Annotated in this window: 54 protein-coding genes and 3 pseudogenes (1 of these 57 cut by a window edge); 31 read left to right on the top strand and 26 right to left on the bottom strand. The window is 61.0% G+C overall.

The genetic code is table 11. From position 1 onward, the window contains the following. The 3 genes from J4D25_RS16485 to J4D25_RS16475 form a co-directional block, all read left to right on the top strand. Positions 1–233, top strand: partial view of a sigma-70 family RNA polymerase sigma factor gene (locus J4D25_RS16485; protein ID WP_057713991.1) — the end only. The gene continues 268 nt to the left of window position 1, outside the view; 233 of the gene's 501 nt are visible here — the last part of the coding sequence; its start codon lies off the left edge, out of view; it ends in the stop codon at positions 231–233. Positions 234–273: 40 nt separating this feature from the next. Further along, positions 274–1,257, top strand: coding sequence for a FecR family protein (locus tag J4D25_RS16480; RefSeq protein ID WP_057713992.1), 984 nt, complete (start codon positions 274–276; stop codon positions 1,255–1,257). A gap of 98 nt (positions 1,258–1,355) precedes the next feature. Next, complete coding sequence (locus J4D25_RS16475) at positions 1,356–3,779, top strand: TonB-dependent receptor (RefSeq protein ID WP_057713993.1); 2,424 nt, start codon at positions 1,356–1,358, stop codon at positions 3,777–3,779. A 100-nt stretch (positions 3,780–3,879) separates the two neighbouring features. On the opposite strand, the gene J4D25_RS16470 is transcribed toward J4D25_RS16475, so the two are convergent. Then, positions 3,880–5,031 carry an MFS transporter gene (locus J4D25_RS16470; protein WP_057713994.1) on the bottom strand — a complete coding sequence of 384 codons (1,152 nt, stop codon included), beginning with the start codon at positions 5,029–5,031 and terminating at the stop codon, positions 3,880–3,882. Positions 5,032–5,196: 165 nt separating this feature from the next. Here J4D25_RS16470 and J4D25_RS16465 point away from each other — a divergent pair, with 165 nt between their 5' ends. Beyond that, a complete protein-coding gene (locus J4D25_RS16465) occupies positions 5,197–6,189 on the top strand; it encodes a hypothetical protein (RefSeq protein WP_057713995.1) in 993 nt (330 codons plus the stop codon). Between the two features lie 111 nt (positions 6,190–6,300). On the opposite strand, the gene codA is transcribed toward J4D25_RS16465, so the two are convergent. From codA to J4D25_RS16445, 4 genes are all read right to left on the bottom strand, one after another. Next, positions 6,301–7,545, bottom strand: coding sequence for a cytosine deaminase (gene codA / locus J4D25_RS16460; RefSeq protein WP_057713996.1), 1,245 nt, complete (start codon positions 7,543–7,545; stop codon positions 6,301–6,303). 121 nt (positions 7,546–7,666) lie between these two features. After that, the gene (locus tag J4D25_RS16455) at positions 7,667–8,488 is read right to left on the bottom strand and encodes an alpha/beta fold hydrolase (protein ID WP_057713997.1); all 822 of its coding nucleotides are present in this window, start codon (positions 8,486–8,488) and stop codon (positions 7,667–7,669) included. A gap of 210 nt (positions 8,489–8,698) precedes the next feature. After that, entirely contained in the window at positions 8,699–9,055 is a 357-nt protein-coding gene (gene queD / locus J4D25_RS16450; RefSeq protein WP_008021670.1) for a 6-carboxytetrahydropterin synthase QueD, read from the bottom strand. 75 nt (positions 9,056–9,130) lie between these two features. Then, complete coding sequence (locus J4D25_RS16445; protein ID WP_057713998.1) at positions 9,131–10,210, bottom strand: hypothetical protein; 1,080 nt, start codon at positions 10,208–10,210, stop codon at positions 9,131–9,133. A gap of 234 nt (positions 10,211–10,444) precedes the next feature. On the opposite strand from J4D25_RS16445, the gene J4D25_RS16440 reads away from it, so the two are divergent. Genes J4D25_RS16440 through J4D25_RS16425 form a run of 4 tightly spaced genes read left to right on the top strand, consistent with a single transcriptional unit; the run spans position 10,445 to position 13,058 of the window. Continuing rightward, positions 10,445–10,753 carry a PepSY domain-containing protein gene (locus J4D25_RS16440; protein ID WP_057713999.1) on the top strand — a complete coding sequence of 103 codons (309 nt, stop codon included), beginning with the start codon at positions 10,445–10,447 and terminating at the stop codon, positions 10,751–10,753. After that, on the top strand, positions 10,753–11,073 hold the full coding sequence (locus J4D25_RS16435; RefSeq protein WP_057714000.1) for a PepSY domain-containing protein: 321 nt from the start codon (positions 10,753–10,755) through the stop codon (positions 11,071–11,073). Before J4D25_RS16440 ends, J4D25_RS16435 begins: the two co-directional genes overlap by 1 nt. Positions 11,074–11,076: 3 nt before the next feature. Further along, entirely contained in the window at positions 11,077–11,745 is a 669-nt protein-coding gene (locus J4D25_RS16430; RefSeq protein ID WP_057714001.1) for a response regulator transcription factor, read from the top strand. Continuing rightward, entirely contained in the window at positions 11,742–13,058 is a 1,317-nt protein-coding gene (locus J4D25_RS16425) for a sensor histidine kinase (RefSeq protein ID WP_057714002.1), read from the top strand. The genes J4D25_RS16430 and J4D25_RS16425 overlap by 4 nt, the downstream gene beginning before the upstream one ends. A 180-nt stretch (positions 13,059–13,238) precedes the next feature. On the opposite strand, the gene J4D25_RS16420 is transcribed toward J4D25_RS16425, so the two are convergent. The 3 genes and pseudogenes from J4D25_RS16420 to J4D25_RS27350 all read right to left on the bottom strand — a co-directional run. Continuing rightward, a complete protein-coding gene (locus J4D25_RS16420) occupies positions 13,239–14,915 on the bottom strand; it encodes an MFS transporter (RefSeq protein ID WP_057714003.1) in 1,677 nt (558 codons plus the stop codon). Between the two features lie 315 nt (positions 14,916–15,230). Further along, positions 15,231–15,824, bottom strand: a pseudogene (locus J4D25_RS27355) (methyl-accepting chemotaxis protein); the annotation flags it as partial. Positions 15,825–16,088: 264 nt separating this feature from the next. Further along, positions 16,089–17,159: pseudogene (locus J4D25_RS27350) on the bottom strand (HAMP domain-containing protein); the annotation flags it as partial. A 579-nt stretch (positions 17,160–17,738) separates the two neighbouring features. On the opposite strand from J4D25_RS27350, the gene J4D25_RS16410 reads away from it, so the two are divergent. From J4D25_RS16410 to J4D25_RS16395, 5 genes and pseudogenes are all read left to right on the top strand, one after another. Further along, a complete protein-coding gene (locus J4D25_RS16410; RefSeq protein ID WP_056722503.1) occupies positions 17,739–19,055 on the top strand; it encodes a Na+/H+ antiporter family protein in 1,317 nt (438 codons plus the stop codon). Between the two features lie 219 nt (positions 19,056–19,274). Next, positions 19,275–20,051: pseudogene (locus tag J4D25_RS27345) on the top strand (cache domain-containing protein); the annotation flags it as partial. An 84-nt stretch (positions 20,052–20,135) separates the two neighbouring features. After that, complete coding sequence (locus tag J4D25_RS27340) at positions 20,136–20,957, top strand: methyl-accepting chemotaxis protein (protein ID WP_372884022.1); 822 nt, start codon at positions 20,136–20,138, stop codon at positions 20,955–20,957. Positions 20,958–21,111: 154 nt separating this feature from the next. Next, entirely contained in the window at positions 21,112–21,864 is a 753-nt protein-coding gene (locus J4D25_RS16400) for a C1 family peptidase (protein ID WP_057714006.1), read from the top strand. 103 nt (positions 21,865–21,967) lie between these two features. Next, positions 21,968–22,123, top strand: a complete 156-nt coding sequence (locus J4D25_RS16395) for a metallothionein (RefSeq protein ID WP_079246731.1) — start codon at positions 21,968–21,970, stop codon at positions 22,121–22,123. Positions 22,124–22,150: 27 nt separating this feature from the next. On the opposite strand, the gene J4D25_RS16390 is transcribed toward J4D25_RS16395, so the two are convergent. Continuing rightward, positions 22,151–22,429: a hypothetical protein gene (locus J4D25_RS16390; RefSeq protein WP_057714007.1), complete on the bottom strand. Its 279-nt coding sequence runs from the start codon at positions 22,427–22,429 to the stop codon at positions 22,151–22,153. A gap of 33 nt (positions 22,430–22,462) precedes the next feature. Then, positions 22,463–22,690, bottom strand: coding sequence for a DUF6555 family protein (locus J4D25_RS16385; RefSeq protein ID WP_057714008.1), 228 nt, complete (start codon positions 22,688–22,690; stop codon positions 22,463–22,465). A gap of 145 nt (positions 22,691–22,835) precedes the next feature. Between J4D25_RS16385 and J4D25_RS16380 the strand changes: the two genes are divergently transcribed. From J4D25_RS16380 to mnmH, 5 genes are all read left to right on the top strand, one after another. Then, positions 22,836–23,615 carry a helix-turn-helix domain-containing protein gene (locus tag J4D25_RS16380; protein WP_057714009.1) on the top strand — a complete coding sequence of 260 codons (780 nt, stop codon included), beginning with the start codon at positions 22,836–22,838 and terminating at the stop codon, positions 23,613–23,615. Between the two features lie 105 nt (positions 23,616–23,720). Beyond that, positions 23,721–23,894, top strand: a complete 174-nt coding sequence (locus tag J4D25_RS16375; protein WP_079246732.1) for a DUF1427 family protein — start codon at positions 23,721–23,723, stop codon at positions 23,892–23,894. Between the two features lie 27 nt (positions 23,895–23,921). Further along, entirely contained in the window at positions 23,922–24,878 is a 957-nt protein-coding gene (locus tag J4D25_RS16370; protein ID WP_057714010.1) for a zinc-binding alcohol dehydrogenase family protein, read from the top strand. Positions 24,879–25,054: 176 nt separating this feature from the next. Next, entirely contained in the window at positions 25,055–26,089 is a 1,035-nt protein-coding gene (gene selD / locus J4D25_RS16365; protein ID WP_057714011.1) for a selenide, water dikinase SelD, read from the top strand. Then, entirely contained in the window at positions 26,089–27,192 is a 1,104-nt protein-coding gene (gene mnmH / locus J4D25_RS16360) for a tRNA 2-selenouridine(34) synthase MnmH (protein WP_057714012.1), read from the top strand. Before selD ends, mnmH begins: the two co-directional genes overlap by 1 nt. 137 nt (positions 27,193–27,329) lie before the next feature. Here mnmH and J4D25_RS16355 read toward each other — a convergent pair whose 3' ends face one another. After that, positions 27,330–28,001, bottom strand: a complete 672-nt coding sequence (locus J4D25_RS16355) for a hypothetical protein (RefSeq protein WP_057714013.1) — start codon at positions 27,999–28,001, stop codon at positions 27,330–27,332. A gap of 367 nt (positions 28,002–28,368) precedes the next feature. On the opposite strand from J4D25_RS16355, the gene J4D25_RS16350 reads away from it, so the two are divergent. Both J4D25_RS16350 and hemB read left to right on the top strand, forming a co-directional pair. After that, positions 28,369–29,079, top strand: a complete 711-nt coding sequence (locus J4D25_RS16350; RefSeq protein ID WP_057714014.1) for a glutathione S-transferase family protein — start codon at positions 28,369–28,371, stop codon at positions 29,077–29,079. 156 nt (positions 29,080–29,235) lie between these two features. Next, a complete protein-coding gene (gene hemB / locus J4D25_RS16345; protein ID WP_057714015.1) occupies positions 29,236–30,210 on the top strand; it encodes a porphobilinogen synthase in 975 nt (324 codons plus the stop codon). A 136-nt stretch (positions 30,211–30,346) separates the two neighbouring features. On the opposite strand, the gene J4D25_RS16340 is transcribed toward hemB, so the two are convergent. Then, on the bottom strand, positions 30,347–31,882 hold the full coding sequence (locus J4D25_RS16340) for an FAD-dependent oxidoreductase (protein WP_057714016.1): 1,536 nt from the start codon (positions 31,880–31,882) through the stop codon (positions 30,347–30,349). A gap of 137 nt (positions 31,883–32,019) precedes the next feature. Here J4D25_RS16340 and J4D25_RS16335 point away from each other — a divergent pair, with 137 nt between their 5' ends. After that, positions 32,020–33,111 carry a DUF1615 domain-containing protein gene (locus J4D25_RS16335; protein ID WP_057714017.1) on the top strand — a complete coding sequence of 364 codons (1,092 nt, stop codon included), beginning with the start codon at positions 32,020–32,022 and terminating at the stop codon, positions 33,109–33,111. A 77-nt stretch (positions 33,112–33,188) separates the two neighbouring features. Here J4D25_RS16335 and J4D25_RS16330 read toward each other — a convergent pair whose 3' ends face one another. After that, a complete protein-coding gene (locus J4D25_RS16330) occupies positions 33,189–33,668 on the bottom strand; it encodes a hypothetical protein (protein WP_057714018.1) in 480 nt (159 codons plus the stop codon). A gap of 261 nt (positions 33,669–33,929) precedes the next feature. On the opposite strand from J4D25_RS16330, the gene J4D25_RS16325 reads away from it, so the two are divergent. Then, the gene (locus J4D25_RS16325) at positions 33,930–34,553 is read left to right on the top strand and encodes a glutathione S-transferase family protein (RefSeq protein ID WP_057714019.1); all 624 of its coding nucleotides are present in this window, start codon (positions 33,930–33,932) and stop codon (positions 34,551–34,553) included. A 135-nt stretch (positions 34,554–34,688) separates the two neighbouring features. Here J4D25_RS16325 and J4D25_RS16320 read toward each other — a convergent pair whose 3' ends face one another. Then, a complete protein-coding gene (locus tag J4D25_RS16320; RefSeq protein WP_007976812.1) occupies positions 34,689–35,129 on the bottom strand; it encodes a CBS domain-containing protein in 441 nt (146 codons plus the stop codon). Positions 35,130–35,459: 330 nt separating this feature from the next. Between J4D25_RS16320 and J4D25_RS16315 the strand changes: the two genes are divergently transcribed. Next, the gene (locus tag J4D25_RS16315) at positions 35,460–37,820 is read left to right on the top strand and encodes a DNA polymerase II (protein ID WP_198530234.1); all 2,361 of its coding nucleotides are present in this window, start codon (positions 35,460–35,462) and stop codon (positions 37,818–37,820) included. Here the strand turns inward: J4D25_RS16315 and J4D25_RS16310 are convergent. Then, on the bottom strand, positions 37,785–38,255 hold the full coding sequence (locus J4D25_RS16310) for a DUF1810 domain-containing protein (protein WP_057714021.1): 471 nt from the start codon (positions 38,253–38,255) through the stop codon (positions 37,785–37,787). The two genes, J4D25_RS16315 and J4D25_RS16310, sit on opposite strands and share 36 nt — an antisense overlap. Before the next feature lie 29 nt (positions 38,256–38,284). Next, on the bottom strand, positions 38,285–39,106 hold the full coding sequence (locus J4D25_RS16305) for an aldo/keto reductase (RefSeq protein ID WP_057714022.1): 822 nt from the start codon (positions 39,104–39,106) through the stop codon (positions 38,285–38,287). Positions 39,107–39,313: 207 nt separating this feature from the next. On the opposite strand from J4D25_RS16305, the gene J4D25_RS16300 reads away from it, so the two are divergent. After that, positions 39,314–40,063, top strand: coding sequence for a hypothetical protein (locus J4D25_RS16300; RefSeq protein ID WP_057716584.1), 750 nt, complete (start codon positions 39,314–39,316; stop codon positions 40,061–40,063). A 216-nt stretch (positions 40,064–40,279) separates the two neighbouring features. Next, the gene (locus tag J4D25_RS16295; protein ID WP_057714023.1) at positions 40,280–41,065 is read left to right on the top strand and encodes a sulfite exporter TauE/SafE family protein; all 786 of its coding nucleotides are present in this window, start codon (positions 40,280–40,282) and stop codon (positions 41,063–41,065) included. 20 nt (positions 41,066–41,085) lie between these two features. On the opposite strand, the gene J4D25_RS16290 is transcribed toward J4D25_RS16295, so the two are convergent. Further along, positions 41,086–41,454: a VOC family protein gene (locus J4D25_RS16290; protein ID WP_057714024.1), complete on the bottom strand. Its 369-nt coding sequence runs from the start codon at positions 41,452–41,454 to the stop codon at positions 41,086–41,088. 180 nt (positions 41,455–41,634) lie between these two features. Between J4D25_RS16290 and J4D25_RS16285 the strand changes: the two genes are divergently transcribed. Continuing rightward, on the top strand, positions 41,635–42,186 hold the full coding sequence (locus J4D25_RS16285) for a DUF4174 domain-containing protein (RefSeq protein ID WP_057714025.1): 552 nt from the start codon (positions 41,635–41,637) through the stop codon (positions 42,184–42,186). A 148-nt stretch (positions 42,187–42,334) separates the two neighbouring features. Here J4D25_RS16285 and ampC read toward each other — a convergent pair whose 3' ends face one another. The 3 genes from ampC to J4D25_RS16270 all read right to left on the bottom strand — a co-directional run bounded on the left by ampC (position 42,335) and on the right by J4D25_RS16270 (position 46,319). Further along, entirely contained in the window at positions 42,335–43,474 is a 1,140-nt protein-coding gene (gene ampC / locus J4D25_RS16280; protein WP_057714026.1) for a class C beta-lactamase, read from the bottom strand. Positions 43,475–43,604: 130 nt separating this feature from the next. Beyond that, entirely contained in the window at positions 43,605–44,948 is a 1,344-nt protein-coding gene (gene gudD / locus J4D25_RS16275) for a glucarate dehydratase (protein WP_057714027.1), read from the bottom strand. A 24-nt stretch (positions 44,949–44,972) separates the two neighbouring features. Next, positions 44,973–46,319, bottom strand: a complete 1,347-nt coding sequence (locus tag J4D25_RS16270; protein ID WP_057714028.1) for an MFS transporter — start codon at positions 46,317–46,319, stop codon at positions 44,973–44,975. Between the two features lie 278 nt (positions 46,320–46,597). Here J4D25_RS16270 and J4D25_RS16265 point away from each other — a divergent pair, with 278 nt between their 5' ends. Then, positions 46,598–47,308: a FadR/GntR family transcriptional regulator gene (locus J4D25_RS16265; protein ID WP_057714029.1), complete on the top strand. Its 711-nt coding sequence runs from the start codon at positions 46,598–46,600 to the stop codon at positions 47,306–47,308. A 132-nt stretch (positions 47,309–47,440) separates the two neighbouring features. Here J4D25_RS16265 and J4D25_RS16260 read toward each other — a convergent pair whose 3' ends face one another. Then, positions 47,441–48,352, bottom strand: a complete 912-nt coding sequence (locus J4D25_RS16260) for a DMT family transporter (RefSeq protein WP_057714030.1) — start codon at positions 48,350–48,352, stop codon at positions 47,441–47,443. Between the two features lie 96 nt (positions 48,353–48,448). Here J4D25_RS16260 and J4D25_RS16255 point away from each other — a divergent pair, with 96 nt between their 5' ends. Beyond that, entirely contained in the window at positions 48,449–49,312 is an 864-nt protein-coding gene (locus J4D25_RS16255) for a LysR family transcriptional regulator (RefSeq protein WP_057714031.1), read from the top strand. Positions 49,313–49,507: 195 nt separating this feature from the next. Here the strand turns inward: J4D25_RS16255 and yegQ are convergent, their stop codons facing one another. Continuing rightward, positions 49,508–50,830, bottom strand: coding sequence for a tRNA 5-hydroxyuridine modification protein YegQ (yegQ, locus tag J4D25_RS16250; RefSeq protein WP_057714032.1), 1,323 nt, complete (start codon positions 50,828–50,830; stop codon positions 49,508–49,510). A 164-nt stretch (positions 50,831–50,994) separates the two neighbouring features. Between yegQ and J4D25_RS16245 the strand changes: the two genes are divergently transcribed. Next, positions 50,995–52,056, top strand: a complete 1,062-nt coding sequence (locus tag J4D25_RS16245) for an AI-2E family transporter (protein ID WP_057714033.1) — start codon at positions 50,995–50,997, stop codon at positions 52,054–52,056. Here J4D25_RS16245 and J4D25_RS16240 read toward each other — a convergent pair. The 3 genes from J4D25_RS16240 to J4D25_RS16230 all read right to left on the bottom strand — a co-directional run bounded on the left by J4D25_RS16240 (position 52,053) and on the right by J4D25_RS16230 (position 53,143). Beyond that, complete coding sequence (locus tag J4D25_RS16240; protein ID WP_057714034.1) at positions 52,053–52,244, bottom strand: hypothetical protein; 192 nt, start codon at positions 52,242–52,244, stop codon at positions 52,053–52,055. The genes J4D25_RS16245 and J4D25_RS16240 overlap by 4 nt on opposite strands. Positions 52,245–52,359: 115 nt before the next feature. Beyond that, positions 52,360–52,554: a hypothetical protein gene (locus J4D25_RS16235; protein ID WP_008052996.1), complete on the bottom strand. Its 195-nt coding sequence runs from the start codon at positions 52,552–52,554 to the stop codon at positions 52,360–52,362. 235 nt (positions 52,555–52,789) lie between these two features. Next, positions 52,790–53,143, bottom strand: a complete 354-nt coding sequence (locus J4D25_RS16230; RefSeq protein ID WP_057714035.1) for a hypothetical protein — start codon at positions 53,141–53,143, stop codon at positions 52,790–52,792. 246 nt (positions 53,144–53,389) lie between these two features. Between J4D25_RS16230 and J4D25_RS16225 the strand changes: the two genes are divergently transcribed. Together J4D25_RS16225 and J4D25_RS16220 are read left to right on the top strand one after the other, a co-directional pair. Continuing rightward, complete coding sequence (locus J4D25_RS16225) at positions 53,390–54,208, top strand: shikimate 5-dehydrogenase (RefSeq protein WP_057714036.1); 819 nt, start codon at positions 53,390–53,392, stop codon at positions 54,206–54,208. 9 nt (positions 54,209–54,217) lie between these two features. Next, the gene (locus J4D25_RS16220) at positions 54,218–54,736 is read left to right on the top strand and encodes a cupin domain-containing protein (RefSeq protein ID WP_057714037.1); all 519 of its coding nucleotides are present in this window, start codon (positions 54,218–54,220) and stop codon (positions 54,734–54,736) included. 195 nt (positions 54,737–54,931) lie between these two features. Here J4D25_RS16220 and J4D25_RS16215 read toward each other — a convergent pair whose 3' ends face one another. Then, on the bottom strand, positions 54,932–55,576 hold the full coding sequence (locus tag J4D25_RS16215; protein ID WP_057714038.1) for a YceH family protein: 645 nt from the start codon (positions 55,574–55,576) through the stop codon (positions 54,932–54,934). Positions 55,577–55,653: the final 77 nt, after the last annotated feature.

Below are 55,653 nucleotides of genomic sequence, written 5' to 3'. Positions count from 1 at the left end.
CGACCGGCGACCCGGAGCATTTCATGCACGCGATCCAGCTGGCTGATTCCATCGAACGGGCGCTCACCGAGCTGCCGGTCAACTGCCGCAAGGTGTTTGTCTGGCAGAAAATCGAGGGCCTGACCCAGGCCGAAATCGCCGAACGCCTGGGGCTGTCCAAGAACATGGTGGAAAAGTATATGATCCGCACGCTTCGGCATCTGCGCGATCGCCTGGACGGATTGCAGTCATGACCGGCCGCGCCTTCTCCTCCCCAGCCAAACAGGAACTTCCATGATGGATACTCGTGATTGTGCGTGCGGGCAAACAGCGGTTCGCGATGACGCGGCGCAGTGGTTTGTGCGTTTGCAGGAGCCTGTTGCCGATGTCGAAGTGCGGCGTCAGTTTCAACTCTGGCTGGAGCAGCACCCCCAGCACCGCAACGAATTCGAAGTGCTCCAGGGCTTGTGGAGCGCCGCCGACCTGCTACCGGCGGCGCGTTTGCGAGCCCTGTGTGAAACCCCGCCAGCCCTGAAAAAACGTCGTCCCGTGCTGCGTTACGCGGTGGCTGCCAGCGTGTTGGCGGTAGCGCTCGGCCTGGGTTTGGTCAGCGGCCTGAATCATCCTGCGCCTTACACCGCCGAGTTTTCAACGGCCCTGAATGAGCGACGCCAGGTGGCGTTGCCCGATGGCTCGGTGGTCGATCTGGACAGTCGCAGCCGGATTCAGGTGCGCTTTGAAAAGGATCGCCGCAACGTTGAGCTGACCGAAGGCGAAGCGATGTTCAGCGTCGAGCATGACACCAGCCGGCCTTTCGTGGTCGCGGCGGGCAGCGGCAAGGTCACGGTTACCGGCACCCGATTCGACGTACGTCATGGCGCCAGCGAAACCCGGGTGGTGGTGGAGCAGGGCAGCGTCAAGGTTCAAGGTCGCGACGCCGCCGATAACGACTTCATCAATCTGATGGCAGGCCTTGGCACCCACGTCGATGCCCAGGGCAAAGTTGCCGCCGCCTATGCCGTCAACCCGGCGGAAATGACCGCCTGGCGCAACGGCAAACTGGTTTTCAACAATGCCAGCCTGGCCGATGTCGCCGAGCAGGTCTCGCGCTATCGCGAGAAGCCACTCAAGGTCGCCAGTGCGGCGGTGGGCGATCTGCGCCTGACCAGCGTGTTCAAATCCGACAACACCGACGCGCTGCTCAAGGCTTTGCCGAGCATCCTCCCCGTGGCCGTGCGCACCCTTGGCGATGGCAGCCAGGAAATAATTTCAAAATAAAATTCAGGTTTTTTTCGAGTTCATCGTCTTCCTGTTCAACTGCAACTGGTTTGCATTAACAAACGCACACTCTTGCGATCCACAGGATTACGTTCGACGTGAAAAACTCCACCGCTAAAAACAACAAACTCCCCTGGTTACCGCTGGCCCTCGCGCTGGCGGTCAACGTTGCGCTGCCCCAGGCCTTTGCCGCCGATGCCATCCGCATCCCGGCGCAACCCTTGGGACAGGCCCTGAGTCAGTTGGGCCAGCAAACCTCGCTTCAGGTGTTCTTCAGCCCTGAACTGGTCGCCGGCAAGCAGGCTCCGGCGGTGGATGGCAACCTTTCCCCGGAAGACGCGCTGCGCCAGTTGCTGCAAGGCAGCGGCCTGCAATACCAGATCGATGAAGGTTCGGTGACGCTGATGCCGGCACCAGCATCGGCGGCCAGCGGTCCACTGGAACTGGGCGTGACTGACATCAAGGTCGTCGGTAACTGGCTCGGCGACGCCGATGCCGCCGTGGTGCAGAACCACCCCGGGGCACGAACCGTGATCCGCCGCGAAGCCATGGTCGAGCAGGGCGCGATGAACGTCGGCGACGTACTCAAACGTGTTCCGGGCGTGCAGGTACAGGACGCCAACGGTACCGGTGGCAGCGACATTTCCCTCAACGTCGGCGTGCGCGGCCTGACTTCACGCCTGTCGCCTCGCTCCACCGTGCTGATCGACGGCATCCCGGCGGCGTTCGCTCCTTACGGTCAGCCGCAACTGTCCATGGCGCCGATTTCCTCCGGCAACCTCGACAGCATCGACGTGGTACGCGGTGCCGGTTCCGTACGCTACGGACCACAAAACGTGGGCGGCGTGATCAACTTCGTGACCCGCGCGATCCCGGAACAGGCCTCCGCGGAAATCGGCACCACCCTGGAAACCTCACAGCACGGTGGCTGGAAGCACATCGACACGGCATTCATGGGCGGCACCGCCGACAACGGCATGGGCGTGGCGCTGTTGTATTCCGGCGTGAACGGCAACGGTTACCGTGAAAGCAACAACGGCAACGACATCGACGACGTGATCCTCAAGACCCATTGGGCGCCGACCGATGTCGACGATTTCAGCCTCAACTTTCACTACTACGATGCCAAGGCCGACATGCCCGGCGGCCTGACCCAGGCGCAGTACGACGCCGACCCGTTCCAGTCCGTGCGCGACTACGACAGCTTCAGCGGCCGCCGCAAGGATGTGTCATTCAAGTGGGTGCGGCAGATCGACGATCGCACCCAGGCCGAAGTGCTGACCTACTACACCGACAGTTTCCGTGGCAGCAACATCGCCTCCCGTGACCTGAAGACACTCAACTCCTACCCGCGCACCTACTACACCTACGGTATCGAACCACGGGTGTCTCACGTCTTCGATGTGGGCCCGACCACCCAGGAAGTCAGCGTCGGTTATCGCTACCTCAAGGAAGCCATGCACGAAGAGGCCAGCCGTGTGGCGCTGGTCAACAATGAGCCGGTCGTGCGTCCGGGGGCGGACGGCCATGTCTATCAGGACCGTACCGGTGGAACCGAGGCCAATTCGGTCTACGTCGACAACAAGATTGACGTTGGCAACTGGACTGTCACGCCAGGCATTCGCTTCGAGCACATCAGCACCGATTGGCACGATCGCCCGGTACTCGATAACGCCGGTAAACGGGTGCCGGAGAAAAAACGCAGCATCGAGAGCAATGAGCCGCTGCCGGCCCTGAGCGTGATGTATCACATGTCCGATGCCTGGAAGTTGTTCGCCAACTACGAAACCTCGTTCGGCGCGCTGCAGTATTTCCAGCTGGGGCAGGGCGGTATCGGTAATGAGCCCGCCAACGGCCTGGAGCCGGAAAAGGCCAAGACCTACGAAATCGGTACGCGCTACAACGATGACGTGTGGGGCGGTGAAGTGACGCTGTTCTACATCGACTTCGACGACGAACTGCAATACATCAGCAATGACGTGGGCTGGACCAACCTCGGCGCGACCAAGCACCAGGGTATCGAAGCCTCGGTGCACTACGACATGGCCGCGCTGAACCCGATGCTGGACGGCCTGACCGCCAACGCCGGTTTCACCTACACCCGCGCCACATACGAAGGTGAGATCCCGGGCTTCAAGGGCCGTGACCTGCCGTTCTACTCCCGCCAGGTGGCCACCGCCGGCCTGCGTTACGACGTCAACCGCTGGACTTACAACCTCGATGCGTTCGCCCAGTCCAAGCAGCGTTCGCCGGGCACCGGCGTGAACGCCGATGGCAGCTTCAACGGCGACTACATCACTGAAGGCACCGCTGATGGCCAGTTCGGTGATATCCCGGGTTACGTGCTCTGGAACGCACGTGCCGGCTATGACTTCGGTCCGCAGGTGTCGAACCTGAAACTGGGGGCGGGGGTGAAGAACATCTTCGACAAGCAGTATTTCACCCGTTCCAGCGACAACAACTCGGGTATGTACGTCGGTGCGCCGCGCACGTTCTTTGTGCAGGCCAGTGTCGGGTTCTGACCGACCTGTGGCGAGGGGGCTTGCCCCCGTTGGACTGCGTAGCAGGCCTTCTTTTAGGGCTGCTGCGCAACCCAACGGGGGCAAGCCCCCTCGCCACAATTCAGACCTTCAACACTCTCCCGCCAATGGCAACCGCCACCAGCAACACCGCCATCAGGGCAAAGGCGAAACTCAAGCTGCTGCCATGGGCGACGAAGCCGATGACGGCGGGACCTGCCAGGATGCCCGCATAACCCAAGGTGGTAATGGCCGGCACGGCGATGCTTTCGGGCATGACCGTCTGCTTGCCGACTGCGGTGTACAGCACCGGCACAATGTTCGAGCAACCGGCACCCAGCAACGCATAACCCACCAGCGCCGCCTCCCAGCTCGGTGCGAACGTCGCCAGAAACAAACCTGCGGCGGCGGTCAGCCCGCCGGACACAATCACCCGCGTCGCGCCCAACCGCCGTACGATTTTGTCACCGGTCAAACGCCCGGCCGTCATGGTCAAGGCAAACGCCGCATAACCGAGCCCCGCATACGCGGTGTCGATGCCACGTTCCTGTGTCAGGAACACCGCGCTCCAGTCCAGCGCAGCGCCTTCGGCGAGGAACACGATGAAGCACATGCCGCCAATGAACAGGACGATGCCATGGGGTACGGCAAACGCCGGCCCCGAACTCTCGCTGCCGTAGGGCAACAGATGCGGCACGGCCTTGGCCAGCGCGATCAGCAGCAACACGATCACCACCAGCGTGGCCCCCAGAGGGGAGATCCCCAGGCCAAGCAATCCGCTGACGCCTGCCGCGCCGACAATCCCGCCCAGGCTGAACAGGCCATGGAACCCCGACATCATGTTTTTGCCGCTGGCGCGCTCGACGATCACCGCTTGCAGGTTGACCGTCGAATCCACGGTGCCGAGCCCTGCGCCGAACATGAACAATGCGGCGATCAGCGCCGGAATCGACGACACCGTCGCCAGCAGCGGCAGGGCGGCACAGATCAGCAGGGTCCCGCCGGCCGTCACCCGCCGGCAGCCGAAACGTGTGGACAGGATCCCGGCCAGCGGCATCGCCAGGATCGAACCTACCCCCAGGCACAGCAGCAACAATCCCAGGGTGCCTTCATCCAGTCCGGCCCGGGCCTTGGCATAGGGCACCAGCGGTGCCCACGCGGCGATGCCGACCCCGGCGATGAAAAAGGCGATGCGCGTGGACATCTGTTCCAGGCGCCCGGGTACGAAGGTGGTTTGGCTGTTGAGGCTGGTCATAACAATCCTTGGCAAAAAGCGTCGCGTCCTCAACGGACAGTGATCGGCCTGTGAGGGTTCGATCAGTGCCCGGAAAGTTTTACGGTCAAACAGGGCGATATGGTTGCACAGCGCCAGTGTTTTTCGCGATATGTTGAGCCATTCCAATGACACACGGAGGGCGCCATGGCGCAGAGGTACGATGCACGGGGCAACATTTACATCGTGGTAACGCCCGAAGAACTGCGCCGTCAGGGCATCGACCTGCCCGACCAGGCCAGCCAGGCAGCGCAAACCCTTGAAGCCTGGGCGCTGGCCGCGATCGAGGCTTGCTGCAGCTGGGCTCCAGGCACTCAACCGTCCGGTAGCAAGGATCATCGCAGCGACGGTTTGCTGGTCGGACCGTTTCAGTCGTCGCCTCCCTTTGATCTGTTGATCGTCAACACCGACGGTACCCTGGCCGAGCGCAGTGGCAACGGGCTGACGATTTTTTCCCAGGCCCTCAGTGATCAAGGGCTGTTGCCGCAGAACGAAGCCTGTCTGCTCAGGGTTCACCACGACAAGGCTGATTCGCCTTCGCCGGGGCAGACTTCAGTGAAAGCCGCAGAGGTCGGGGGCGTGAAGGGTTTTTGGCTCGATCTGGGTCAGCCGGGGTTCGGGCCGTCGGCGGTCAGTGCTCACGGGGTTGAAGCGACGATCTTCAATGGTCGCGAACTCAGCCACGTTGAACAATTGTCGGCACTCAATAGTGCGTGGTCGCACAGCCAGTTCGCGCGGGTCGGCAATCCCCATTGCGTGACGCTGGTGGAAAGTGCCGAGGACCTGCCGAGCAACGAGCAGATGCGCGAGCCGGCGCTGGGTGAGGGGCTGACGCGAATCGCCTACGCCATGCCGGTCGGCGCAGGCAAGCCTTGTCCGGCGGGAATCAACCTGCAATGGGCAATGCGCGTGTCCGAAGGACACATCGCCGCGCGGGTATTCGAGCGGGGCGAGGGGCCGACGGCGTCGTCGGGGACCAGCGCCAGCGCGGTGGCCTGTGCGGCCTGGCGGGCAGGTTGGGTCAGCGCCGGGGAGGTGAAGGTGACGATGCCGGGTGGCACGGCGCCGATCTTGCTGGCGGAAGAGTTGGGGGAGTTGAGTCGGGTCAGTCTGTTTGGTACGGCTCGGTTAATTGATTGACTTCAAAATAGCTTTCGCGAGCAAGCTCGCTCCCACAGTGGTTTTATGTCGTTCACAAAACCTGTAGGAGCGAGCCTGCTCGCGATGGGGCCAGTCCAGTCAGCGCAAGTTTCAGTCCAGCCCACTAAACTCCACCACCGGCATCGTCCGCTTCATCAACACCTTGCCATCGCGCACCGAGTACAGCGGCAACCCCTGGCTGCGGATCATCTCGTAATCACTCTCCGCCGACAGAATCAGCAGGTTCGCCGGCCGCCCGCGCTCCAGGCCATAGCGATCGCCGAGGTTCATGGCTCTGGCGCTATTGTCCGTCACCAGGTCCAGCGCACTTTGCAGGTTGCGATAACCGAGCATGTGGCAGATGTGCAGGCCGGCTTCGAGCACCCGCAGAATGTTGCCGTTGCCCAGCGGGTACCACGGATCGACGATGGAGTCCTGGCCGAAGCACACGTTCATGCCTGCTTCCAGCAACTCGTTGACCCGGGTCACGCCCCGGCGTTTCGGGAAACTGTCGAAGCGACCTTGCAGGTGGATGCTTTCGGTGGGGCAGGAGACAAAGCTGATCCCCGAATGCCCGAGCAAGCGAAACAGTTTGGCGCAGTAGGCGTTGTCGTAGGAGCCCATGGCCGTGGTGTGGCTGGCCGTGACCCGCGAGCCCATGTCGCGGCTGCGGGCCTCTTCGGCGAGCACTTCGAGAAAGCGTGAATGCGGGTCGTCGGTTTCGTCGCAATGCACATCCACCAGGCAACCGCTGCGTTCGGCCAGGTCCATGAGAAACTTCACCGAGCTGACGCCCTGATCGCGGGTGTATTCGAAATGCGGAATGCCACCTACCACGTCGGCGCCCATGCGGATCGCTTCTTCCATCAATTCGCGGCCATTGCGGTAGGACTCGATGCCTTCCTGAGGGAATGCGACGATTTGCAGGTCGACCAGGTGCCGGCTTTCCTCGCGTACTTCGAGCATCGCCTTGAGCGCGGTCAGTTGCGGGTCGGTGACGTCGACGTGGGTGCGCACATGCTGGATGCCGTGGGCGGCGAGGGTCTGGATGGTTTTCTTTGCCCGGGCCTTGGTGTCTTCCTGGGTGATGGTCGCCTTGCGTTCGCCCCAGCACTCGATGCCTTCGAACAGCGTGCCGCTCATGTTCCAGCGCGGCTCGCCGGCGGTCAGGGTTGCGTCGAGGTGGATGTGCGGCTCGACAAAAGGCGGTACCACCAGGTTGCCCCCGGCATCCAGATCGTCAGGGCCCAGGGTCGGGGCTTCGATCTGGCGGCCGATGCTGCTGATCAGGCCGTTTTCCAGGTTCAACTCATGCAGGCCTTCCTGGTTGCGCAGACGGGCATTGATGATGTGCATCGGGCAGATCCTTTTGGCGAATCGTTTAGGCAATACTCTTACGTTAGCTCGCCAGCGGCGATTCCCGCCAGTGACATTGATCACCACCGTTCAAATGTGGGAGCGGGTTTGTTCTGGAGGATTACTGCAGGGGCAAAAACCGCAGCAGCGCCGCGACTACCGCTTCGGGCGCGTCTTCCTGAACCAGATGACCGGCGTTGGGAATCGGATAAAACTGCGATCCGGGAATCATCTGCTGCAAGGCCCGCCCGCGTTCGATGGGAATCCACTGGTCATCTTCACCCCAGAGAATCTGCACCGGGCAGCGGATCGTCGAGTACAGGCCCTCGGCCTCGCAGGTATAGCGCTCGTTCATCTGCGCGATCTGCCGGTAGAACGCCGCTTGCCCCGGCTCTCCCAGCCACGGCTGAACATAGGGGGCGAGTTCGCGGTCCGGGATTTTCCGCTTGATCGCCCCGCGGATGTAAGCCGGCACAATCGCTTGCTGGATGTAATCGGGCAGTCCGCTGAAGGCTGCTTCATGCTGGCGCACATGCTGCACGAACGGCGAACCCCAGGGCGTGAGCGCCACCGGGTCGATCAGTGTCAGGCTGCGGTAATCCTTGCCGTTGAGCAGGTGCGTTCGCAGGGCTGTGGCACCGCCAAAGTCATGGGCCAACACGTCGGGGCGATCCAGGCCCCAATGATCCAGCAACTGCGTCAGCAATTCGTTCTGCACACCCAGGGACACGTCACCATCAACTTTCTCGGATTGCCCGTAGCCCAGCAAATCGAAATAGTGCACCCGGTGCGTGGTGATGAAGTGCGGGGCAATCCGGTGCCAGACATAAGAGGAGAAGGGCGTGCCATGCACGAACACCAGCGGCGGGCCGTCGCCGCGCACGGCGTAGCGCACGGAGTGCCCTTTGAAGCGGTAGGTCTGGGGCAGTGGCCAGTCAGTCATAGGTGTGTCCTCTTGGCGGGTGCGAGGCAAAAAGCATAGGCATAAAAAAACAGCCGATGAAGGCTGTTTTCTTTTTCTCTGACAAAACGCTGTTCCATTGTGGGAGCGAGCTTGCTCGCGATGGCGTTGTGTCAGTCACATCGATGTTGAATGTGGCGCCGTCATCGCGAGCGAGCTCGCTCCCACAGGGTTCTGCATTTGTCTGCCGGCTTATTCGCCGCGATAGATGCAACCGCTGGTGCAGGTCTCGTGGATACGGATCGCGCTGAGTTCCGGCAGCAGCGGCTTCAACTCCTGCCAGATAAACTTGGCCAGCACTTCGCTGGTCGGGTTTTCCAGGCCAGGAATGTCGTTCAGGTAGTTGTGGTCCAGACGCTCGTACAGCGGCTTGAAGATCTCCTTGATTTCCGAAAAATCGCGGATCCAGCCGGTGTGCGGGTCGAGGTCGCCGCTCAGGTGGATTGCCACTTTGAACGAGTGACCGTGCAGGCGCCCGCACTTGTGGCCGTCCGGTACGTGGGGCAGGCGGTGGGCGGATTCGAAGGTAAACTCTTTGAAAATTTCCACAGTATCTTCAGCTCTGTTCAGGTGGCGTTCGCCGCAGCGATTCGGGCAGGTGGCGAGTTTACCAGTTTGTCCTGACTAAAGGGTCAGCAAGCGCTCGCCCAGGCGACCGTTGGCGGCCAGTTCGAGGAATTCGTCGCCCAGGCGGCGGCTTTCGTCCATGGTCGTGCGCCAGTATTTCTGCCGGCTCGGGGCGTCTCCCATGAAGCGCTTGAAGTCGTTACGGTCCGGCAGTTTGCCGTAGGGCAGGCGCGCCAGGTATTCCTTCGACGGCGCCAGCAACAGCACGTTCTGCAAGCGAACCGGGCAGGCGCGGCGCCATGGCAGGGTCTTGTCGAACCAGCCGGGAATCACCCGGTCGGTGAAATGCGGGTACAGCACGATGTCGTTGCCGCTGTAGGGCAGGTCCAGGTGGTAATCCAGCAGACCGCCGTCGCGGAAGGTCCCGGCGCCGGCGCCCGGCAGGTCGCGCACGCCTTGCATCACCATCGGGATCGAGCCCGAGGCCAGCAGGGCCTGGCGCAAGTTGCCGGCATTGAGGGCGACGAAGCGCGACGGGAAGTCATTCAAGGCATTGACTGGCGGCGCCAGGCGCGGGTCGTGGATGATCAGGCGTTCGAAGTGTCGTGCCAGCCGCGCCCGGCCGCGCAGGTTGTCGGCGATGACCGATGACAGGCCCAGCCCGAGGCGGCCGCGATGATCGTCGGCGAGCAGGCCGTGGCTTTTGACCAACATGATGTTCAGGCGGTAATGGTTGTTGTCGAGGATCGAGGCATCGCGACCGTCGAGCAGGTCATTGAGCATGCGCTGTGAGCTCTGGCTGATCTGCGCCATGGTCACGCCCTTGGCAAAGTGTTGCTCGGTGTAGAGCTGCCCGAGACGCCGGATGCCCTCGGCGGCGTCCGGCAGGCAGGCGCTGGCGAAGCGCCAGGAACCCACCGATGCGCCAATCAGCGAGCGTTCCCGCGGTGCCGCCGGCAGCCACTCGCCGAACAGCGCCAGGTCCAGACCCTGAATCCCCAGCGCCTTCGGACCGCCAGCCGCGCCAGGCAAGGTGCCGACGTCGGCGGCGTTCAAGCCGCTGTCACGAATGCGCGCAAAGGCACCTGGACCGGCCTTGAGGGTCAGGGAGGGGAACTTGATGTGGATGGCGGTCATTAAAGTCTCGATGTCGGGCCGACAGAAATTATAAACACGATCACTGTAGGAGCGAGCCTGCTCGCGATAGCGGTGTTGCAGTCACATCATTGTTGGATGTGCCGCCGCTATCGCGAGCAAGCTCGCTCCCACAAAGGAGGGCGGTGTTGCCAATGATGGCAATTCAGTTTCAATTAAGTTCATCCGGTTAAGGTGGCGCCCACAGGCAGCACCTGAAGAAATACGGAGACACCCATGAAAACCCTGACCACCCTGTTCACCGCGTCGATCCTCGGCATGACCGCCAGCCTCGCCCACGCCCGGGAACTTGGCCCGGATGAAGCGCTGAGATTGCGCGACGCTGGTACCATTGTGTCGTTCGAGACACTCAATGCCAACGCGGTGGCCAGGCATCCGGGTTCCACCGTCAATGAAACCGAGCTGGAACAGCGTTATGGCAAATACCTGTACAAGGTCGAGCTGCGCGATCCTCAGGGCATCGACTGGGATGTGGAATTAGACGCTGTCAGCGGGCAGGTTCTCAAGGATCATCAGGATTCGTAATGAAGGTGTTTTTATTCAAGCGATGCACCGGTAGCCGGATGGCGCTGTTGCTTCTGGCATTTTGCTCGGCAGTGTTGGCCCGCGACCTGGATCAGGATGAGGCCCTGAGCCTGCGTCAACAGGGCGTGATCCTGCCGCTGGAGCAACTGCTGCAGCAGGCGATGGGTCACTACCCCGGTGCGAAGCTGCTGGAAGCCGAGCTCGAAGAAAAACACGACGTCTACATTTATGAAGTCGAGCTGCTGACCCCTGAGGGCGTGGTCCGCGAACTGGGCATCGATGCCACCACCGGCCGTTTACTCAAAGACAAGGAAGACTGATCCATGCGTTTGCTCCTGGTGGAAGACCATGTGCCCCTGGCCGACGAACTGCTGGCCGGCCTCAATCGCCAGGGGTATGCGGTGGACTGGCTGGCCGATGGTCGCGATGCGGTACATCAGGGCAGCACCGAGCCTTACGACCTGATCATCCTCGATCTCGGTTTGCCCGGCGTGCCGGGGCTTGAGGTGCTGGCGCAATGGCGCGCGGCGGGGCTGGCCACGCCGGTGCTGATCCTGACGGCCCGAGACTCCTGGGCCGAACGCATCGAAGGCCTCAAGGCCGGCGCCGACGACTACCTGACCAAGCCATTCCATCCCGAAGAGTTGTTTTTGCGCATCCAGGCGTTGTTGCGCCGCTCCCATGGCCAGGTCAACCAGCCAACGCTCAAGGCTGCGGGGTTGCATCTGGACGAAGGTCGCCAGTGCGTTGTGCGCGACGGTGCGGACATTCAACTGACCGCCGCGGAGTTTCGCCTGTTGCGTTATTTCATGCTGCACCCCGAGCAGATCCTCTCCAAAAGCCACCTCGCCGAACACCTCTACGACGGTGAAACCGAGCGCGATTCCAATGTGCTGGAAGTCCACGTCAACCACTTGCGCCGCAAGCTCGGCAAAAGTGTGATTGAAACCCGTCGCGGCCAGGGTTATCTGTTCGGCGGGCAAGCCCGGTGAGATCGATCCAACGCCGCTTGAGCCTGGGCCTGATCAGCGTGATGGTGGTCGTTGGCCTGGTGCTGGCGCAAACCAGCCTGTGGCTGTTCGAATTGGGGTTGCAGCGCTACCTCGAAGCCGGGTTGCGCAATGACAGCGAGAACCTGCTGGCGGCACTGGTGCGCGGGCCGCAAGGCTTGCAACTGGATGAGCGACGCCTGTCACCGGCTTATCAACGGCCGTTCTCCGGGCATTATTTCCGCATCGATTTCGCCGACGGCCATTGGCGTTCCCGTTCTTTATGGGATCAGGAACTGCCGGTGCTCGATCACCCCGGCCTGCATGGCAACTTGCAACTGGGTCCGGAAGGGCAACAGTTACTGGTGCTGCGTACGGACTATCGACGTTCGGGGTTGCCGATCTCCATCAGCGTCGCCGAGGACTACACGCCAATTCGCGAAAGCTTCCGGCGCATGCAACAGCTCGGGTTTGGTCTCGGTTTGACGGCGCTGCTGCTGATTCTGCTGCTGCAACGGATTACCGTGCGCCGGGCCTTGCGTCCGCTGGAGCAGGCCCGCGAGCAGATTGCGCAGCTTCAGCAGGGCCAGCGTTCGCAACTCGATGATCAGGTGCCGGTGGAACTGGAACCACTGGTGGCGCAGATCAACCATTTGCTGGCCCACACCGAGGACAGCCTCAAGCGCTCACGCAATGCCCTGGGCAACCTCGGCCACGCCTTGAAAACTCCGCTGGCGGTGCTGTTGAGCCTGGCTTCAAGCGAGCAACTCGACGCGCACCCGCAATTGCGCAAGGTCCTCAAGGAGCAACTGGAGCAAGTCCAGCAACGGCTCAATCGGGAACTCAATCGTGCGCGGTTGTCCGGCGATGCGTTGCCGGGCGCACTGTTTGATTGCGATGCGCAACTCCCCGGGTTGCTGGCCACCCTGAACATGATCCATGGCGAACACCTGGCGCTGAGCTACCGCGCACCCACCGGCCTGCAATTGCCCTGGGATCGCGAAGACCTGCTGGAACTGTTGGGCAATCTGCTGGATAACGCCTGCAAGTGGGCGGATGCCGAGGTTCGCCTGAGTGTGGCCGAGACTGCAGAGGGCTTTGAACTCAACGTGGAAGATGACGGCCCGGGCATTCCCGAAGAGCGTCGCGATCAGGTGTTCGGCCGAGGTACGCGACTGGATGAGCAAACCCATGGGCATGGTTTGGGGCTGGGCATCGTGCGCGACATCGTCGATAGCTGGGGCGGCAAACTGTCGTTGCTGGAAAGCGAATGGGGCGGGTTGAAGGTTGTCATCGAGTTGCCTAAACATACTTGAAGTCACACCAGGAGCCCTGTGGGAGCGAGCTTGCTCGCGATGGCAATCTGTCTGACACATTGATGTTGAATGTGCTGACGCTATCGTCGGATCGCCGCCCGGAGCAAGCTCGCTCCCACAGTGGTTTTTCATGGCCGCCGATTATGAGTACACCCGGTTCCACAGGGTGAGGTGTCAGGTTTATGTGTGATGAATCTCCCGATCCTTGGTTTCCGGCATGAAGAAAATACCCAGCACCGCCGTCATCACCGCGATGACAATCGGATACCACAGCCCGTAGTAGATATCCCCCGTGGCCGCCACCATGGCGAACGCCACCGTTGGCAGGAAGCCACCAAACCAGCCATTGCCGATGTGGTAGGGAAGCGACATCGAGGTGTAGCGGATGCGTGCCGGGAACAGTTCCACCAGCCAGGCGGCAATCGGCCCGTAGACCATGGTCACGTAGATCACCAGGATCGTCAGCAGTAGCAACACCATTGGGTAGTTGGTCTTGGCCGGGTCGGCCTTTTCGGGGTAGCCGGCGTCCTTGAGGGCGGTGGCGAGGGTGGTGGCAAAGGCGTCGTTCTTGGCCTTGAAGTCGGCGGCCGGCATGCCGGTGCCCTCGAAGCTCTCGATCACTTTATCGCCAATGCGCACCTGCGCAACGGCGCCTGGCTCGGCGTCCGCGTTCTTGTAAGGGATGGCCCTTTTGGCCAGCACGGTCTTGGCCAAGTCACAGGAACTGGTGAATTTGGCCTTGCCCACCGGGTCGAACTGGAACGAACACTGGGCGGGATTGGCGACGACCGTGACCGGATTCTTCTCCTGCGCGATGAACACGTCGGGGTTACCGTATTGGGTCAGCGCGTGGAAGATCGGGAAGTAAGTCAGTGCCGCGATGATACAGCCCGCCATGATGATGCCCTTGCGCCCGATACGGTCGGACAGGCTGCCGAATATGACGAAGAACGGTGTGCCGATCAGCAGGGAGCCGGCAATCAATAAATTGGCGGTTTGCGGTTCGATCTTCAGCGTCTGCAACAGGAAGAACAGCGCATAGAATTGCCCGGTGTACCAGACCACTGCCTGGCCGGCGGTGCCGCCGAGCAGGGCCATGATCACGATCTTCAGGTTCTCCCAGCGTGCGAAAGATTCAGTCAGCGGCGCCTTGGAAGACTTGCCTTCGGCCTTCATTTTCACAAACACCGGCGACTCGTTGAGCTGCAAGCGGATGTACACCGAGATAATCAGCAGCAGGATCGACAGCAGGAACGGAATCCGCCAGCCCCAGGCTTCGAAGGCTTCAGTGCCCAGCGCGGTACGGCAGGCGAGGATCACCAGCAGTGACAGAAACAGGCCGAGGGTGGCTGTCGTCTGAATCCACGAGGTGAAGTAGCCGCGTTTGCCCTTGGGGGCATGTTCGGCCACGTAGGTCGCGGCGCCGCCGTACTCACCGCCCAGCGCCAGGCCTTGCAACAGGCGCAGGCTGATCAGGATGATCGGCGCGGCGACGCCGATGGTCGCATAGCCGGGCAGCAAACCCACCACGGCCGTGGAGATACCCATGATCACGATGGTGATGAGAAACGTATGCTTGCGCCCGATCATGTCGCCCAACCGGCCGAACACGATGGCGCCGAAGGGCCGCACGGCAAAGCCTGCGGCGAAGGCGAGCAGGGCGAAGATGAAGGACGTCGTTTCGTTGACACCGGCGAAGAAGTGCTTGGCGATGATCGCCGCGAGGGAGCCGTACAGGTAGAAGTCGTACCATTCGAACACGGTGCCCAGGGACGAGGCGAAGATGACCTTGCGCTCCTCCCGGGTGAGCCCGCGGTTGGGCGTGCTGCCCGTGGTTGCATTGTCGATTGCTGCCATGAGTATTCTCCGTCTTGCTCTTGTTGTAGGCCGGAGTTCCCACCAACACTTACCGTACCCAGGCCCTGGGGCTGAAGTCATTGGATTACGTGGTTTGCATTCAGATTGACGCCCGAAGGCGCTGCAAGGTTCCATGAAGCATAATCGGCATGCGGCAGATATCCACTTGCCATCATTTGATTGAGCAGCACGGAAGAATAAATGTGGGAGCGAGCTTGCTCGCGATGGCGGTGGCACATTCAATATCAATGTGTCTGATAATCCGTCATCGCGAGCAAGCTCGCTCCCACAGGTATTTTGTTCGGCCAGCAGGGTTCAGACGCGGAACTGATCCATCAGGTTCTGCTGCTGGTTCGCCAGGCTATTGAGCGACTGGCTGACCCGCGCCGATTCATTGGCCTGGCCCGACAGCGACTCGGTCACGTCGCGGATGGTCGCCACGTTGTTGTTGATCTCCTCGGCCACCGCGCTTTGCTCTTCGGCGGCACTGGCGATCTGCATATTCATATCGTTGATCACGGTCACCGCATCACCGATCTGGCGCAGCGCCGTCACGGCCTGGCCAACCTGCTCGACACTGCCCTGGGCCTGACGATGGCTGTTGTTCATCGAACCCACCACCTCCTGGGTGCCGTTTTGCAGTTGTTCGATCACCAGACGGGTTTCTTCCACGGACTCCTGGGTACGCCGCGCCAGGTTGCGCACTTCATCGGCCACCACGGCAAACCCGCGCCCGGCCTCACCGGCACGGGCCGCTTCGATCGCGGCGTTGAGGGCCAGCAGGTTGGTCTGCTCGGCAATCGCACGGATCACTTCCAGTACGGTGCCGATCTTCTCGCTGTTGGCGGCCAGACCTTCGACCTGAACCATGGCCGTGCTCATGTCGGCGGCGAGGTTGTCGATGCTGGCGGTGGTGCGGTCGATCACGGTCAGGCCCTGACGGGTCGCCTGATCGGCATCGCGGGCGGCGTGGGCCGCCTGCGCGGCGCTGCGGGCGACGTCCTGGGCGGTGGCGCTCATTTCGTGGGAGGCGGTCGCCACCTGGTCCACCTGGCGGTACTGCTGCTCCATGCCGGCGCTGGTCTGTGCGGCGATGGCGGACGACTGATCCGCGGTGCTGCGGGCGTCCTGCACCGAGCGCTTCACTTCGGCAATGATCGGTTGCAGCTTGTCGAGGAAACGGTTGAACCAGCCGGCCAACTGGCCCAGTTCATCCTGCTTGTCGTAGGCCAGGCGGCGGGTGAGGTCACCTTCGCCGCTGGCGATGTCTTCGAGCATGTGCGCCACGCCGAGGATCGGTCGGGTGACGCTGCGGGCCATCAGCCACACCAGCAGCAGGCCGAGCAGCGCGGCGAGCACCCCCAGGCCGAGCTCGACCAGGGTACCGGCGGTATTGCTGTCATCGAGTTGCTTTTTCAGGGCTTCGGCCGGGCCGACCAGGACTTTCTCCGGCACGTCGAGCAGCACGCCCCAGGATTTACCGTCGGGAATCGGCTGGAAGGGAGCCAGCACTTTCAGTTGCTGATGGCTGTGCAGGCTGGCGGTTTTGCTGCTGGCGGCGAGCATGCGCAGCAGTTCGGCGCCATTGGCCTTATCCACGGCGTCCAGGCGCTGGCTGAGTTTGCCGGCGTCCGGGCTGTAGCCGGCGAGCAGGCCGGCCGGGCTGATGATGCTGACGCTGGTCTGGCCGTCATAGAGTTTCTTGCTCGCGCCCAGGCTGACCGCTTGCAGGCTGTTGAGGTTGATGTCCACGGACAGCGAGGCGATCACCTTGCCGTTGACCATCAGCGGGAAAACGATGCTGGTCATCAGCACGTTCTGACCGTCGATCTCATAGAAGTAAGGTTCGATCACGCACGGCTTGAGCGTGGTGCGCGGGCAGGTGAACCAGGCGTTGGCCGCTTCGCCGCTGGGGCCGGTGCTGGTGTCGGCCATGTCCTTTTCCGGCAGCGCCATGGACGTTACCTTGCCCGGCGTCGGCTGCGACCAGTAGAGGGCGAAACGACCCTTGTCGTTGCTGCCAAGCTCGGCTTGCCCGGCGAACAGTTCGTCCTTGCCGTCCAGCCCATTGGGTTCGAACACCAGGGACAGGCCGAGCAGGTCCGGGTTGGCTTGCAGGGCCGACTTGACCTGGCGGGTCAGGTCTTCGCGCAGGTCGAAGGCATCGTGAAAGCGCTTCTCGGCCTGGTCACGCAGGAACAGCACCTGCCGGGAGAAGCCGTGGCCGTACTGATAGGCGTCCATGAACTGCTGGCGTATCCCCAGCGCCTGGTTTTCGCCCTGGGACTCGATCCGGGCCTGGGCCGCCTCTGTCAGCATCTCCATGCTCGAGGCTTTCACCAGCTCGGAGCTGTGCTCCATGCGGTACAGCGAAAGACCCACCAGCAGGGTCACGATGCCCGCCAGGCACAGCCCGGCCAGCAGGGTGATTTTCCATTGAATGGAAAGTTGTCTGAGCGACATGGAGACGTCCTTATTCGATAAATATCTGAGACTTTGCACTGTAACGGCCGCGATTTTGGTTTCTTTATCCCGTCTATCGGCTATCAAACACTTCCCCCTTGTAGGAGCGAGCATGCTCGCGATGGTCGTCAACGATGACGATGGAAACCTGATCCCCCCGGTGCTCTCAGGTGCATCGCGAGCTCGCTCGCTCCTACAGGTCATTACATGTCGTTACATATCGACAGCGCCGAGGTGCTTTGACAAGGAGGTGACGCTGCGGCACAGTGCGCGCCCTCTAATAAAACCCATTCCTTAATCCGCTGGTGGCTCTTCGCAGACTGCCGGACGGAGTCTTTTCGTTTGTATCGAGGTAATGAAATGAATGCAGTAATTGCCGCGGTCGGCATCATGCTGATCCTCAGCCTGTCCCGCGTGCATGTGGTGATCGCCCTGATCGTCGGTGCGCTGGTCGGTGGCTTGACCGGTGGCCTGGGAATCGAGGCGACGCTCAAGGCTTTCAACAGCGGCCTCGGTGGCGGGGCGACGGTGGCGTTGTCCTACGCCTTGCTCGGTGCTTTCGCCGTGGCCATTGCCAAGTCCGGCATGGCCCATGCGCTGGCCGACAAGGCCCTGGCCATGGTCGATCGCCAGCACGCCAGCGGCGGTGGCCAGGTCAAGTGGCTGCTGATTGGCCTGCTCTGGGTCGTGGCCATCGCCTCGCAGAACATCTTGCCGATACATATCGCGTTTATTCCGTTGCTGGTGCCGCCGCTTCTTTATGTGCTGACCAAGCTGCAACTGGACCGTCGACTGATCGCCTGCGTCATGACCTTCGGCCTGATCACGCCCTACATGTTCCTGCCGGTGGGCTTCGGCAACATCTTCCTCAATGAGATCCTGCTGGCCAACGTCGCCCGCAGCGGCGTGGACATCAGCGGCATCAACGTGACCCACGCCATGGGCATTCCGGCCCTGGGCATGGTGGCGGGCCTGCTGATCGCGTTTGTCAGCTACCGCAAGAAGCGTGTCTACGACCTGGCGAAGATCGAACAGGTCGAGCAAGTGGCGGTGCAATACAACCCGCTGAGCCTGATGGTGGCCGGCGTGGCCATCGCGGCGGCGTTCATCATTCAGTTGTTGCTCGATTCGATGATCATCGGTGCGCTGGTCGGCTTCCTGATCTTCTCGGTGTCGGGCATTGTCAAATGGCGTGACACCGACGACCTGTTCACCGAAGGCATGAAAATGATGGCTATGATCGGCTTCATCATGATCGCCGCCTCCGGGTTTGCCGAAGTGATGAAGGCCACCGGTGAGGTGCAGACGCTGGTCGAGTCGTCGGCGTCGTACATCGATCACAGCAAAGGCATTGGCGCCTTGCTGATGTTGCTGGTGGGGTTGCTGGTGACCATGGGCATCGGCTCATCGTTCTCCACCGTGCCGATCCTGGCGGCGATCTTCGTGCCGCTGTGCGTGCAACTGGGCTTCAGCCCGTTGGCGATCGTGTGCATCGTCGGCACGGCCGGTGCCCTGGGCGACGCCGGTTCACCGGCTTCCGACTCGACCCTGGGCCCGACTTCCGGCCTGAACATCGATGGCCAGCACCATCACATCTGGGACACCGTGGTCCCGACCTTCCTGCATTACAACCTGCCGTTGCTGGCGTTCGGCTGGGTGGCTGCGATGGTCCTGTAACCAATTCCCTTCTGATTACCCTGGATCAAAATGTGGGAGCGAGCTTGCTCGCGATGGCGGTGAAACAGTCAACATCTATTTGGCTGACAGTCCGCTATCGCGAGCAAGCTCGCTCCCACAGGGGATCTCCACTGCTCCGATTGACTGCGTTCAACTTTTGCCTTGGCGTGCCGTTAAAGCTTTTAACCACGCCAACAAAAAATCAAAAGAGTGAACGTCATGCGCATGAGCCTCAAGGCCAAAGTCCTGTCCCTTGCCGTCCTCCCGGTGTTGCTGTTTGCGCTGGTCATCAGCCTGACCACGCTGTTCATTCTTCAGGATCAGGCGCGCAAGGAAGTCGAGCAGACCCGCGAGCGCCTGCTCAGCGATGCCAAGGCAACCTTGCAAAGCTACGTGGCCGTGGCCATGACCACGATCAAACCGCTCTACGACGCCGCCGCCCCCGGCGATGAGGCGGCGCGGGCCCAAGTGATCAAGCTGCTGTCGAGCATCACCTACGGCAAGGACGGTTACTTCTTCGGTTACGACTCCAACACCGTGCGCCTGTTCAAGGCCAACAGCCCCGAGGGCGTGGGCCAGAGCTTCAAGGACAACCGCGACCCGAACGGTGTCTACGTCAACCGCGACCTGGTGAAAGTCGCCAAGGACGGTACGCACTACCTGCAATACAGCTCGCCATTGCCTGGCAACACCCAGGTGCTGGTGCCCAAGCTCGGCTACACCGAATACCTGCCGAAGTGGGACATGGCGGTCGGCACCGCGGTCAACCTCGACGGCATCGAAGCACAAGTGGCCGTGGTCGAAGCCAAGGTCCAGGAGCGCATGCAAGGCATGGTGCTGAGTATCGTTGGCGTAGCAGTCGTGGTGCTGTTGGTGATCGCTGCTGCCGGGATGCTGTTGGCCAACACCATTCTGCGTCCGCTGCATCTGATGAAAGCCAACCTCGACGACATCGCGGCGGGCGAGGGCGATCTGACCCGCCGCCTGACCATCACCAGTCAGGACGAACTCGGTGAACTGGCCGGCTCGTTCAACCGTTTCGTCGACAAGATCCACGGCCTGGTACGGCAGATCACCGAAATGACCTCGCAACTGACCGGGCTGGTGAACCAGGTGTCCGACCAGGCCAACCGTTCGGACCAGGCCATGGAACGCCAGCGTCACGAAACCGATCAGGTGGCCACAGCGATCAACGAAATGTCGGCGGCGGCCCAGGAAGTGGCCAAGAGCGCGCAGAACGCCGCGGTAGCAGCCCAGCAGACCGACGAAGAAGGGCAGGCGGCCAAGCGTGTTGTGGCCGGCAGCATCGAGAAGATCCATGCCCTGGTGGACGACATCCGCAGCAGCGGCGTGTCCCTGGACAGCCTGCAAAAAGACGTGTCGTCGATTGTCAGCGTGCTCGGGGTGATCCGCTCGATTGCCGAGCAGACCAACCTGCTGGCGCTCAACGCGGCCATCGAAGCCGCCCGCGCCGGCGAGGCCGGGCGCGGCTTTGCGGTGGTGGCCGATGAAGTGCGGGCGCTGGCCAGCCGCACGCAAATCAGCACCCAGGAAATCCAGGGCATGATCGACCGTTTGCAGGCCGGCACCCAGTCGGCGGTGGAGGCGATGCGTCGCTCCAGCGAGGCCGGCGACGGCACCTCGGCCCAGGCCAACGAGGCGGGGGCTTCGCTGGACACCATGGCTCAGCTGATCGCGACCATCAACTCGATGAACGCACAGATCGCCAGTGCCGCCGAAGAACAGACCGCCGTGGCCGAAGAGATCAATCGCAGCGTGCATCAGATTGCCGTGGCGGTGGACAGCGTCGCCGACGAAACCCAACTCGGCGCGCAAACCTCTCGCAGCCTGGCCGACCTCGGTCAGCGCCTGGGTAGCCTGGTCGGGCAGTTCCGTATTTGACAGTTATGGTTAACAACGCGAAATGGTGTGGTTTTTATAACTAAACAGTATTGAACAACTGTCATATTTGACAGTTGTTGCCGTTGGCTTATTGGTCTTTCATTTCAATGACATAGCGAGGTAACTGCAAACCATATAGAAACAGGGGCTAAGTATGAGGTTTTGGCAACTCTCATGTTTCATCCTGGTTGGCGGCTGTGCCGTTACCGTGACGGCACAGGCTCTGGATATACCAAGCTCAGTGGACTGGCGTACCCAGGGAGCTGTTACCAGAGTCAAGCAATTGGGGACTTGTGGCTCCGGTTATGCTTTTTCAGCGGTGGGTGCCCTGGAGGGCGCATTGTTTTTGCAAACCAAAAGACTGGTCGAGCTTTCCGAGCAGCAGATTCTTGATTGCAGCAGTGAGCAAGGTAATCAAGGATGTGATGGCGGGCTGATGGATTACACCTATGACTACGTCAAGCAACACGGTATTCAGTCAGAAGAATATTACCCTTACACAGGCGGCGGGGGACGCTGTGATGCAGGCATGATCAAGGCTGTCGCCGCCAATACGGTGACCTATACGAATATTCCTCGTGGCGACGAGGAGGCACTGCGCCAGGCCGTAGCCAAAGGGCCGGTATCGGCGGCGATTGACGCTTCCGACAACTTTAAAAAATACTCCGGCGGGGTATTGAATGATGAAGATTGCGATGAAAATGATTTGAATTACGCCGTGCTTATTGTTGGTTATGGCACCGAAGATGGCGAGGATTATTGGCTGGTGAAAAATAGCAGGGGGCCGGAGTGGGGGGAGGCCGGGTATATAAGGATGTCCAGAAACAAAGATAATCAGTGTGGCATCGCCTCTTACGCGTCATTCCCTGTCCTCGCGAAACGGATAATTCATCAAGGACTCAAGTAGTGCGCGATACGCGCTGTTGCGGTGTTGCAGTCGACCCCTACACTGAAAAGCACGGGTTGTTTTCATCTCCCCCCGACGACCACTACCCACAGGAGTCAAACCCATGACTGAGCGTATATGCGATTGTCCGAAGTGTTCCTGCAAACTCGGCGAGCACCCGATCGTGCGTCACGGCAAGCACTATTGCTGTGAAGCCTGTGCCAAGCATCACGAGCACGGCGAGGAGTGCGCCTCCCAAGGCTGCAAGTGTGCCCACTGAAAACCACGGCATACGCAAAAGTGGAGCCTAGTCCGGCTCCACTTCCAGCCTGAGGCTGTCATCTTCCAGGCGTTCGCTGTGGCGGACGGTGCCTTGCAAGCGCCGCCCTTCGACCCGCAGCACCAGGGTCTTGGCTTGCTCCAGATCTTCCGGCAGAGGCACCGGGACGCGTATGGCGAAGCAGAATGGGTCATTTTCGACCTGTTCCAATCCGATTCGGCACTCGGTGCTCCTGGTGATGCCGCCGCTCGGCGTGTCCAGATCGTAGTCCAGTTGCACAGGGCTGTTGACGGGTGTTGCGCTCATATCCCTTCCCCCGAACCTGATGGTTACCGGATATTAGTTCGCCGGCCGCCACTTGACGTTTTCCACGCCGAATTTTTCAGCCATCGGCTTGCTGGTCTTTTGCACCTTCTCGCGTCCGAATCGGGGGATTCGCCCCACCCCCGCGTCACAACTCGCCCAATGCCAGGCTTCTGCGTTATCCATTTTTTCCAGGCGGATGATGAATGATTTCGGAGCACCATGGAGGGTGTACTCGATGACGAATAATTTTGCACTGTTCATAAAGCCCCGGTTCCTCCCTGTTGTACATAAAAGGATCGCGCGCCATCAGAAAAATTCACTCGGATTGTCAGATACCGGCGGTTGCTGGCGACACGTTCGGCGCCTCGTTACCATGAAGCCTTCCCGTACCCAATGAACATAGACCATGGCCCTCGCCGCACCACCTGACCTGAGTGACACCGATGTGCCTGTGCAACCGCTGGCCCGCACCTATCCGCGCGGGTTGTACATCGAGCCCCATGAGCACGTCTGGGGCCAGTTGCTGTATGCGATGAGCGGGGTGATGTGGGTCGAGACGCCGCATGAGGCGCTGGTGGTGCCTCCGCAACGGGCGGTGTGGTTGCCGCCCGGCGTGCCGCATGGCATCCGTGTGGTATCGGACCTGCAAATGCGCAATATCTACCTGCGGCCGTCCCTGGCGGCGACCCTGGATGACAGCGTTCAGGTGATCGAGGTCGGCGGTTTGCTGCGCGAGCTGATCGTCGGGCTGGTGGAGCAGGGTAACGACGGGGCGCCCGAGTATTACGACGCACTGGTGGGCCTGGCGCTGCTGGAACTCAAGCGGGCCAGGCGTTCGCTGCTGAAAATTCCGCTGCCGGACGATTCCGACCGACGGCTGATGAACCTGTGTCAGGCGGTCATGGCCGCGCCTTCACTGGACATTCCTTTCGAACAACATGCGGATAACGCCGGAGCCAGCGTGCGCACCCTGGCGCGGCTGTTCAAGGACGGTTTGGGCATGGGCTTCGCCGAGTGGCGGCGTCAGGTGCAATTGGCGACGGCGGTGGCCGAGCTGATCCAGGGCGTACCGGTCAGCGCGATTGCCCGGGAGCTGGGATATTCTCCGAGCAGCTTCAGCGACATGTTTCGTCGTGAGCTGGGCGTTGCCCCTTCGCAGTTTCCTGCGGCGCAACGCCAGGACTGATTTCGTCGAAGCCAGGCTTTGGCCGAAATTCAGAAGCACTTGACCGATGATCAAAGGCGTCGCCCCCTAGACTTGGCGCATATCTCAATTGCCCCGGAGTCTGCGATGAACTACCTCGTGTCATTGGCCATCGGTCTGGGCGTCGGTCTGCTCTACGGCGCCCTGGATTTTCGTTCCCCCGCACCCCCGGCCATCGCCCTGGTGGGCCTGCTCGGCATGCTCGCCGGCGAAAAACTCTGGCCGATGGGGCGAGGGCTGGTGGCTGGCTGGATCTCCTGAACCCTTTTCGACTCGATGGATACGCCCATGAAAGCTCTGCAATTCGATAAAACCGGTGATCTCTCGGCCCTGCGCTACGTTGAGGTGCCTACCCCCGTTCCCGGCGCCGATGAAGTGCTGGTCGAGATCAAGGCCGCGGGCCTCAACCCCAGCGATGTGAAGAACGTGCTGGGCCGTTTTCCCTACACCACCTTGCCGCGGATTCCCGGTCGTGACTTTGCCGGTGTTGTCGTGGCCGGCCCGCAGGCGATGATCGGTCGGGAAGTCTGGGGCACGGGCAAGGAACTGGGCTTTTTCGCCGACGGTTCCCACGCGCAGTTCGTCAAGCTGCCGGCCAACGGCGTGGCGCTCAAACCTACGCATCTGAGCTTTGCCCAGGCCGCCAGCCTCGGCGTGCCGTACACCACGGCGTGGGATGCGCTGGAGCGCAGCCTGGTGACGGCCCAAACCCGATTGCTGGTCATCGGTGGCGGGGCAGTCGGCAGCGCCGCGCTGGCCTTGGCCAAGGTGCGCGGTGCCCGGGTGTTGGCGGCCGCGCGGCGTCCGGAGCAGGTCAAGGATTTGCAGGACCAGGGCTACCAGACCCTGCAACTGGATAAACCCGAAGACCTGGGCGCACAGGTCAACGCGGTGTATGCCGGCGGCGCCGACGTGATTTTCGACACCACCGGTTTCTGGCTGCCGGCCTCGGTAGCGGCCCTGGCCGCGTTCGGCCGCATCGCGATCATCGCGGCACCCGTGGACGGTCACGTGCAGTTGCCGGCCCTGGCGTTGTATCGCAAGGGTGGCTCGGTTGTGGGGATCAACTCGTTGCTGTACGGGGTGCAGGCGTGTGCGGCGATGCTCGAACAGTTCGGCCGGTTCTTCGATCAAGACCTGTTGCCGTTGCCCCAGGGCTTGTTCGAGTCGCCATTGGCCGAAGGCCTGGAGCGTTATGCCGAGGTGAATCAGGGCAGTGGTGACAAAGTGATTTTGCTGCCGTAACCGCAATCAATGTGGGAGCGAACTTGCTCGCGATGGCGGAGTATCAGCCGGCATGGATGTCGGCTGTGAAGGCCTCTTCGCGAGCAAGCCCGCTCCCACAAAGTCCGAGGCTGTGCAACGCCTTGCGCATGCCTCGCTCTGCTAGAATCGGCCCATTGACCCAATGAGGTACCCCTATGAGCGAGCCGATTCGCCTGACTCAGTACAGCCACGGCGCTGGATGCGGTTGCAAGATTTCTCCCCAGGTGCTGGAAGTGATCCTGGCCGGCAGTGGGGCGCAGAACCTCGACCCGAAACTTTGGGTCGGCAATGCCTCGCGCGATGATGCGGCGGTGTATGCAATCGATGATGAACGCGGCGTGGTCTCGACCACCGACTTTTTCATGCCGATCGTCGACGATCCCTTCGATTTCGGTCGAATTGCCGCCACCAATGCCATCAGCGACATCTATGCGATGGGCGGCGATCCGTTGATGGCGATTGCGATTCTGGGCTGGCCGGTGAACGTGCTGGCCCCGGAAGTTGCCCGGGAAGTGATACGCGGCGGTCGTTCAGTGTGTGACGCGGCGGGCATCCCGTTGGCAGGTGGGCACTCCATCGACGCGCCAGAACCGATCTTTGGCCTGGCCGTCACCGGTCTGGTGGAAAAGCGCCACATGAAGCGCAACGACACCGCCACCGCCGGTTGCCTGCTCTACCTCACCAAGCCCTTGGGGATCGGCATCCTTACCACGGCCGAGAAAAAGGGCAAATTGCGCAACGCCGACATCGGCCTGGCCCGGGACTGGATGTGCACCCTGAACAAACCCGGCAGCCGTTTCGGCAAGCTCGACGGTGTGACCGCAATGACTGACGTCACCGGTTTCGGCCTGCTCGGGCACCTGGTGGAAATGGCCGACGGCAGCCAGCTCACGGCGCGCATTGAGTATGACCGCGTACCGCGCCTGCCGGGAGTGGAGTATTACCTGGAACAAGGCTGCGTACCGGGCGGGACTCTGCGCAATTTCGACAGCTACGCCAGCAAGCTCGGACGCCTTCAGGAGCTGCACAAACGTGTGCTTTGCGACCCGCAGACCAGCGGTGGCCTGCTGATTGCCGTGACGCCTCAAGGCAACGAGCAATTCCTCTCGGTGGCCGCCGAACTGGGCCTGAGCCTGGAACCGATCGGTGAACTGGTCGAGCGACAGAGCAACGCAGTCGAGGTGTTTTGATGTTCGTCGACTGCACTGATTACCGCGACATCTTCCTCAACGACCGTCCCATGATGGATGCCCGCGCGCCGGTCGAATTCAACAAGGGTGCGTTTCCCGGCGTGATCAACCTGCCGTTGATGAATGACCATGAACGCCAGCGGGTCGGCACCTGCTACAAGCAGCACGGCCAGCAAGCGGCTATCGTGCTGGGGCATCAACTGGTGTCGGGCGCGGTCAAGGCCGAACGCATCCAGGCTTGGGCCGATTTTGCCCGGGCGCATCCGGATGGCCTGCTGTATTGCTTTCGCGGCGGCCTGCGCTCGCAGATTGTCCAGCAATGGCTCAAGGACGAGGCGGGCATCGACTATCCACGGGTGGGCGGTGGCTACAAGGCCATGCGCACCTTCCTGCTGGACACCCTCGATCAAGCCGTGACCCAGTGCAATTTCGTCTTGCTGGGCGGGATGACCGGCACCGGCAAAACCGAGGTGCTCACGCAACTCGACAATGCCGTGGACCTTGAAGGTCATGCCAACCATCGCGGCTCCAGTTTCGGCAAGCGCGCCACGGGCCAACCCTCGAATATCGACTTCGAAAACCGCTTGGCCGTAGACGTACTGAAAAAACGCGCCCGTGGCATCGAGCAGTTCGTACTGGAAGACGAAAGCCGTGCGGTGGGCAGTTGTGCCTTGCCGTTGCCGCTTTACCAGGGCATGCAGCAGTTTCCGATGGTGTGGCTTGAAGACAGCCTGGAAGGGCGGGTCGAGCGGATCCTGCGCGATTACGTGGTGGATCTGTGCGCCGAATTCATCGACGTGCATGGCGAGGAGGGCTTTGCGCTGTTTTCCGAACGCTTGCTGGCAAGCCTGAACAATGTGCAGAAGCGCCTGGGTGGCGAACGTCATCGGCGCATGCTGGTTTTGATGGAGGATGCGCTGGCCGAGCAGGCCCGCAGTGGCGCGGTGGATCTGCACCGGGGCTGGATCGAAGGCCTGCTGTGCGAGTATTACGATCCGATGTATGCGTTTCAGCGGGAGAAGAAAGACGCGCGGATCGAGTTTGTCGGGGAGCGGGGGGCGGTTCTCGAGTATCTGCGTGAGCGAGTGAATCAACGAAAGTGATGTAGGTTTAACTGGCCCTATCGCGAGCAAGCTCGCTCCCACAGGGTTCAGTAGTGCTCATGCCTTCGTGATCACACTGCAAATCCAATGTGGGAGCGAGCTTGCTCGCGATGAGGCCGGATCAGGCATTACAGGTTTCAGGTCGGACAGGTTTCGGCACCATTATCCAGGCCTTGCTTGTACACATGGCTCTGCAAGCTGGCCTTGCCGTTGTGCCAGGTCAAGGTGAGTACATACAGCGAGTCGTAGTCGCTGGACTCCCAGTCATCCGTGATGGTCATTTTCTTGCCGGTGGCGTCGCCGGCTACCTTGTTGATCAGCTCCGGCAGATAGCCGTGGGACCAGGCCGTGTAGATGACCGCATTGTGGTACTTGTCGTGGAGCAGTTCATCGGCCAGGTCACTGGTGTCATTGGCGGAAAAGTTGATGTTCACCGGCAGGCCAAGCTTGATGGCGCTGGGGCTGATGGTCATCAGTGGGCGGATGTAGCTGTAGGAATTGTCGAGCTCGCCTTCCTCGACGTTCCGCGTCGGGTTCGCCGCAAACACATAGTTGGCCTTGCCGAACTTTTCCGGCAGCAGCGTGGCCAGGTCGATGGCGCGGTTCAGTCCCTGGCAATTGAGCTGGCCCAGGCCTCCGGCGGGTTTTTCCCCGTGACGCAGGAAGACCAGCGTCTGGGTGCCATCCATCGGTTGGGCGCGACTCAGGCCGGACTCCAGCGTCAGGCACACCGCGCTAACCACCAATAAGGCGGGCAACAAAAGGTAAGCGCGATGTTTGAAGCGTTTGGCAAAATTAAACAGATTCATGTGTAAAGGGTCTTCAGCGCAATTCGGTTAAGGCTGACAAACCTCTACACCACGATTGTCCTGCGTCGGGTGTTTTCCATGTCATTGAAGCCGGTCCGTCATCAAAGGGGTGGTTCTCAGAGTCCCCTGAGCCCGTTTGGTTCGATTCCGGCCGAGTGGGCGGCAATGTACCGGTAACCTTCACGGGTTTGCAGTGAAGGTTATCGACAGGATGTTGCACAATTGTGGACACGCTACACCGAAGGGCGTTGAAACAGTCGTGATTTCTTTTGATCTCGCCTATCAGCGAGATCGATGGCTTCAAGGGATCGCTGAGCCGATATCTACATTATGATCGTCACTCTCAATGTCTTCGTGGATCGTGCCCATGACCGATTTGTCCGCATTCCCCATCACCCGCAAATGGCCTGCCCAGTATCCGGAGTGGATTCAGCTGTACTCCTTGCCGACCCCCAACGGCGTCAAGGTCTCGATCATGCTCGAAGAGATCGGCCTGCCGTATGAACCTCACCGGGTAGGCTTCGACACCAACGACCAGATGTCCCCGGAATTTCTTTCCCTGAATCCCAACAACAAGATTCCGGCGATCCTCGACCCCCACGGTCCGGACGACCGGCCGCTGGCGCTGTTCGAGTCGGGCGCGATTTTGATCTATCTGGCCGACAAGAGCGGGCAACTGCTGGCCCAGGAATCGGCACCGCGCTATGAAACGATTCAGTGGCTGATGTTCCAGATGGGCGGTATTGGTCCGATGTTCGGCCAGCTCGGGTTTTTCAACAAATTCGCCGGTAAGGACTATGAAGACAAGCGTCCCCGTGACCGCTACGTCGAGGAAAGCAGGCGCCTGCTCAAGGTGCTGGACGGTCGTCTGCAAGGGCGCGACTGGATCATGGGCGAGCGCTACACCATCGCGGACATCGCCATTTTCCCGTGGGTGCGCAACCTGATCGGCTTCTATGAAGCCGGCGATCTGGTGGGTATCCAGAACTTCCCTAACGTCACGCGGGTGCTGGAACGCTTCCTGGCGCGACCGGCGGTGGTGCGCGGGTTGCAGATTCCAAGCCCCGTCTCCAGCTGATCCACCGCATTACCTGTGGGAGCGAGCTTGCTCGCGAAAAACGTAAGGGCAACGCGAACATTCAGACAATGCGCGTTATCGTTTACGACCATCGTCGGAACGCCGCCCGGAGCAGGCTCGCTCCTACATCTTGTCCTCTGAAATTCAGGAAAACCCATGTCCAGTCAGTTCCCCGAAGCACGCCCACGCCGTCTGCGCCGCAATGCGAGCCTGCGCAGCCTGTTCCAGGAGACCGAGTTCAGCCTGAACGACCTGGTACTACCGATTTTCGTCGAAGAAGAAATCGACGACTTCGTGCCGATCAAGAGCATGCCCGGCGTGATGCGCATTCCCGAGTCGAAGCTGGCCGGCGAGATCGAGCGCTACGCCCGTGCCGGGATCAAGTCAGTGATGACCTTCGGCGTCTCCCACCACCTGGACAGCAGCGGCAGCGACACCTGGCGCGAGGACGGCCTGGTTTCGCGCATGTCGCGCATCGCCAAGGACGCGGTGCCGGAAATGATCGTAATGTCCGACACCTGCTTTTGCGAGTACACCGACCACGGTCATTGCGGCGTGCTGCACAACCATGAAGTCGACAACGACCAGACCCTGATCAACCTCGGCAGGCAAGCCGTCGCGGCGGCCCGGGCCGGTGCCGACGTGATCGCACCCTCGGCGGCCATGGACGGGCAAGTCCAGGCGATTCGCCGGGCGCTCGATGATGCCGGGTTTACCCAGACGGCGATCATGGCCTATTCGACCAAATTTGCTTCGGCGCTCTATGGCCCGTTCCGCGAGGCCGGCGGCAGTGCGCTCAAGGGCGACCGTAAAAGCTACCAGATGAACCCGATGAACCGCCGCGAAGCGATACGCGAATCGTTGCTCGACGAACAGGAAGGCGCCGATGCGCTGATGGTCAAACCGGCCGGTGCATATCTGGACATCATCCGCGACATCCGCGAAGCCTCGCGCCTGCCGCTGTCGGCCTATCAGGTGAGCGGTGAGTACGCGATGATCAAGTTTGCCGCCCAGGCCGGGGCCATCGATGAAGACCGTGTGGTGCGCGAGAGCCTGGGGGCGATCAAACGCGCCGGGGCAGATCTGATCTTTACGTACTTTGCGATGGACCTGGCGCTGGCGGGGATCTAGGCACCAGCGCATATCCCCCTTGTAGGAGCGAGCTTGCTCGCGATGGTCGTTAACGATGACGCGTGTTTACTGACTAAACGCGGCGCCCTTGAGTCCATCGCGAGCAGGCTCGCTCCTACAGGGAGATGTGGTGTTCTCAGGGAGCGCCGAAAAACGGCCGGATCCCGTGATCACGAAAATACCGTTCGATCACTTTCGGGTCCGCGCAAGTTTCGGCAATCGCCACATAGGTGTCGGGCCGCAACAGATAAAAGCCGTTGCGCCCCAGGCCCGCGGCTTCGAACGCCGGTCGCCAGTCGAACACATGCAGTGGCAAATGGTGCTCGTGGCACCAGGCGATCATCTCGTCGCTGGTGTCGCCATAGACATGCACCTGCCAGGTCAGGCACTTGAGCGACTCAAAATTATCCCCCTCACCGTCATGGGCCCAGGGCAGGCGATCGCCACCATGCACGTGCCCGGCAACGCCCGTGCTCAGCGGCATTCCACGATAATTCAGGGTAATCTGCGACACCGTGCGAAACATGAATTCGCGAGAGGTTTCGAACGAGGTTATTTTCGGTATCAAGAACGGGGCCAGGCGTGTACGCAGCAAGTCGGCAATTCGCCCATCGGCGGTGATGAAGTTAAATACCCGGTCGGTGGTGGCCACCAGTTTGCGGGCAAATGCGATGCGCTCGGTTTCATAGGTGTCGAGCAGTCTGGCCTCGGCGCCGCCGCTCAACACGGCCGCCAGTTTCCAGGCCAGGTTGATGGCATCGCCAATCCCGGTGTTCATGCCCTGGCCGCCCGCCGGGCTGTGCACGTGGGCGGCATCCCCCAGTAAAAACGCCCGGTCTTTGCGAAAGTGATCCGCCACCCGATGATGTACGCGATAGGTCGAAAACCAGTTCAGTTGCTCGATCTTCACCTTCATGTGCTCGATGGCCCTGCTGCTGACGTCCTCGAAGCGCAGGGTCTCGGCGTGTTCGGCGCGTTCGTCGCGTACCGTGCCGATCAAGCGCGCGCGACCACTGCCGGCCAACGGGAACACGGCGAGGAAGTCTGCCTCGTCGAGGTCCACATGCAGTTCGCCGTTGAATGTCGGGCCGCTGCCCTGTACGTCGGCGACGTAGAAAATCTGCTGGTAAGTCCCGCCGGGAAACCCGGTCTCCAGGGTTTTGCGCACAATCGACCGGGCACCATCGCATCCGGCCAGGTAACAGGCCTGGCAGATTTCCTGCTGACCGTCGGGCAAGTGCAGCGTGGCCGTGATGCCGTCTGCGGTTTGCTCGAAGTCCGCCAGTTCGGTGTTGCGTTCCACTGTGATACCGAAAGCGTTCAGGCGCTCGATCAGCAGCCGTTCGTGTTCGTCCTGGGGGAAAATCTCGAGAAACGAGTAGGGCGTCAGGCCTTCACCGATCTGAGACAGGGGCAGGCGCGCCACGGGCTCACCCTTTACCCAGAAGTTGCCGGCCGTTACTTGATGTCCGTTTTGCACCACGGCGTCGTCCAGTCCGAGCTGGCGATACAACTCCAGCGTCCGTGCCTGGACGGCCAGCGCCCGGGACGTGGTGCCGGGGGCGGAGGTTTTGTCGACGATCCGCACGCGCACGCCGAGTTTGCTCAGCCACAACGCCAGGACCAGCCCGGTGGGGCCGGCACCGATGATCAACACGTCGCTGCGGTGCATGAACCTGTCCTCCTCGCTGTGTGAATCAAGTATGGTCCAGTCGGGGAGGGCGGCAACCGTCGGACTGCCACGGACGTAGCCGCAGACCTGCCATTGGTCGTATGGTTGGCCGGGACCAACGGATTAGATGGAACGACATGCAAATCAGATTGATCACAAGCGTCGCCGTGTTGCTGGTATTGACCGGTTGCGGCAGCCAACGGACCCAGGAACCGGTGGCGCGCAGCCCGGCCGAAGTGAAGGCCGAGATTGTGCGTTTGCTGCCGGCCAAGGCTGCCGATCGCCAGGGTTGGGCCACGGATATCCAGGTGGCGTTTACCGCGCAAGACATCTCGCCGACCACGCAAAACCTGTGCTCGGTGCTGGCGGTGACTGAACAGGAATCGACCTTTCAGGTCGATCCGAGCGTACCGGGCCTGGGCAAGATCGCCCGCGACGAGATCGACCGCCGTGCCGCCAAGGCACATATTCCCGGGCTGTTGGTGAGCGGTGCGTTAATGCTCGACTCGCCCAACGGCAAAAGCTACAGCAGCCGCCTGAATGCCGCGCGCAGTGAAAAGGAACTGAGCGCTGTTTTCGATGACTTCATCGGCATGGTGCCGATGGGCAAGACCCTGTTCGGCGGCTTCAACCCGGTGCATACCGGCGGGCCGATGCAGGTCAGCATTGATTTTGCCGAACAGCAGGCCAAGGGCTATCCATACCCGGTGAAGGGCTCGATTCGTCGTGAAGTGTTCACCCGGCGCGGCGGCATGTATTTCGGCATTGCGCATCTGCTCGGGTATCCAGTGAGCTACCCACAGCCGTTGTACCGCTTTGCGGACTTCAACGCGGGTTGGTACGCCAGCCGTAACGCCGCGTTCCAGAACGCGGTGAGCCGGGCTTCCGGTATCTCGTTGGCGCTGGATGGCGACCTGGTGCGCTACGGTTCGATCATGCCCGGCACCACGGAACTGGCCGTGCGTACCCTCGGCAAGCAACTGGACATGCGCAATCCGACGATCCGGGCACAACTGGAAGAGGGGAACACCCTGGCGTTCGAAGACAGCAAACTCTATCGGCGGGTTTTCGAACTGGCCGAACGGGCCGAGGGCCGGCCGTTACCCCGTCAAGTGTTGCCCGGGATCGTGCTGCAAAGCCCGAAAATCACCCGCAAACTCACCACCGCGTGGTTCGCCAAGCGAGTCGATGAACGCTACCAGCGCTGCATGGCGCGGGCAGGGCAGTAATCGCGGCGCAAAAACAGCATAAAAAACCCGGCGGGTGAGGCCGGGTTTTCATTGAGTCCTGCGGTCAGGCACTGCATTCAGACAGCGCGGCTTTCGATCAAACGATCCGAACCACCTTCGGCGACACGGTTTTGCAAGAGCTTGTCGGAGCCACCTTCGGCGACACGGTTTTGCAAGAGCTTGTCGGAGCCACCTTCGGCGACACGGTTTTGCAAGAGCTTGTCGGAGCCACCTTCGGCGACGCGGTTTTGCAGGAGCTTGTCGGAACCACCTTCAGCGACGCGGTTTTGCAGGAGCTTGTCGGAACCGCCTTCAGCGACGCGGTTTTGCAGGAGCTTGTCGGAACCGCCTTCAGCGACGCGGTTTTGCAGGAGCTTGTCGGAGCCGCCTTCGGCGACGCGGTTTTCGATCAGGCGATCCGAACCACCCTCGGCCACACGGCTTTCAATCAGACGATCCGAGCCGCCTTCAGCGACTACAGGTTGAGCAGAGTTTGCGGCGAAAGCGTTAACTGCGAAAACCGAGAAAGCGATGCTGAGGAGGGTTTGGCGTTTCATGATGGTGTGCTCCGGGGTGCTTATGGGTTGGTATGGAGCAGATGTTACGCCGGGGATTTTTTAAGAGAACTTCATTGAGATGATGGTGAACATCGACGGCAATGATAGGAGCGACGCCACACCCCAAGTGAACGTGATGGTGCGATCGTCGGATGGTCGTGGTGTGGCGGGTGGTGGCTTCTACACTGGTTAGCTGGCGCGTTCCTCTGCCGCGACGCTTGATGCGGCACTGCAGAGGTTACGGTATGCAAGGAGACGTTTATGTACCAGCTCTATGGCCATCAGAACTCCGGGGCGGCGGCCATCGAAGCCGCCCTTGAGCTCTGTGATGTTCCTTATCGCTTCATCGATGTCGAGACGTCCGCGGAGGCGGCCCAGGCGCTGGAGAAGCTCAACCCGCTCAAACAGATTCCGACCTTGCAGCTACCCGATGGCGCTGTCCTGACCGAGAGCGCGGCGATCCTGATCCACCTCGGGCTCACCTTTCCCGCATCGGGATTGTTGCCGCAGGATCCGGCCGAGCGGGACCAGGCCATTCGCGGCATGGCGTACATCGTCAGCAATTGCTATGCGGCCATCGGCATCATCGATTACCCCGAACGCTGGCTGGCCGAGGCGGATGAGTTGTCCAGGCAGAACCTCATGGAGGGCGCCCGCCGGCGCCTGCACTGGAGTTGGGAGGTGTTTGCCGATCAGTTTTCGGGTGAGTTGTACCTGGGCAGCGAAAAACCAGGGGGCCTGGATGTGCTGGCGGCGGTGATCTCGCGATGGGCGGGCAGCCGGGAACATTTGCGCAACGCCCGGCCGGGGTTTTTCGCCTGGCTGGAACGCATCGACCGCCACCCGGCACTGGCACCGGTGTTCGCCCGGCATTGGCCGGCTTGAAAACACCACTTACCCTGTGGGAGCGAGCTTGCTCGCGATGACGGCCTGACATTCAACATAGATGTCGACCGATATGGCCCCATCGCGAGCAAGCTCGCTCCCAGAGGTTTTTGGGGTGAATGTTTTGTCTGGGTCTCACTCCCCGCGAATGTACTGTTCCAGCTGGCGAATCAGTTCAGCCTGTTCGGCAATGGCTTCCTTGACCAGGTCACCGATCGACAGCAGGCCGATCAATTTGCCGCCTTCGACCACCGGCAAGTGACGCAGGCGTCTATCGGACATGATGCCCAGGCAGGTATCCACGGTTTGATGGGTGTCGACGGTAATCACCGGTGACACCATGATGTCGCGCACCGGCGTGCCCACCGAAGAGCGGCCGTGCAACACCAGTTTGCGCGCGTAATCCCGTTCGCTGATGATGCCCAGCACTTCATCATTTTCCACCACGAGCAAGGCGCCGACGTTTTTCTCGGCCATCTTCATCAGCGCTTCGAGCACCATGTGGTCGGGTTTGATCTGGTGCACTTCCTGATTCTTCTGATCTTTGAGCTTGAGCAGTTGGGCGACGGTTTTCATGGTGGTTACTCGGGTGTTGTCGTTGTTCTTGAAGAATCGTAGACGCAAGCGTTCAGGGCAAGGGCGAAAGCGGCAGATAACACGCAAAAAACGTCATTTGGCGGTTTTTCTTTGGTAAACCCCACATTTCGGCTAACGAACCACCTGTGGGAGCGAACTTGCTCGCGATAGCGGTGGGCCAGTCAACACCAACGCTGAATGTAATGCCGCCATCGCGAGCAAGCTCGCTCCCACAGGATCGGTGTCTGCCTGACAGGCCTGCGGCAAACGCGCTATCACGACTGATGACGGGTAGAATCACCCTCTGAATCAGTTTCGAGGTTTGCAGTGGTGGATCTACAGCAGGGCTTCGTCCTGACCCGGCATTGGCGCGACACCCCGGCCGGTACGGAAGTCGAATTCTGGCTGGCGACCGACAGCGGTCCCCGGCGTATCCGCCTGCCTCATCAACCGTCGGTGGCGTTCATCCCGGCTGCGCAGCGTCAGCCCGCCGAAAGTGTTTTGCATGACGAGAAAAACGTCGAGCTCAAGCCCCTGGCCCTGCAGGATTTCGAACATCGCCCGGTCCTCGGTCTCTATTGCCAGCAACATGGCCAGTTGATGCGCCTGGAAACCGCGCTGCGCCGGGCTGGTGTCGAGGTGTTCGAAGCCGACGTGCGCCCGCCGGAACGCTACATGATGGAGCGCTTCATCACCGCACCGGTGCGCTTCAGTGGCACACCGGATGCCGAGGGCCTGCTGCTCGACGCGCAGATGAAGCCCGACCCCGATTACCGGCCGAGCCTGAAGCTGGTGTCCCTGGACATTGAGACCACGGCCCAGGGCGAGTTGTATTCCATCGCCCTGGAAGGCTGCGGCGAGCGCCAGGTGTACATGCTCGGTCCGCCTAATGGCGATGCCAGCCAGGTGGATTTCCAGCTCGAATATTGCGATTCGCGCACCCTGTTGCTGAAAAAACTCAACGAATGGTTTGCCCGGTTCGACCCCGACGCGATCATCGGCTGGAACGTCGTGCAGTTCGACTTGCGGGTGCTCCACGAACACGCCCGGCGCCTGGCGGTGCCGTTGAAACTGGGGCGTGGCGGCGAGGAAATGCAGTGGCGCGAACACGGCAGCGGTAATCACTACTTCGCATCTGCGGCTGGCCGCCTGATCATCGACGGTATCGAGGCCCTGCGTTCGGCGACCTGGAGTTTCCCCTCGTTCAGCCTGGAAAACGTCGCGCAAACCTTGCTCGGCGAAGGCAAGTCCATCGACAACCCGTACCAGCGCATGGACGAAATCAATCGCATGTTCGCCGAGGACAAACCGGCGCTGGCCAAATACAACCTCAAGGACTGCGAACTGGTCACGCGGATTTTTGCCAAGACCGAGTTGCTCACCTTCCTGCTGGAGCGAGCCAGCGTCACCGGTTTGCCGGCCGATCGTATGGGCGGTTCGGTGGCGGCGTTCACGCACCTGTACATGCCGCTGATGCACCGTCAGGGTTTCGTGGCGCCAAACCTCGGTGGCAAGCCACCCGAAGCCAGCCCCGGCGGTTTTGTCATGGATTCGCAGCCGGGACTGTACGAATCGGTGCTGGTGCTCGACTACAAGAGTCTCTACCCGTCGATCATCCGCACCTTCCTGATTGACCCCGTGGGACTGATTGAAGGGCTCAAGCACCCGGACGACAGCGAGTCGGTGCCGGGTTTTCGTGGCGCGCGCTTTTCCCGCACCCGGCATTGCCTGCCGTCCATCGTCGCCCGGGTGGCCGAAGGCCGGGAAACCGCCAAGCGCGAACACAACGCGCCGCTGTCCCAGGCGCTGAAAATCATCATGAACGCGTTCTACGGTGTGCTCGGCTCCAGCGGTTGTCGTTTCTTCGACACGCGCCTGGCGTCGTCCATCACCTTGCGTGGGCACGAAATCATGCTGCGCACCCGCCAGTTGATCGAAGCCCAGGGGCATGCGGTGATTTACGGCGACACCGACTCGACGTTCGTCTGGCTGCGTCGCGCCCATGGCCAGCAGGAGGCGGCGCAGATCGGCCACGCGCTGGTGGCGCACGTCAATCAGTGGTGGCGCGAACACGTGCAGCAGGAGTACGGCCTGCAGAGCGTTCTCGAATTGCAGTTCGAAACCCACTACAAGCGCTTTTTGATGCCGACCATTCGCGGCGCCGAGGAAGGCAGTAAAAAACGCTATGCCGGACTGGTCACCCGGGACGATGGCAGCGACGAAATGGTCTACAAAGGCCTGGAAACCGTGCGCACCGACTGGTCGCTGCTGGCCCGGCAGTTCCAGCAGGAGCTGTATTCGCGGATCTTCCTGCGCAAGCCCTACCAGGATTATGTGCGTGACTACGTGCGCAAGACCCTGGCCGGTGAATTCGATGACCGGCTGATCTACCGCAAACGCCTGCGCCGCACCCTCGATGACTATCAGCGCAACGTACCGCCCCATGTGCGCGCGGCGCGCCTGGCCGACGAGTACAACGACCGGCAGGGGCGCCCGCGGCAGTATCAGAACGGCGGCTGGATCAGCTACGTGATCACCGTCGCCGGCCCCGAACCGCTGGAAGTGCGCAGTGCGCCCATCGATTACGACCACTACATCACCCGGCAGCTGCAACCGGTGGCGGACGCGATACTGCCGTTTGTCGACGACGACTTCTCAACCCTGATTGGGGGGCAGCTGGGCCTGTTTTGAGTCCATCAGCGACAGGGTCCAGTCATCCAGGATGCCGTGGAAGTACTGGTTCAAGGCTTGCTGGAAAAGGTTGTCGGCATCGGCGACCTGGGCAAACAGGGTCATCGAGGAATGAAACTTCAGGTCATCGGGATGACCGAAAATCCCCGCTACCGAGCGCTCCCGGACGTTCAGCACTTCCTGGGTGCAGGTACGCAGCCGGGCGCCCAGCAACGGATGCTCAAGGTAGGCCAGGGCTTCCTCCCGCGAGCGGATGGCAAAGCGGCGCGACATCTCGCTATCGCCGAGCCCGGCAAACTGCGGAAAAATGAACCACATCCAGTGACTGCGCTTGTGTCCGTTGTTCAGCTCGTTTTGAACCCGGTCGAATACCGGGTCCTGAGCCTGGAGAAAACGTTGCAGATTGAACGGGTCCAGGTGGTCGGTGCTTCTCATGGCGAAGCTCTCTGACAGGCTGCGGTGGTTCAGACCATGGCCAGCCGCTGTTTGCGTTGTGGCGCGTGAAACGCTTGGTCCAGCGCCTCCAGATCCCCGGGCTCAAGCTGCAACGTGGCGGCCTGGGCGTTGAGGCGTACATGTTCGAGTCGGACCGCCTTGGGGATGGCGATCACTCCTTCCTGACGCAGTATCCAGGCCAGTGCCACCTGAGCCGGTGCGACGCCGTGACGGGCAGCTACCTGCTTGAGCGCGACGTCCAAGAGCATTTTACCGCCTTGGCCAATCGGGCAGTAAGCCATGACCGGCAACCGCCGTTGTTGGCTCCAGGGCAGCAAATCAAATTCTATGCCCCGTTGCTCCAGGTTGTAGAGCACCTGATTGGTGGCACAGGCCGGGGCGTCCAGTTCCAGCAGGTCGTCGAGGTCGAAGTTGGACACGCCCCAACGGCCAATCTTGCCGGCTTCGCGCAAGCGCTCGAAGGCGTCGACGGTTTCTTCCAGGGGATACTGACCGCGCCAATGCAGCAGATACAGGTCGATGTAATCGGTGCCAAGCCTGCGCAAGCTTCGCTCGCAAGCCTGGGGAATGCCCTGGCGACTGGCGTTGTGCGGGTACACCTTGCTGACCAGAAAGACGTTGTCGCGCTGGCCGGCAATGGCATCGCGCACCACTTCCTCGGCACCGCCTTCGGCGTACATTTCCGCAGTGTCGATCAGGGTCATGCCCAGCTCGATACCCAGGCGCAGTGCCGCGACTTCTTCCGTGTGCCGTGAACGGTCTTCGCCCATCTGCCAGGTCCCCTGGCCGATGACCGGGACCCTGGTGCCAGCCAGTTCAAGCGTGCGCATGCAAATCTCCTTTATGAATGCCGATGGTTATTTCAGTGGGCACCAGAATAGTCCATCGGTTCCGCCGCAGGCTGCGAACTCTTGAGCTGCACCTTGCCGGTGATCGATTGCTCTGTGCCGATACTGCACTTTTTCGAAATGTCCGGCTCTATCCATGGCAGCCTGCGGCGATCCCCACCGCCGGCCCATGCCCAAGTCCAAGAACCCATGGCTCGAGTTTCACCTACGATCACCACTAAAATCCGCCGTCATTGCCTGCTGCTTGCAGGCCTGTCGATGCTCTACGTCACCGGTTGCAGCCAGCAGCAGGGCGGCGACATCATCAACCAGATGCGCGAAGGCAAACCCCAGGAGTTCCTGCAGACCAGCGTCGACCGCATGGCCACCCTGACCATGCGCGACAACCTCAACAGCCTTTACCTGCTGATGAGCAAGCTCTATCTGCGTAACCCCGACGAGCTGAAAAAATCCGGTTTCCTCGATGCCCGCACCGCCGGCAAGCAAGTGCGCATGGCCATTGAGCTGCAGCAACCATTGCCGACCCTGGGCGGCAAAAAGGACCTCGCGGCCCTGCGTTTTGCCATGAGTCCGGAGTTTCTGGGCGACCGGGTCGGGGCGTTCATCTATGCCATCGGCAGCATGCTGGTGACCGCTCATGGCAATCGCCTCGAGTTCTACATGACCGACACGATCAACCCGGTATTTGTCAGCAATGCCGCGCGCAATATCGAAATCGCCACCTGGATCCTCAGCCAGCGACAGAACAAAGAGGGCCAGCCCTTGCTGTTCTCCAACGAAATATCGGAGGAGGGCAGCAACCTGAGCTTTGCCGTCGAGTTCGGCAAGATCGTCGCCCGGCTGGACCTGCTGACCCGGATGCTCGACGAACGCTACCGGCGCATCGGCGTGAACTATGCACAGAGCCTGCTGTTCCTGAATTTCCTGCCGGTGCAGTGAATCTGGCACGCAACCCTGTGGGAGCGAGCTTGCTCGCGATGACTGAGTGTCAGTCGCCATGATGCCAACTGATACACCGCCATCGCGAGCAAGCTCGCTCCCACAGGGTGACATGGTGCTTCCGGTATAAAGATAGATCGCATCGATATAACTGGTTATAAGAAATATCGCTATGCTGCGGGCCAGATTTCCCCTGCGATCTTTGTGGAAGTATTCATGGATTTAGTGAACATCGGGTTGGTCGTTGCCGGGCTGGTTGTCGGCTTCATCGTCGGCATGACTGGCGTAGGTGGCGGGTCGCTCATGACCCCGATCCTGCTTGGGTTCGGCATCAACCCGGCGACGGCGGTCGGTACCGACCTGCTGTACGCCGCCATCACCAAGTCCAGCGGCGTACTGGTTCACCGCAAGAACAACAACATCGACTGGGCGATCACCGGCTGGCTGACCTTGGGCAGTGTGCCCGCGGTGGCGTTGACGCTGTGGTTCCTCAGTACCCTGCACAGCGCCCCCGAGTCGATGAACGCGATCATCAAGCAGGCCCTCGGGTTCGTGTTGTTCGCCACGGCTCTGGCGATCCTGTTCAAGAAGCGCCTGCTCGACTTCGCCCACAAACGTGCGGGTGGCAACTACAACCCCAGCGGATTGCGCTTGAACGTGATGACAGTCATCACCGGGCTGGTCCTTGGCGCCATGGTCGCGCTGACGTCCATCGGTGCCGGCGCACTGGGCACCGTGGCACTGTTCATTCTCTATCCGATGCTGCCGACCCGCCGCCTGGTGGGGACTGAAATCGCCCACGCCGTGCCGCTGACCCTGGTCGCGGGCCTTGGCCACGCCAGCATGGGCAACATGGATTGGCACGTCCTGGGTTATTTGCTGGTGGGCTCGTTGCCGGGGATTTACCTGGGCAGCCACCTGACCGGGCGCATCTCCGACGAATTGCTGCGTCCTTGCCTGGCGACCATGCTGTTGCTTATCGGCTACAAACTGGCGTTCTGAATCAAGCCGCCGCGCCAGCTTCATTCGCGGGTGAAAATTTCCAGCAGATGCCCGTCCGGGTCATCGAAATACACCCGCCGTCCTCCCGCGTAATCATTGATCTCCCTCAGTCGCTGCTTGCCCGGGTCGGCCCACCATGGCTGACCGTTGGCTTGCAGGCGTGCGAAGGCCGCATCGAAGTCCTCATCGCCAATCAGGAATGCGTAGTGCTGAGACGCAATCGGCGGCTCGTTGTCGTAGAAATCCAGTGATACGCCGTTATCCAGTTTGACGATCAGCATGGGGCCGAAGGGCTCGGGGGCAGGCAGGCCAAGGAGGCCAGTCAGGAAATTCGCCGAAACCTGCTTGTCCCGGCACCAGACGATGGTGTGATTCAACTGAGTACTCATGGGCAAGTCCTCACAAGGGATCAGGCTGGTTGCCATGAGTCTTCAGATTAGCCCAGTCTGTTGCGCAATGACCGCCCTGACCTAAGCTTGGGGCAAGGCGAACAATATTTGCGGTATGTCACCCGGAACGATCGCCGCGATGCGCAATCATTAGAGCGTGAATATCAAAAGGAGATGCGCATGCTCATCAGGTCACTGACTCTGGCTACTTTGCTGGCGATTGCCGGCACCTCGTTCGCCGCCGATGGCGACTCACCGCTGGACATGGACAAGGGCAGGGCCCGGCCACTGATCGTCATCGCTCCGAGCACCGTTGACCCGACCTGGGTCAGCCTGAAAAAGTCCCTGGATGAGCCGGCTAACCGCAAGGGCTTCACCGACCGCAACATGGTGCTCTACACCGTACTCAACCTGATGGGCCAACGCGACGGCAAGGACCTCGGGCCGCAGGACACGGCGGCGCTGATCCGCTCGCTCAAGCTGGGGGCCGGCGCCAAGACCAAGGTGATTCTGGTCGGCAAGGACGGCGAAAAGAAACTTGAACAATCGGACGCCATCAAGCTGGAAGATGTTTTCAGCGCTGTCGATCAGCTGCCGGCGGCCGAGAAAGAATTTACCGCGACCGTGGCCGCTCCCGTCACTGAAGCCGAGCCGGCGGCAAAAGGCGCCAAAGGTACAAAACCTGGCAAACCGGCCAAGCCCGCCAAGCCGCCTGAAATGCCGGATGATTGATCCTCTATCTGGCGACGATGGCAGGCTTTTCTGTGGGAGCGAGCTTGCTCGCGATAGCGTCGTAACAGTCGATACAAATGTTGAATGTCAGACCTCCATCCTCGGAGCGCCGCCCGGAGCAAGCTCGCTCCCACAGATGGATCAGCAACTATCGGGCAAGGGCACTCAGTATCTGATGAGCGATCCTGACCCGCTGCGCATTGGGATAATTCTTGTTGGCCAGCATCACGATGCCGATGTCCTTCGAAGGCACGTACGCCACATAAGCACCAAAGCCACCGGTTGAACCTGTCTTGTTGATCAGCACGTTCTGCGGCTGCGCCTGCGGCGGGTTCAGCCACTGGACTTCATGGGCTTGCATGGCCATTGGCGTGGAGTTGCCGTCCAGCAAGCGATCCAGTGTGATCGGGTATCGATACATCTCCCAGCCCAGGCCCTGGGTCATATCGCCTACGGTGTAGTAACCGCTGTGAGTCAAGGCGATGGCCTGCTGCAACGGCTTTTCCAGGGACGCCGGTTTCATGTTCGCGCCGACATAGCTCAGCAAGTCTGCGGCGCTGGTCTTCACCCCATACGCCTCGGAATCCAGCGCGCCCGGACCCACCCGTACCGGTTTGCCGTCCTTGTTGTAGCCCTGGGCGTAGAGCGCCATCTGATCCTGCGGCACATGCACATAGGTGTGCCGCAAGCCGAGTTTTGGCAGCAGGGTCTTCTCCATCAGGTCATCAAACGGCTGGCCCATGCTGTGGGCGGCGAGGTAGCCGAACAGGCCCAGACTGGGGTTCGAATACAGTCGGTGGCTGCCGGGGGCGTAGAGCGGTTTCCATTGTTTGTAGTAGCCGAGCATTTTGTCGGCCGAATCAGATTCAGCAGGAAATTGCAGGGGTAAACCGCCAGCGCTGTAGGTGCCCAGTTGCAGCACACTGATGTGGTCGAAAGCACTGCCGCGCAAGGCCGGCAGGACCTGGCTGGCCTTGTCGGTCAGGGACAGCTTGCCGGTGGCTTGGGCGTAGGCGGCGAGGGTGGCGGTGAAGGTTTTGCTGACGGAGCCGATTTCGAACAGGGTGTCCTGTGTGACGGGGTTGCCGGTTTCTATCGAGGCGACGCCATAGTTGAAGTAATGCGCCTGGCCGTTGACGGTGACCGCCACGGCCATGCCGTGGATACCCTCGGCCTGCATTACCGGTTGTACAGCGGCGTTTACCACTGTCTCGACTTGATCCTGTGCAACGCACTGGGCCGCGGCGAATATCGCCATGCAAGCGGCGATGGTTTTCAGCCTGTCCATATTGGTTTCATCCGTCGTTGATTCAGTTGCGCGTCATTTTAGGGGCTCAAGCGCCATGCTCCGAGCGCTTTTTAAAATCGGCCGCCATCAGGCGGCCACACGCAACCCTTGATTCAACGCGCTTGGCGATTCAACGCACCAGGCAAGGCCGCTTGTTGTCGAACTTCCAGTCGGGAATCAGGAACTGCATCGCCACGCTGTCATCCCGCGCCCCCAGGCCCATGCCTTTGTACAGCTCGTGAGCCTTGGCGACCTGATCCATATCCAGCTCGACCCCCAGCCCCGGTTTCTGCGGCACCTGCACGCAGCCGTCGACGATTTGCAACGGGGCCTTGGTCAGGCGCTGACCGTCCTGCCAGATCCAGTGGGTGTCGATGGCGGTGATCTCGCCCGGCGCCGCTGCCGCGACATGGGTGAACATCGCCAGGGAAATGTCGAAGTGGTTGTTAGAGTGCGAACCCCAGGTCAGGCCCCATTCGTGGCACATCTGCGCCACGCGCACCGAACCCTGCATCGTCCAGAAGTGCGGGTCGGCCAGGGGAATGTCGACCGACTGCAACTGGATCGCATGGCCCATCTCCCGCCAGTCGGTGGCGATCATGTTGGTCGCGGTTTTCAAACCCGTGGCGCGACGGAATTCGGCCATGACTTCTCGCCCCGAGTAACCGTTTTCTGCCCCGCACGGGTCTTCGGCGTAGGCCAGCACGCGGTGCTGATCGCGGCACAGGCGGATGGCTTCTTTCAGTGACCAGGCGCCATTCGGGTCGAGGGTGATGCGCGCATCGGGGAAGCGTTCGGCAAGGGCTGTGACCGCTTCGATTTCGGCGTCGCCGCTGAGCACGCCGCCCTTGAGCTTGAAGTCCTTGAAGCCATAACGCGCGTGAGCCGCCTCGGCCAGGCGGACCACCGCATCGGCGGTCATGGCTTTCTCGTGCCGCACGCGGAACCAGTCGTTGTCGGCGTCCGGTTCGCTGCGGTAGGCGAGGTCGGTTTCGTTGCGATCACCGACGTAAAACAGATAGCCGAGCATTTTCACTTCATCGCGCTGCTGGCCTTCGCCGAGCAGGGCGGCCACCGGTACGTCCAGGTGCTGACCGAGCAAATCGAGCAATGCGGCTTCCAGGCCGGTGACGGCGTGAATGGTGATGCGCAGATCGAAGGTCTGCAAACCGCGGCCACCGGCATCGCGGTCGGCGAAGGTCTGGCGTACCTGATTAAGGATTTTCTGATAAGTGCCAATCGGGCTGCCGACCACCAGGCTGCGCGCGTCTTCGAGGGTCTGGCGAATGCGCTCGCCCCCCGGCACTTCGCCAACGCCGGTGTGGCCGGCGTTGTCCTTGAGGATCACGATGTTGCGGGTGAAAAACGGGCCGTGGGCGCCGCTCAGGTTGAGCAGCATGCCATCGTGGCCGGCGACCGGAACCACTTGCATGCTGGTGATGACCGGGGCTTTTGCGGTGTCTTGTGGGTTCATTTTCCAATCCTTAAAAAGCAGAATTCAGGCGTGGTCGGGAGCGGGTTTGCCCAGCGCCACGGCAGGTGCGGGTTTCGGTGTGTTGCGGGCAGCAAACACGATGATGGCGGCGATGATCGAAGTCGCGGCCAGGCCGTACAGCCCGCCCTGAATGGAACCGGTGCGCTCTTCCAGCAGGCCGAAAGTGGTCGGCGCAACGAAGCCGCCGAGGTTGCCCACCGAGTTGATCAACGCGATGACGCCAGCGGCAATGCGCGCATCCAGATAGGCCTGGGGAATCGGCCAGAACAGCGACGAGGCCGATTTGAAGCCCAGTGCTGCAAAGCAGATGGCGACAAAGGCGAAGACCGGCCCGCCGGTGGTGGACATGAACATCCCGGCCGCGGCGATCAGCAGGGCAGTGGCGACCCAGGCTTGCTGGTGTTTCCATTTGGCCGACAAGGAAGCGAAGGCGTACATGCCGACAATCGACAGCAACCACGGAATCGAGTTGAACAGCCCGACCTGGACATCGCTCAAATCGCCCATCTTCTTGATGATGCTTGGCAGCCAGAAGGTCGCGGCGTAGATGGTCAGCTGGATAAAGAAGTAGATCAGGCAGAACAGGATGATCTGGCGATCCTTGAGCAGTTTGCCCAGCGACGGCTTGATGGGCGTGGCGGCTTCCCGGGCCAGTTGTTCGTCGTCGATGGCCTTGACCAGTGCGTCCTGCTCTTCGCGGCTCAGCCATTTGGCGTCGTGGGGCCTGGAGTCCAGCCAGAACCAGACGAACACGCACAACCCCACCGAAAACATGCCCTCGATGAAGTACATCCACTGCCAGCCGTGCAGGCCCAGCCCTTCGATTTGCAGGAGCAAACCGGACAGGGGGCCTGAGATCAGCGACGCGAGCGCCGAGCCACTGAGGAAGATGGCAATCGCCTTGCCTCGCTCCACGCCAGGCAACCAACGGGTGAAGTAGTAGATCACCCCGGGAAAGAACCCGGCTTCGGCCACGCCCAGCAGAAAACGCAGGATGTAGAAGTGGGTTTCGTTCTGGATGAACGCCATGCCTGCGGCGACCAGGCCCCAGGTCAGCATGATCCGGGTCAGCCAGATGCGTGCGCCGACTTTCTGCAGAAGGATGTTGGAGGGCACCTCGAACAGTGCATAACCGATGAAGAACAAACCGGCACCCAGGCCGTAGGCGGCCGCGCCAATGCCCAGGTCGTGCTCCATGTGGGAGCGGACGAAACCGATGTTCACGCGATCAATGTAATTGACGATGAACATGATGACGAACAGCGGCAAGACGTGTCTTTTGACTTTGGCGATGGCCGACTTCAGCGCTGAATTGGCGTCGTCGTGCATCCCGGAGATGGATGTATTCACTGCGTTTTCTCCCACTCGTTATTTTTATGCGGGGTGAAGCTGGGTGTTGCGTTGTTGATAGACATCATACAACTAGGTTTTTTGAACTTGCAACCATGTTTGTCCAATGAAATGGCGGTAATTCAGAGGTTTTTAATTCCATTGGTGGTGCTGATTGGCCTTTTGAGCGACTCAATATGGGCTTTTGTTGAGTGTTGTCATACAAGTTGAGCGAGATTTTTCGGAATTCCCGTCCGGCGCGGTGCTACGATTCGATAGCCCTGATTTCGGACACGCCCATGCAAGAAGACCTCGAAGCACCTGCCCGCAAGCGCAGCCACAACCTGGCCCATGATCTGGTGGAGAAACTGACCCAGCGCATCCTGCTCGGCCAGATGTTGCCCGGCGACAAGCTGCCGTCGGAAAACACCATCGTTCAGGAGCACGGGGTCAGTCGCACGGTGGTGCGCGAGGCGATCTCGAAGTTGCAGGCCTCGGGGCTGGTGGAAACCCGGCATGGGATTGGCACGTTTGTGATCGAGCGCGCTCCGGAGCAGGGGCTGCGGCTGAATGTCGATACGGCGTTGGGGGTGCGCAGTATTCTGGAGTTGCGCATGGGTCTGGAAACCCAGGCGGCGGCGCTGGCGGCAACTCGCCGCACCGATCTGCAACTGGTGCAGATGCGTGAAGCGTTGGACGACTATCAAAACCTGCTGGCCAACAACGACAGCTGTGTCGAAGCGGACCGGCGTTTTCATCTGCTGATCGCCGAAGCCACCGGCAACGTCTGCTTCACTGAAATCATGCAGCACCTGGGCAGTGCGATGATCCCGCGCACCCGGGTCAATGCCGCCGAGCGTGGTGCGGTGGACTTGAGCAAGCTCGGTCAGTTGGCCAACCTGGAGCACGAGGCGATTCTCAACGCCATCAAACGCCAGGACCCGGATGCGGCGCGGGCGGCGATGTGGCTGCACCTGACCAACAGTCGCGACCGGTTTTCGCCCAGCTGATGGTCAGTGATACCGCGTCATCGTTCATCGCGGGCAAGCCACGCTCCCACACCGATTGTGTGAGCACCGCATTTCCCCTGTGGGAGCGAGCTTGCTCGCGATAGCGCCGGACCTGACAGCGAAAAACCTGAGTCAGACCCTGACAGTTTGAACAACCACAGCCCGCCGCTCCAGATTCAACGCCAGCACACTTGCCAACACCACCAGCCCGCCGACCACGATCATCAATGTCGGCCGCTCACCCAGCGCATAGGACGCAATGACCATCGCCGTCGGCGGCGTCAAATACAGCGTCATCGTCGCCCGGCTCAAATCGACATGCGCCAGTACATAGGCCCAAGCCAGGTACGCCAGGGCACTGGGGAATATCCCCAGGGCAATCACCGCAAACTGCACGCGCAGCGGCGCCTGGGCGACTTGATCCGCCAGACCGGGCAAGTAGACCAGCAACAGCACCGTCCCGGACCACACCGTGTAACACACCAGCGTCAGCCCGTCGTATCGCCCGGTGTGATGCTTTTGCAGGGCAAAGTAGAGACTCCAGGACACCGCCGCCAGCAGGATCAGCAAGCCGTGGGCATCAATGCTGCCCAAGCCATGATCGCCCGCCACCACAATCATCACGCCAAACAACCCGAGCAGCACACAACCCCAGCGCCACAGGCTCACCTGATCCTTGAACACGAAGCGCGCGATCAACGTACTGAACAGCGGCGTGGTCTGGGCCAGGACGCTCGAAGCGCCAGCGCTGACACCCTGTTGTCCGAAGTTGATCGCCACGTGGTGCAGGCTCACGGCAAAGAAGCCCAGGCCGAACATCAGGGGCAGATCCCGCAGGCTCGGCAGGCGAATGCCCTTGAACATCGCGACCACGGCCATGAACACAGAGGCCAGCAGGAAGCGCAGGAGCGCCAGGTGCACCGGGTCATAGGCCTGCAAGCCGATATGGATGCCGGTCGGGGAGTAGCCCCAGCACGCCACGACAAACGCCATGGCCAGAATGATTTTCCAGGGTGAAACGGGGGAGGGGGTGAGCGGCGTCATGGTCGTGCACCTGTGGGTGGATGCACTGAGTATCAGAAAGCGGATCGTTCGCCACAACTGACTTATACTGCGCTAACCGTTCACTATAGGTGATGTATGGAGCTGGCTCAGATTCGCATGTTCAAGACCGTGGCCGATGTCGGCAGCATCGCCCGAGCGGCCGAGCTGTTGCATTGCGTGCCGTCGAACATCACGGCCCGGATCAAGGCCCTGGAGGCCGAACTGGGTGTAGCGCTGTTTTTGCGTGAGGGTCGAGGGCTGCGCATCAGCCCGTCGGGGCAAACCTTCCTGGCCTACGCCTCGAAAATTCTTGCCCTCACCGCCGAGGCCAAGCGCGCGGTCGATCCTTCGGCCGAACCCTCGGGGCCGTTGCGCATCGGAGCCATCGAGTCGTCGGCCACCGGGCGATTGCCGCGCCTGCTGGCGAAATTCCACAAGCGTTTCCCGCAGGTGGCGCTGGAGCTGACCACCGGCTCCTGGGGGCAGTTGCTCGACGACACACTCAACCACAAGCTCGACGGCGCCATCGTGGCGGTGGATGTCGAGCGTTCGCACCTCAAGCGCACGCCGATGTACCGCGAGGACTTGCTGCTGATCGCCTCGACCTCCCTGGGGCCGCTGCGGGACATCAGTGATTTGCAGGACCAGACCGTGTTCATGTGGCCCCAGGGCTGTCCGTACCGGGCGGCGCTGGAGCATTGGTTGTTGCGAAAGGGGCAGGCGCTGCCGATTGTCAGCCTGGCCAGTTATGGCGCGATTGTCGGTTGCGTCAGCGCCGGGGCCGGCGTGGCGCTGGTGCCTAAGGGGATCTTTGACCAATACGCCAAAGGTGCAGGGTGCGCAGGGTTTGAGTTTCCTGAGCTGACCGCCGTCGACAACCTGTTTTACTGGCACGAAAACGCCGGGGTGCACCCGGCGCGTGAGGCGTTTGTGGCGATGCTCCGCGAGGAATTTACGTAATCATTGATCGCTGTAGAAATGGGGTAAGGCAGCGTTTGTGGCGAGGGGGCTTGCCCCCGATCGGCGGCGAAGCCGTCGTAATCCCGACGAAAGTACTTGTACAGAAAAACCGCGTCTTCTGGATTTAGGGCTGCTTCGCACCCCAGCGGGGGCAAGCCCCCTCGCCACAGGTTCACATGGCACTGTTGCTGATGTTCAGCCCCTCACATCCCGCATCAACAACCCAAACTCCAGATCCACCGCATCCGGTATCGGCAAATACACCGTATGCCCATCCCCCGGCGCAACGTCGATCGCTTCACCCTTGGCGTTCTGCAACTGATGCAGATCGAAGTGGAAGTTGCCCTTGGGCGTCATCAGCTCCATGTGATCACCCAGGCCGAAGCGGTTTTTCACCTTGACCTCGGCCAGGCGATCCCGCCGCTGTCCGGTCAGTTCACCGACAAACTGCTGGCGCTCCGACACCGAGCTGCCGTTCTGGTAGTTCTGGTATTCGTCATGCACATGCCGGCGCAGAAAACCTTCGGTGTAGCCGCGCTGGGCGAGGGACTCCAGGTCGGTCATCAGGCCGCGGTCGAAGGCCCGGCCCGCCACCGCATCGTCGATGGCCCGGCGATAAACCTGGGTGGTGCGCGCGCAATAAAAATGGGATTTGGTCCGGCCTTCGATTTTCAGGGAGTGCACGCCCATGTGGGTCAGGCGTTCGACATGCTGCACGGCGCGCAGGTCCTTGGCGTTCATGATGTAAGTGCCGTGTTCGTCTTCGAAGGCGGGCATCTGTTCGCCGGGACGATTGGCTTCCTGCAACAGGAACACCTGATCGGTGGGCGCGCCGATGCCCAGGGTCGGTTCGGGTTCGAATGTCCGGACGATCTCGCCGAGCTGGTTTTCCGTGGCCGGCTGCGCCGAGTATTTCCAGCGACAGGCGTTGGTGCAGCTGCCCTGATTGGCGTCGCGCCTGTTCATGTAGCCCGACAGCAGGCAACGACCGGAATAGGCCATGCACAACGCGCCGTGCACGAACACCTCCAGTTCCATGGCCGGCACTTGCTCGCGGATCTCGGCGATTTCTTCCAGGGACAGCTCTCGGGACAGGATGATCCGGCTCAAGCCTTGCTGCTGCCAGAACTCGACACTGGCCCAGTTCACCGTATTGGCCTGCACCGAAAGGTGGATCGGCATCTGCGGGTAGTGTCGGCGCACCAGCATGATCAGGCCGGGGTCGGACATGATCAGCGCATCCGGGGCCATGGCGATCACCGGTTCAAGGTCCTTGAGGAAGGTCTTGAGCTTGGCGTTGTGCGGCGCGATGTTCACCACCACGTAGAAGCGCTTGCCCCGGGCCTGGGCCTCGCGAATGCCGAGGGCCAGGTTGGCGTGGTCGAATTCGTTGTTGCGCACCCGCAGGCTATAGCGCGGCTGGCCGGCGTACACGGCATCGGCGCCGTAGGCGAAGGCGTAACGCATGTTTTTCAAGGTGCCGGCGGGGGCGAGCAGTTCTGGCGCGGTGAGGTTCATGGCGGTGTCGGTCGCAAAAGCCGCACAGGGTAAATGCCCTGTGCCAAGGGTTTATTGACCTGGATCTATGTCTGATCAACAAACCGATGGCACTCGCGCGAGCCGTGGCGGACTAAACATCAAGGCGAAAGTTTTTCGTCCTGACTGGCTGGCACGGATCGGACATGAACGAAACGAACCCACAAGACAAATCGCTGACGGTATTGCTGGTGCTGGTGAGCGCTGCCTTCATCTGGATCCTGCTGCCGTTTTACGGCGCGGCGTTCTGGGCGGTGATCCTGGGCATCCTCTTTGCGCCACTGCAGGGCCGGCTGCAAGTGAAGTTCGGCTGGCAACGCAACCTCACGTCGCTGTGCACATTGAGCATTTGCCTGGTGATTGCGATTCTGCCGGTGATCATCATCAGCGCCTTGCTGGTTCAGGAGGGCGCGTCACTCTACAAAAGCGTCGAGAGCGGCGAACTCGACATTGCCGGGTATGTGTCGCAGTTCAAGCACAGCCTGCCGCCGTATTTCCAGCATCTGCTGGATCGCTTCGGCATGGGCGAGTTGAACGGGCTGCGCGAGAAAATCGTCAAGAGCGCGATGACCGGCGGGCAGGTGCTGGCCTCAAAGGCGTTCAGTTTCGGCCAGGGCACGTTCGAGTTCATCGTCAGCTTTTTCATCATGCTGTACCTGCTGTTTTTCTTCCTGCGTGACGGTGCGGAACTGGCGCGCAAGGTGCGTGCGGCGGTGCCGTTGCAGGAACAGCAGAAACGCCGTTTGCAGCTCAAGTTCAATCGTGTGGTGCGGGCCACGGTGAAAGGCAACTTGCTGGTGGCCATCACCCAAGGCGCGCTGGGCGGTCTGATTTTCTGGTTTCTGGACGTTCCCAGCGTGTTGCTCTGGGCGGTGTTGATGGCGTTTCTGTCGTTGCTGCCGGCGGTGGGGGCGGGAATAGTCTGGGTGCCGGTGGCGGCGTTTTTCCTGCTCACCGGGGCGATCTGGCAGGGCGTGGTGCTGGTATTGTTCGGGGTCTTGGTGATCGGTCTGGTGGACAACCTGCTCCGGCCATTGCTGGTGGGCAAGGACACCAGGATGCCGGACTACATGATCCTCGTCTCGACCCTGGGCGGCCTGGCGATTTTCGGGCTGAACGGGTTTGTCATCGGCCCGTTGATCGCGGCCCTGTTCATGTCGAGCTGGGACATTTTCATCGAAACCAAACCGCGGGTGCAGCTGCCTTAGGCGCTGAACCTGCCGGACTGGCCGCTGCCGATGCGTTGCGACAGCTCACGGGCGGCGGGCAGCGAAGTGAGCGGGCCGCTGATCTGTACGCCGTCCTGCACCAGGTACCAGCAGGCGAGCATGCCCAGCTCTCTGAGCTGTGCGGGGACGGCGCTGCCGATAACGGACATGATCTGAACCTTGGACATGAGAAGTACCTCCATCAATCTGTGGAGTTACTTTAAGGTCCGGGTACCTTGAGGGGTAATCAACGTTTTCGATAGTGGTCATTGATGCCAGAGGGGGTAAACGACCGTTGGTCGGTCAGCTGACCACCTGATCGAGCATATGAACCACTTCCTGCTCGTTGAGCAGGCCCTTGCGCACCAGGCTTTGCGTCAGCAGCGAGAGAAACTTGGCGCTGCGATGACCTTCCAGGTGCTTGAGTTCGGTCAGTGCGTTGTAGACCTTGCTGGAGGTGCACAGACCGACGATGCGGTGCGGGTTTTGCGTTGGCATGTGGTCGTCCTTGTTGTTATGAACCTGTTTTCGACGGACAGCACCGAGCTTGCGGAACTGACATGACAAAAATATGACCGTTTTGTGCCGCAGGGCAGAAATCGGGTCGAGTCCATCTTGCCTGTTTCTGCCACGGACACTGTCCCGATAGCGACCTTGGCGAGATTTATCCAGACCTGGACCGACAAATGGATATAAAAAAGCCCCGCTGTTTCAGCGGGGCCGGTTGAGTCTGTTACCAGCGACCGTAATGTCGGCCGTAGTAGCCGCGTGGCGGGCCGTAGTAACCACGGGGTGGTCCGTAGTAAACCGGGGCCGGGCGGTAGTAGATCGGTTGTTGCACGTAGACCGGGGCCGGTTGGTAGTAAACCGGAGGCGGTGGTGCGTAATAAACCGGCGCGGGCTGGTAGTAGACCGGTTGCGGCGCGACATAGACCGGGCGGTTGGCGTTGATCAGAGCCGAGCCGACGATGGCAGTACCGACGATCGCTCCAAATACCGCCGCGTCATTACCATGCCCGGCTTGCGCCTGACCTGCGATAGCGAGGGTGCCGATCAGCAAGGCTACTGTGGGGACTTTACGGATCATGATAGTACCTCGGTTCTTCAACCCGGCGCTTGTGTCTGCAATAGACCCAAGGATTGTCGCGGGGATACTTCTAAGACAGCGTTTTTCTGAAAAACAGCACGGCCGCGAGGTAAATTTTGTGTAAGGTCTGTACCGACTTTCTTACCGACCCGTGTAGGCCCGTGCGAACACGCTTACATGATCGATCAGAACCCGATGGAGGGCTAATCCCGTCCATCCGAAAAGTGCATTTGAAGGAGCTTGCCCATGCAGATGAACCCCAACAAAGACACCCAGTTGTGCATGTCCCTTTCAGGACGCCCCGGGAACTTTGGCCTGCGTTTTCACAATCATCTGTATGAACAACTGGACTTGAATTTTTACTACAAGGCCTTTGCCAGCCAGGACCTGACGGGTGCTGTTGCCGGCATTCGCGCCCTGCGGATTCGTGGTTGTGGCGTGTCGATGCCGTTCAAGGAAGCCTGCATTGCCTTGGTGGATGAACTCGACGCATCTGCCGCCGCCATTCAATCGATCAACACCATCGTCAACACCGACGGGCATCTCAAGGCCTACAACACCGACTACATCGCCGTTGCCCAGTTGCTGGAAAAACACCAGGTGCCCAAGGACTCGACCTTTGCCTTGCGCGGCAGCGGCGGCATGGCCAAGGCCGTGGCGAGTGCCTTGCGCGATGGCGGCTATGAAAACGGCCTGATCGTGGCCCGCAACGAGCGCGCCGGGCAGGCGCTGGCGCAGTCTTTGGGGTATGAGTGGCAGGCCGAGCTGGGGAGGCGTCGCCCGCAGATGCTGGTCAACGTCACCCCGATCGGCATGACGGGAGGACCGGAGGCCGATCAACTGGCCTTTGAGCCTGATGTGATCGAAAAAGCGGAAACTGTCTTCGATGTGGTGGCGATACCCTCGGAAACACCGCTGATCGTGCGTGCCCGTGCCGAAGGCAAACGGGTCATCACCGGGCTGGAAGTGATCGCGATCCAGGCACTGGAGCAATTTGTGCTCTATACCGGTGTACGGCCGACGGACGAGCAATTCCAGAAGGCCGTAGCGTTTGCCCGCAGCTAGGAGGTGTCCATGCATCCCCCCATTCTCAATCTGGATTCGGTCGAACTTGAGCCGCTACCCGAAGCGTTTGCGCCGACCGGTGAAACCGCCGGTCGCTATCAACAGCGCCTGGCCCTTGTCGGTCAGCAACTGGGGGCGCAAAAACTGGGTTATCGCCTGTATGTGCTGGAGCCAGGCATGCGCGGCAGTCCGTTTCACAGTCATCGGGTCAATGAGGAAATGTTCTACGTCGTGGCCGGGGAAGGGCAGGTTCGCCTGGGATCCGAACGCTTTCCAATCCGTGCCGGTGATGTGATCGCCTGTCCACCGGGTGGGCCTGAAAAGGCCCATCAGATCATCAATACCAGTAACGGCGAGTTGCGGTACCTGGCTGTCAGCACCCAGCAATCACCGGAAATCTGTGAATACCCGGATTCCGGTAAATACGCCGTGATGGATGACTTCAAGGTGGATGCCGAGGGTAATGCGTCAGGCTTTGTTGCGGTGGCCCGGCAGGCGGACGGGGTGGATTACTGGGACGGCGAGTAACCACACGCACCGTCAAACCACTGTAGGAGCGAGCCTGCTCGCGATGGACGTCAACGATAACGCGTGCTGTCTGAATGAGCGCGTCGTCTGGACGATTTTCGCGAGCAGGCTCGCTCCTACAGGTGTTGTGTCAATCACACATGCCCGTCGGTCCACGATCCATTGTGGGAGTGTTGTGTCAGGTAAACATCCAGGTTATTCGAGCCGGGCCAGTCTTTCTTCCAGCGCCGCAATTCGCGCTTCCAGTTCTTCGATCCGTTCAACCGAAACCCCGCTGCCGCCACGCTCGGCCGGGTTTTGCCGTGCCGCCATGATCGCTTCGATATCCGCCGGGTCGCCCAGGGCGTGGGTGTAACGGTCTTCGCGTTGGCCGGCCTGACGCGGAATCAGCACGGCCAGACCCCGGGCAATCAGGCGTTCGAGTTGATGCACCACCTGTTCGGTGTCTTCGAATTCATGCATGCGGCCGCTGCGGGTTAGCAGTTCATTGACGGTCTGCGGGCCGCGCAGAAACATCAGCCCGGTCAGGATGACCTGAGCCGGTACCAGTTCCAGGGCCTTGTCGACCTTGTGTTCCCAGCGGTCGGCGCGGCTGCCCATCACCAGTCTGGCGAAGCCGCGTCCTTCGAGGGCGCGCAGGCTCTGACCGACCTGGCCCGGCGTCAGGTTCATCACTGGCTCGCGGCTGGTTTTCTGGTTGCAGGCAATCACCAGGGCATTGAGGGTCAGGGGATAGGTTTCCGGGCTGGTGGCCTGTTTCTCGATCAACGAACCCAGAATGCGGATTTCCGTGCTGCTGAGCCGTGGCTCGTCGAAAGTCGTCTCTTGCTCAGTGCTCATGGTTCTGCATCCTTAGCCGATTCATGTTTTTCACTTGCGTAGGCGCACTTTGACATCGCCCGTTCGGACTAGGCAAG

This window comes from Pseudomonas sp. GW456-L13 (assembly GCF_017350115.1).
Classification (GTDB): Bacteria; Pseudomonadota; Gammaproteobacteria; order Pseudomonadales; family Pseudomonadaceae; genus Aquipseudomonas; species Aquipseudomonas jessenii.
The sequence above is the reverse complement of the archived record's forward strand: the minus strand, read 5'-3'. Positions and strand labels throughout refer to the sequence as shown.

Coding starts and splice junctions, on each gene's coding strand:
- J4D25_RS16480 (WP_057713992.1), top strand. CDS start 274: ATGATGGATACTCGTGATTGTGCGTGCGGGCAAACAGCGGTTCGCGAT.
- J4D25_RS16470 (WP_057713994.1), bottom strand. CDS start 5,031: ATGACCAGCCTCAACAGCCAAACCACCTTCGTACCCGGGCGCCTGGAA.
- J4D25_RS16465 (WP_057713995.1), top strand. CDS start 5,197: ATGGCGCAGAGGTACGATGCACGGGGCAACATTTACATCGTGGTAACG.
- codA (WP_057713996.1), bottom strand. CDS start 7,545: ATGCACATCATCAATGCCCGTCTGCGCAACCAGGAAGGCCTGCATGAG.
- J4D25_RS16455 (WP_057713997.1), bottom strand. CDS start 8,488: ATGACTGACTGGCCACTGCCCCAGACCTACCGCTTCAAAGGGCACTCC.
- J4D25_RS16445 (WP_057713998.1), bottom strand. CDS start 10,210: ATGACCGCCATCCACATCAAGTTCCCCTCCCTGACCCTCAAGGCCGGT.
- J4D25_RS16440 (WP_057713999.1), top strand. CDS start 10,445: ATGAAAACCCTGACCACCCTGTTCACCGCGTCGATCCTCGGCATGACC.
- J4D25_RS16435 (WP_057714000.1), top strand. CDS start 10,753: ATGAAGGTGTTTTTATTCAAGCGATGCACCGGTAGCCGGATGGCGCTG.
- J4D25_RS16430 (WP_057714001.1), top strand. CDS start 11,077: ATGCGTTTGCTCCTGGTGGAAGACCATGTGCCCCTGGCCGACGAACTG.
- J4D25_RS16420 (WP_057714003.1), bottom strand. CDS start 14,915: ATGGCAGCAATCGACAATGCAACCACGGGCAGCACGCCCAACCGCGGG.
- J4D25_RS16410 (WP_056722503.1), top strand. CDS start 17,739: ATGAATGCAGTAATTGCCGCGGTCGGCATCATGCTGATCCTCAGCCTG.
- J4D25_RS27340 (WP_372884022.1), top strand. CDS start 20,136: ATGACCTCGCAACTGACCGGGCTGGTGAACCAGGTGTCCGACCAGGCC.
- J4D25_RS16400 (WP_057714006.1), top strand. CDS start 21,112: ATGAGGTTTTGGCAACTCTCATGTTTCATCCTGGTTGGCGGCTGTGCC.
- J4D25_RS16395 (WP_079246731.1), top strand. CDS start 21,968: ATGACTGAGCGTATATGCGATTGTCCGAAGTGTTCCTGCAAACTCGGC.
- J4D25_RS16390 (WP_057714007.1), bottom strand. CDS start 22,429: ATGAGCGCAACACCCGTCAACAGCCCTGTGCAACTGGACTACGATCTG.
- J4D25_RS16385 (WP_057714008.1), bottom strand. CDS start 22,690: ATGAACAGTGCAAAATTATTCGTCATCGAGTACACCCTCCATGGTGCT.
- J4D25_RS16380 (WP_057714009.1), top strand. CDS start 22,836: ATGGCCCTCGCCGCACCACCTGACCTGAGTGACACCGATGTGCCTGTG.
- J4D25_RS16375 (WP_079246732.1), top strand. CDS start 23,721: ATGAACTACCTCGTGTCATTGGCCATCGGTCTGGGCGTCGGTCTGCTC.
- J4D25_RS16370 (WP_057714010.1), top strand. CDS start 23,922: ATGAAAGCTCTGCAATTCGATAAAACCGGTGATCTCTCGGCCCTGCGC.
- selD (WP_057714011.1), top strand. CDS start 25,055: ATGAGCGAGCCGATTCGCCTGACTCAGTACAGCCACGGCGCTGGATGC.
- mnmH (WP_057714012.1), top strand. CDS start 26,089: ATGTTCGTCGACTGCACTGATTACCGCGACATCTTCCTCAACGACCGT.
- J4D25_RS16355 (WP_057714013.1), bottom strand. CDS start 28,001: ATGAATCTGTTTAATTTTGCCAAACGCTTCAAACATCGCGCTTACCTT.
- J4D25_RS16350 (WP_057714014.1), top strand. CDS start 28,369: ATGACCGATTTGTCCGCATTCCCCATCACCCGCAAATGGCCTGCCCAG.
- hemB (WP_057714015.1), top strand. CDS start 29,236: ATGTCCAGTCAGTTCCCCGAAGCACGCCCACGCCGTCTGCGCCGCAAT.
- J4D25_RS16340 (WP_057714016.1), bottom strand. CDS start 31,882: ATGCACCGCAGCGACGTGTTGATCATCGGTGCCGGCCCCACCGGGCTG.
- J4D25_RS16335 (WP_057714017.1), top strand. CDS start 32,020: ATGCAAATCAGATTGATCACAAGCGTCGCCGTGTTGCTGGTATTGACC.
- J4D25_RS16330 (WP_057714018.1), bottom strand. CDS start 33,668: ATGAAACGCCAAACCCTCCTCAGCATCGCTTTCTCGGTTTTCGCAGTT.
- J4D25_RS16325 (WP_057714019.1), top strand. CDS start 33,930: ATGTACCAGCTCTATGGCCATCAGAACTCCGGGGCGGCGGCCATCGAA.
- J4D25_RS16320 (WP_007976812.1), bottom strand. CDS start 35,129: ATGAAAACCGTCGCCCAACTGCTCAAGCTCAAAGATCAGAAGAATCAG.
- J4D25_RS16310 (WP_057714021.1), bottom strand. CDS start 38,255: ATGAGAAGCACCGACCACCTGGACCCGTTCAATCTGCAACGTTTTCTC.
- J4D25_RS16305 (WP_057714022.1), bottom strand. CDS start 39,106: ATGCGCACGCTTGAACTGGCTGGCACCAGGGTCCCGGTCATCGGCCAG.
- J4D25_RS16300 (WP_057716584.1), top strand. CDS start 39,314: ATGGCTCGAGTTTCACCTACGATCACCACTAAAATCCGCCGTCATTGC.
- J4D25_RS16295 (WP_057714023.1), top strand. CDS start 40,280: ATGGATTTAGTGAACATCGGGTTGGTCGTTGCCGGGCTGGTTGTCGGC.
- J4D25_RS16290 (WP_057714024.1), bottom strand. CDS start 41,454: ATGAGTACTCAGTTGAATCACACCATCGTCTGGTGCCGGGACAAGCAG.
- J4D25_RS16285 (WP_057714025.1), top strand. CDS start 41,635: ATGCTCATCAGGTCACTGACTCTGGCTACTTTGCTGGCGATTGCCGGC.
- ampC (WP_057714026.1), bottom strand. CDS start 43,474: ATGGACAGGCTGAAAACCATCGCCGCTTGCATGGCGATATTCGCCGCG.
- gudD (WP_057714027.1), bottom strand. CDS start 44,948: ATGAACCCACAAGACACCGCAAAAGCCCCGGTCATCACCAGCATGCAA.
- J4D25_RS16265 (WP_057714029.1), top strand. CDS start 46,598: ATGCAAGAAGACCTCGAAGCACCTGCCCGCAAGCGCAGCCACAACCTG.
- J4D25_RS16260 (WP_057714030.1), bottom strand. CDS start 48,352: ATGACGCCGCTCACCCCCTCCCCCGTTTCACCCTGGAAAATCATTCTG.
- J4D25_RS16255 (WP_057714031.1), top strand. CDS start 48,449: ATGGAGCTGGCTCAGATTCGCATGTTCAAGACCGTGGCCGATGTCGGC.
- yegQ (WP_057714032.1), bottom strand. CDS start 50,830: ATGAACCTCACCGCGCCAGAACTGCTCGCCCCCGCCGGCACCTTGAAA.
- J4D25_RS16245 (WP_057714033.1), top strand. CDS start 50,995: ATGAACGAAACGAACCCACAAGACAAATCGCTGACGGTATTGCTGGTG.
- J4D25_RS16240 (WP_057714034.1), bottom strand. CDS start 52,244: ATGTCCAAGGTTCAGATCATGTCCGTTATCGGCAGCGCCGTCCCCGCA.
- J4D25_RS16235 (WP_008052996.1), bottom strand. CDS start 52,554: ATGCCAACGCAAAACCCGCACCGCATCGTCGGTCTGTGCACCTCCAGC.
- J4D25_RS16230 (WP_057714035.1), bottom strand. CDS start 53,143: ATGATCCGTAAAGTCCCCACAGTAGCCTTGCTGATCGGCACCCTCGCT.
- J4D25_RS16225 (WP_057714036.1), top strand. CDS start 53,390: ATGCAGATGAACCCCAACAAAGACACCCAGTTGTGCATGTCCCTTTCA.
- J4D25_RS16220 (WP_057714037.1), top strand. CDS start 54,218: ATGCATCCCCCCATTCTCAATCTGGATTCGGTCGAACTTGAGCCGCTA.
- J4D25_RS16215 (WP_057714038.1), bottom strand. CDS start 55,576: ATGAGCACTGAGCAAGAGACGACTTTCGACGAGCCACGGCTCAGCAGC.